Origin of the sequence: Flavobacterium limi (assembly GCF_010645075.1) — a bacterium.
GTDB lineage: Bacteria > Bacteroidota > Bacteroidia > Flavobacteriales > Flavobacteriaceae > Flavobacterium > Flavobacterium limi.
Genome location: NZ_JAADZV010000004.1, coordinates 1 through 57671, shown reverse-complemented (window position 1 = coordinate 57671; position 57671 = coordinate 1). Strand labels below are relative to the sequence as shown.

General features: G+C 33.8%; 45 protein-coding genes, 1 tRNA gene, 1 other RNA gene and 4 pseudogenes (1 of these 51 running past the window's edge). 21 read left to right on the top strand and 30 right to left on the bottom strand.

What is annotated here, in order from left to right; all coding sequences use genetic code 11:
* Together purL and GXM16_RS09705 are read right to left on the bottom strand one after the other, a co-directional pair.
* A pseudogene (gene purL / locus GXM16_RS09710) lies at positions 1 to 537 on the bottom strand (phosphoribosylformylglycinamidine synthase); its annotated part reaches 3120 nt to the left of the window's first position; the annotation flags it as partial.
* A gap of 198 nt (positions 538 to 735) precedes the next feature.
* Positions 736 to 2250, bottom strand: coding sequence for a hypothetical protein (locus GXM16_RS09705; RefSeq protein WP_163394180.1), 1515 nt, complete (start codon positions 2248 to 2250; stop codon positions 736 to 738).
* 126 nt (positions 2251 to 2376) lie between these two features.
* Here GXM16_RS09705 and GXM16_RS09700 point away from each other — a divergent pair, with 126 nt between their 5' ends.
* The 4 genes from GXM16_RS09700 (at position 2377) to GXM16_RS09685 (ending at position 4923) form a co-directional block, all read left to right on the top strand.
* A complete protein-coding gene (locus tag GXM16_RS09700; RefSeq protein WP_163394179.1) occupies positions 2377 to 2808 on the top strand; it encodes a PaaI family thioesterase in 432 nt (143 codons plus the stop codon).
* A gap of 5 nt (positions 2809 to 2813) precedes the next feature.
* Positions 2814 to 3887, top strand: a complete 1074-nt coding sequence (locus GXM16_RS09695; protein ID WP_163394178.1) for a chorismate-binding protein — start codon at positions 2814 to 2816, stop codon at positions 3885 to 3887.
* A 168-nt stretch (positions 3888 to 4055) separates the two neighbouring features.
* Complete coding sequence (gene bshB1, locus GXM16_RS09690) at positions 4056 to 4772, top strand: bacillithiol biosynthesis deacetylase BshB1 (RefSeq protein ID WP_163394177.1); 717 nt, start codon at positions 4056 to 4058, stop codon at positions 4770 to 4772.
* 77 nt (positions 4773 to 4849) lie between these two features.
* Positions 4850 to 4923: transfer RNA gene (locus GXM16_RS09685), tRNA-His, on the top strand.
* Positions 4924 to 5102: 179 nt separating this feature from the next.
* Here GXM16_RS09685 and GXM16_RS09680 read toward each other — a convergent pair.
* Entirely contained in the window at positions 5103 to 5300 is a 198-nt protein-coding gene (locus tag GXM16_RS09680) for a hypothetical protein (protein ID WP_031457182.1), read from the bottom strand.
* A 172-nt stretch (positions 5301 to 5472) separates the two neighbouring features.
* Entirely contained in the window at positions 5473 to 6132 is a 660-nt protein-coding gene (mnmC2, locus tag GXM16_RS09675) for a tRNA (5-methylaminomethyl-2-thiouridine)(34)-methyltransferase MnmC2 (protein WP_163394176.1), read from the bottom strand.
* A 296-nt stretch (positions 6133 to 6428) separates the two neighbouring features.
* Between mnmC2 and GXM16_RS09670 the strand changes: the two genes are divergently transcribed.
* On the top strand, positions 6429 to 7499 hold the full coding sequence (locus tag GXM16_RS09670; RefSeq protein ID WP_163394175.1) for a branched-chain amino acid aminotransferase: 1071 nt from the start codon (positions 6429 to 6431) through the stop codon (positions 7497 to 7499).
* A 55-nt stretch (positions 7500 to 7554) separates the two neighbouring features.
* Here the strand turns inward: GXM16_RS09670 and GXM16_RS09665 are convergent, their stop codons facing one another.
* Positions 7555 to 7935 carry a pyrophosphohydrolase domain-containing protein gene (locus GXM16_RS09665; RefSeq protein WP_163394174.1) on the bottom strand — a complete coding sequence of 127 codons (381 nt, stop codon included), beginning with the start codon at positions 7933 to 7935 and terminating at the stop codon, positions 7555 to 7557.
* Positions 7936 to 8015: 80 nt separating this feature from the next.
* Here GXM16_RS09665 and GXM16_RS22825 point away from each other — a divergent pair, with 80 nt between their 5' ends.
* The 5 genes from GXM16_RS22825 to GXM16_RS09640 all read left to right on the top strand — a co-directional run bounded on the left by GXM16_RS22825 (position 8016) and on the right by GXM16_RS09640 (position 11045).
* Entirely contained in the window at positions 8016 to 8204 is a 189-nt protein-coding gene (locus tag GXM16_RS22825; protein ID WP_163394173.1) for a hypothetical protein, read from the top strand.
* 136 nt (positions 8205 to 8340) lie between these two features.
* Entirely contained in the window at positions 8341 to 9519 is a 1179-nt protein-coding gene (locus GXM16_RS09655) for an SRPBCC family protein (RefSeq protein ID WP_163394172.1), read from the top strand.
* A 66-nt stretch (positions 9520 to 9585) separates the two neighbouring features.
* Positions 9586 to 10128 carry an RNA polymerase sigma factor gene (locus GXM16_RS09650; RefSeq protein WP_163394171.1) on the top strand — a complete coding sequence of 181 codons (543 nt, stop codon included), beginning with the start codon at positions 9586 to 9588 and terminating at the stop codon, positions 10126 to 10128.
* Between the two features lie 33 nt (positions 10129 to 10161).
* Complete coding sequence (locus GXM16_RS09645) at positions 10162 to 10569, top strand: hypothetical protein (RefSeq protein ID WP_163394170.1); 408 nt, start codon at positions 10162 to 10164, stop codon at positions 10567 to 10569.
* Positions 10570 to 10586: 17 nt separating this feature from the next.
* Positions 10587 to 11045: a sensor of ECF-type sigma factor gene (locus GXM16_RS09640; protein ID WP_163394169.1), complete on the top strand. Its 459-nt coding sequence runs from the start codon at positions 10587 to 10589 to the stop codon at positions 11043 to 11045.
* 124 nt (positions 11046 to 11169) lie between these two features.
* Here GXM16_RS09640 and GXM16_RS09635 read toward each other — a convergent pair whose 3' ends face one another.
* On the bottom strand, positions 11170 to 12231 hold the full coding sequence (locus tag GXM16_RS09635) for a beta propeller repeat protein (RefSeq protein ID WP_163394168.1): 1062 nt from the start codon (positions 12229 to 12231) through the stop codon (positions 11170 to 11172).
* A gap of 119 nt (positions 12232 to 12350) precedes the next feature.
* Here GXM16_RS09635 and GXM16_RS09630 point away from each other — a divergent pair, with 119 nt between their 5' ends.
* The 3 genes from GXM16_RS09630 (at position 12351) to GXM16_RS09620 (ending at position 17149) form a co-directional block, all read left to right on the top strand.
* A complete protein-coding gene (locus GXM16_RS09630; RefSeq protein WP_163394167.1) occupies positions 12351 to 13697 on the top strand; it encodes a hypothetical protein in 1347 nt (448 codons plus the stop codon).
* Between the two features lie 126 nt (positions 13698 to 13823).
* Positions 13824 to 15788, top strand: coding sequence for a KUP/HAK/KT family potassium transporter (locus tag GXM16_RS09625; RefSeq protein WP_163394166.1), 1965 nt, complete (start codon positions 13824 to 13826; stop codon positions 15786 to 15788).
* A 146-nt stretch (positions 15789 to 15934) separates the two neighbouring features.
* Positions 15935 to 17149 (top strand): RsmB/NOP family class I SAM-dependent RNA methyltransferase, encoded by a 1215-nt coding sequence (locus GXM16_RS09620; protein WP_163394165.1) that lies wholly within the window; start codon positions 15935 to 15937, stop codon positions 17147 to 17149.
* 72 nt (positions 17150 to 17221) lie between these two features.
* On the opposite strand, the gene GXM16_RS09615 is transcribed toward GXM16_RS09620, so the two are convergent.
* Together GXM16_RS09615 and GXM16_RS09610 are read right to left on the bottom strand one after the other, a co-directional pair.
* On the bottom strand, positions 17222 to 18265 hold the full coding sequence (locus GXM16_RS09615; RefSeq protein ID WP_163394164.1) for an AMP-binding protein: 1044 nt from the start codon (positions 18263 to 18265) through the stop codon (positions 17222 to 17224).
* A 3-nt stretch (positions 18266 to 18268) separates the two neighbouring features.
* A complete protein-coding gene (locus GXM16_RS09610) occupies positions 18269 to 19204 on the bottom strand; it encodes a CPBP family intramembrane glutamic endopeptidase (protein WP_163394163.1) in 936 nt (311 codons plus the stop codon).
* Positions 19205 to 19320: 116 nt separating this feature from the next.
* Here GXM16_RS09610 and arsC point away from each other — a divergent pair, with 116 nt between their 5' ends.
* Together arsC and GXM16_RS09600 are read left to right on the top strand one after the other, a co-directional pair.
* Positions 19321 to 19665 carry an arsenate reductase (glutaredoxin) gene (arsC, locus tag GXM16_RS09605; protein WP_163394162.1) on the top strand — a complete coding sequence of 115 codons (345 nt, stop codon included), beginning with the start codon at positions 19321 to 19323 and terminating at the stop codon, positions 19663 to 19665.
* 95 nt (positions 19666 to 19760) lie between these two features.
* Complete coding sequence (locus GXM16_RS09600) at positions 19761 to 22238, top strand: TonB-dependent receptor (protein WP_163394161.1); 2478 nt, start codon at positions 19761 to 19763, stop codon at positions 22236 to 22238.
* A 138-nt stretch (positions 22239 to 22376) separates the two neighbouring features.
* Here GXM16_RS09600 and GXM16_RS09595 read toward each other — a convergent pair whose 3' ends face one another.
* Positions 22377 to 22556, bottom strand: coding sequence for a hypothetical protein (locus GXM16_RS09595; RefSeq protein ID WP_163394160.1), 180 nt, complete (start codon positions 22554 to 22556; stop codon positions 22377 to 22379).
* Positions 22557 to 22882: 326 nt separating this feature from the next.
* On the opposite strand from GXM16_RS09595, the gene fumC reads away from it, so the two are divergent.
* Positions 22883 to 24268, top strand: coding sequence for a class II fumarate hydratase (fumC, locus tag GXM16_RS09590; RefSeq protein ID WP_163394159.1), 1386 nt, complete (start codon positions 22883 to 22885; stop codon positions 24266 to 24268).
* Positions 24269 to 24383: 115 nt separating this feature from the next.
* Here the strand turns inward: fumC and GXM16_RS09585 are convergent, their stop codons facing one another.
* Both GXM16_RS09585 and GXM16_RS09580 read right to left on the bottom strand, forming a co-directional pair.
* The gene (locus tag GXM16_RS09585; protein WP_163394158.1) at positions 24384 to 25274 is read right to left on the bottom strand and encodes an alpha/beta hydrolase; all 891 of its coding nucleotides are present in this window, start codon (positions 25272 to 25274) and stop codon (positions 24384 to 24386) included.
* A gap of 69 nt (positions 25275 to 25343) precedes the next feature.
* On the bottom strand, positions 25344 to 26546 hold the full coding sequence (locus tag GXM16_RS09580; RefSeq protein ID WP_163394157.1) for an NAD(P)-dependent oxidoreductase: 1203 nt from the start codon (positions 26544 to 26546) through the stop codon (positions 25344 to 25346).
* Positions 26547 to 26786: 240 nt separating this feature from the next.
* Here GXM16_RS09580 and GXM16_RS09575 point away from each other — a divergent pair, with 240 nt between their 5' ends.
* Complete coding sequence (locus tag GXM16_RS09575; protein WP_163394156.1) at positions 26787 to 27989, top strand: serine hydrolase domain-containing protein; 1203 nt, start codon at positions 26787 to 26789, stop codon at positions 27987 to 27989.
* 65 nt (positions 27990 to 28054) lie between these two features.
* Positions 28055 to 28451: a transfer-messenger RNA gene (gene ssrA, locus GXM16_RS09570) on the top strand.
* 622 nt (positions 28452 to 29073) lie between these two features.
* Here ssrA and GXM16_RS23085 read toward each other — a convergent pair.
* The 19 genes and pseudogenes from GXM16_RS23085 to GXM16_RS09480 all read right to left on the bottom strand — a co-directional run bounded on the left by GXM16_RS23085 (position 29074) and on the right by GXM16_RS09480 (position 54336).
* A pseudogene (locus GXM16_RS23085) lies at positions 29074 to 29732 on the bottom strand (IS1 family transposase).
* Between the two features lie 259 nt (positions 29733 to 29991).
* Positions 29992 to 30423, bottom strand: a complete 432-nt coding sequence (locus tag GXM16_RS09560; RefSeq protein ID WP_163394155.1) for a DUF4265 domain-containing protein — start codon at positions 30421 to 30423, stop codon at positions 29992 to 29994.
* Entirely contained in the window at positions 30423 to 30842 is a 420-nt protein-coding gene (locus GXM16_RS22810; RefSeq protein WP_229684331.1) for an HNH endonuclease, read from the bottom strand. The genes GXM16_RS09560 and GXM16_RS22810 overlap by 1 nt, the downstream gene beginning before the upstream one ends.
* 183 nt (positions 30843 to 31025) lie before the next feature.
* Positions 31026 to 31220: pseudogene (locus GXM16_RS09555) on the bottom strand (RHS repeat domain-containing protein); the annotation flags it as partial.
* Positions 31221 to 31311: 91 nt separating this feature from the next.
* Positions 31312 to 31989 carry an IS1 family transposase gene (locus GXM16_RS09550; RefSeq protein ID WP_163394154.1) on the bottom strand — a complete coding sequence of 226 codons (678 nt, stop codon included), beginning with the start codon at positions 31987 to 31989 and terminating at the stop codon, positions 31312 to 31314.
* A 165-nt stretch (positions 31990 to 32154) separates the two neighbouring features.
* Positions 32155 to 33291, bottom strand: coding sequence for a type II secretion system F family protein (locus GXM16_RS09545; RefSeq protein WP_163394153.1), 1137 nt, complete (start codon positions 33289 to 33291; stop codon positions 32155 to 32157).
* The gene (locus tag GXM16_RS09540; RefSeq protein ID WP_163394152.1) at positions 33281 to 33757 is read right to left on the bottom strand and encodes a PulJ/GspJ family protein; all 477 of its coding nucleotides are present in this window, start codon (positions 33755 to 33757) and stop codon (positions 33281 to 33283) included. Before GXM16_RS09540 ends, GXM16_RS09545 begins: the two co-directional genes overlap by 11 nt.
* Positions 33739 to 34080, bottom strand: a complete 342-nt coding sequence (locus GXM16_RS09535) for a hypothetical protein (protein ID WP_163394151.1) — start codon at positions 34078 to 34080, stop codon at positions 33739 to 33741. Before GXM16_RS09535 ends, GXM16_RS09540 begins: the two co-directional genes overlap by 19 nt.
* On the bottom strand, positions 34068 to 35351 hold the full coding sequence (locus GXM16_RS09530; protein WP_163394150.1) for a hypothetical protein: 1284 nt from the start codon (positions 35349 to 35351) through the stop codon (positions 34068 to 34070). Before GXM16_RS09530 ends, GXM16_RS09535 begins: the two co-directional genes overlap by 13 nt.
* Positions 35348 to 35830, bottom strand: coding sequence for a hypothetical protein (locus tag GXM16_RS09525; protein WP_163394149.1), 483 nt, complete (start codon positions 35828 to 35830; stop codon positions 35348 to 35350). The genes GXM16_RS09530 and GXM16_RS09525 overlap by 4 nt, the downstream gene beginning before the upstream one ends.
* A gap of 57 nt (positions 35831 to 35887) precedes the next feature.
* Positions 35888 to 36823: a phage tail protein gene (locus GXM16_RS09520; RefSeq protein ID WP_163394148.1), complete on the bottom strand. Its 936-nt coding sequence runs from the start codon at positions 36821 to 36823 to the stop codon at positions 35888 to 35890.
* 70 nt (positions 36824 to 36893) lie between these two features.
* Positions 36894 to 37622, bottom strand: a complete 729-nt coding sequence (locus tag GXM16_RS09515; RefSeq protein ID WP_229684299.1) for a hypothetical protein — start codon at positions 37620 to 37622, stop codon at positions 36894 to 36896.
* 45 nt (positions 37623 to 37667) lie between these two features.
* A complete protein-coding gene (locus GXM16_RS09510) occupies positions 37668 to 41474 on the bottom strand; it encodes a T9SS type B sorting domain-containing protein (RefSeq protein ID WP_163394147.1) in 3807 nt (1268 codons plus the stop codon).
* Between the two features lie 629 nt (positions 41475 to 42103).
* Positions 42104 to 42451 carry a hypothetical protein gene (locus GXM16_RS09505; RefSeq protein WP_163394146.1) on the bottom strand — a complete coding sequence of 116 codons (348 nt, stop codon included), beginning with the start codon at positions 42449 to 42451 and terminating at the stop codon, positions 42104 to 42106.
* A 10-nt stretch (positions 42452 to 42461) separates the two neighbouring features.
* Complete coding sequence (locus GXM16_RS09500; protein ID WP_163394145.1) at positions 42462 to 47219, bottom strand: RHS repeat domain-containing protein; 4758 nt, start codon at positions 47217 to 47219, stop codon at positions 42462 to 42464.
* Positions 47220 to 47257: 38 nt separating this feature from the next.
* A complete protein-coding gene (locus GXM16_RS09495; RefSeq protein WP_163394144.1) occupies positions 47258 to 51997 on the bottom strand; it encodes an RHS repeat domain-containing protein in 4740 nt (1579 codons plus the stop codon).
* A 10-nt stretch (positions 51998 to 52007) separates the two neighbouring features.
* The gene (locus GXM16_RS09490) at positions 52008 to 52529 is read right to left on the bottom strand and encodes a hypothetical protein (RefSeq protein ID WP_229684297.1); all 522 of its coding nucleotides are present in this window, start codon (positions 52527 to 52529) and stop codon (positions 52008 to 52010) included.
* Positions 52530 to 52596: 67 nt separating this feature from the next.
* Positions 52597 to 53130, bottom strand: coding sequence for an OmpH/Skp family outer membrane protein (locus GXM16_RS09485; protein WP_163394143.1), 534 nt, complete (start codon positions 53128 to 53130; stop codon positions 52597 to 52599).
* A 96-nt stretch (positions 53131 to 53226) separates the two neighbouring features.
* Positions 53227 to 54336, bottom strand: a complete 1110-nt coding sequence (locus GXM16_RS09480; protein WP_163394142.1) for an autotransporter outer membrane beta-barrel domain-containing protein — start codon at positions 54334 to 54336, stop codon at positions 53227 to 53229.
* Between the two features lie 386 nt (positions 54337 to 54722).
* On the opposite strand from GXM16_RS09480, the gene GXM16_RS09475 reads away from it, so the two are divergent.
* From GXM16_RS09475 to GXM16_RS09465, 3 genes and pseudogenes are all read left to right on the top strand, one after another.
* Positions 54723 to 55121, top strand: coding sequence for a type IV pilin protein (locus GXM16_RS09475; protein ID WP_163394141.1), 399 nt, complete (start codon positions 54723 to 54725; stop codon positions 55119 to 55121).
* Between the two features lie 478 nt (positions 55122 to 55599).
* Complete coding sequence (locus GXM16_RS09470) at positions 55600 to 57003, top strand: GspE/PulE family protein (protein WP_163394140.1); 1404 nt, start codon at positions 55600 to 55602, stop codon at positions 57001 to 57003.
* Between the two features lie 36 nt (positions 57004 to 57039).
* A pseudogene (locus tag GXM16_RS09465) lies at positions 57040 to 57671 on the top strand (type II secretion system protein GspD); the annotation flags it as partial.

Sequence of the window (57671 nt, the reverse complement as noted above, 5' to 3'; positions counted from 1 at the left end):
AACAAAAGTTCCGTTGAAAATTTTGTGACGGCAGTGCTCTGAATTCGCTTGAGAGAAAGCAAAAATCTCAGAGTCAGTTAATTTTCTTCCAAGTTTTGTCGAAAGATTATTTAAATAATCTACTTCTTCTTCGCTCAAGGCTAAACCTTCAACTTTGTTGTAAGTTGCAATATCTTCAATTTCCAGAATGGGTTCCGGCTGAATATTAATCGTGAAAATTTCCTGATCTAATTCGTTGAATTTTTGAGAAAGCATCGGATCAAAATCGGTGAAGTTTTCCGTTGCAGGATGAAATTCTTCAATTCTGATAATGCCGGGAATTCCCATGTTTTGGGTGATTTCTACCGCATTAGTACTCCAGGGTGTGATCATAGTGGCGCGCGGACCAACAAAAAAACCCGTCAGTGCGGATTTATCAATCTTGTTTGCGTCGGCAAAAAGCCAGTTTAATTTTGAAATGTCTTGAGCTGAAATTTCGTTTTGCGTTTGTACGGCAAAAACAGTTTTGCTTTGGTTTTCAAAGAAATGGATCATTTTTTTGTGTAGTTTGTTGTATTGAGGTGCAAATTTAGTTTAAATAAATAGCAAGCGCAAATTTGATAACAAAGTCTTTCGGGAAATATAAAGTGATTTTTGTGATTTTTGAACCATATAAGTGATAGAAGTTCATTTAAAGCTTGCTTTGGAAAAAAAACTTAAATTTTCTTATATAACTTATATGGTTAAACTCTATAATTATTTCTTCGGAAAATCTTTATTCTGATAAGCACCCAAATCTGGTGGTGAAGTTCTCGTATTTCCAATAATATCCAACGGAATTATAAAAGTCTGATTTCCTTTCGCGAAAGCGGCAGAAGTATTATCAATGTTAAGTTTATTCAGGTTGAGATTAAAAAACTTCGGATTTTCGTTTAAAATAATAGCATTGTAATGTGCTGTATCTGTGCCGAATTGATAGTCAGGATTTGATGTACTGCCGAATTTCAGCAGACAATTATTTAACTGGTAAACAAAAGCAGTATTAGCGTTTTTGTCTAAGTTGAATTCATTAGTATTAGAACCATAAATGATACAATTGTTAAAAGTAGCCTGAATAAGCGGATTCGTTTCCGGTGTTGCGCCCGTAAGTTTGTTACTTAAATTAACTGCAAATTGCTGTCCGCCAGACCAGGTGTTATTAAATGTGCAATGCGTAAATTTATAATCACCTCCGTAAACGCACGATAAAGCTGCTAAACCGGCATAATTGATAACGATGTTCTCTCCGTTAATTTTAGCATTTTGAGCCAGGATTCCGTAATTAGAACAATCGTAAATCTGCGTATTTTTAATCTGAAAGGTGGTAGCATCCTGGTTTCTAATATCCAGACCAATTTTAGCATTCTTTAAAGTTAAATGATTGATAGAGTGATTGGTGCTTCCGTCAGCGAATATAACCGAATTCCATTGTCCGGGAACATCAGAATATTCAGGTTCTAAACGATCACCTTCAAAAATAACTTCGTTTTCTAATTTTTTTGTTGTGGAGACATTTCCATTAATCTGGAGCGAAGCTTTGTTGCTTACATAAAATCCTGATTGCTCATGAAAATGTACTCTTGATCCGGCTTCAAAAGTTACCGTTTTATTTTCGGGAACTCCTGCGTATCCGTAAATTACGTAAGGTTTGTCATTTGTAAAAAGTAACTCATTTCCGTTTGTTTCGTCATTTTCATCAAGATAAAATCCGTCAACCTCTTTACCGTCAATTTCAATTTTTTCTTTAGTTCCGTCAGCATTTTGTTTTGGATATAAAAAAACAGCATCCTGAATCAGGGTCACTAAAGCTACTTTTTGAAGATTGGAGCCGCTGTCGAACTGAATTTCATCCGTATATAAAAAATCAGTCGGATTAGCATCTGTAATATCTGCTGTAGTTTCAATAAAAATGTACAAACTGTCTTTGGCTAAAAGCGTAACATTATTGAAAATTTTGCCATTATTACCGTTCATTCCGTCAACGGTCATTCTGTATTTTGAGTTTAAACCGTTTTTTAGCTGAATAACCGGAATGTTAATATCGTCTTTACCTCGGTTGTAAACCTTTAAGTTATATGTACTCGTTCCGATATTTTTAAAAACGGTATCTAAATAAACAGTGTCTTTTGAAAATTTTAAATCCCCTGAACTGGCAACGGTGTCAAAATCAGTCCGGCATGAACTGGCAGCTAAAAGAATTCCGAAAATAAAGAGCACAAAATAATGACGCATTTGAATTGTTTTTCTGTAAAAATAGCAAAAATCTTATATGCAAAAAGGGATTTTTAATTTTAGAATAGCATTTTCTAAATAGTGTCTCATCTTTTATTTAATTTTACGATTTTAAAGCTGATTTAAATGAATTATACAAAAGAGCAGATTTTAGCATACTGCAATGAGTTTTCTAAAAGCACCTTGATGGAAACGCTAAAAATAGAATATATCGATGCCGGAGAGGATTTTTTAACAGCCAAAATGCCTGTAAACTCAAGTGTTCATCAGCCAATGGGATTGTTACACGGAGGAGCTTCGGTTGCTTTGGCAGAAAGCGTCGGCAGCGCAGCATCGCATTTTTTTATCAATGCAAAAGAGCAGGAAGTACGCGGAATAGAAATTTCGGCCAACCATTTAAAAAGCATTCGGGAAGGAGTTGTTTTTGGAACTGCCCGCATAATCCACAAAGGCAGGAGCCTTCATCTTTGGGAAATTAAAATTACTGACGAAGCAGGAAATCTGATTTCGCTTTGTAAACTGACAAATATTGTTTTGGAGAAAAAGAAAGCAGAATAATGAGCATGAATAATTTTTTTTCTAAAATAAAATTACACAAAGACCAAAAATTACCTTTTGTAATTTACTCAAAACCAAATTCCTTAAATCTTATTGGGGTTTTACAGAAAAATGATGCTTTATATCAAGTTTCGGATTACAGCGAAAAAGGATTTGTTTTTGCTTCTTTTGATGAAAAACAACTGATCTTAATTCCGGAAAACGAATCGGAGATTATTATTACTGATAAAGAAGTAACAACAATTGAATCAATTGAAGCTGATGAGATGGATTTTAATTCTGAAGCAAAAAAACAATATGAAGAATTAGTTTTGAAAGGAATTGAAGCAATCAAAAAAGACGAATTTAAAAAGGTAGTTCTGTCCCGAAGCGAAATTGTAAATTTAACGGAGTTTGATTTTGGTTATGCATTTCAGCATTTGGTTCAATTATATCCGACAACTTTTTGTTATTGTTTTTACCACCCAAAAATTGGACTTTGGTTGGGTGCAACACCTGAACAGTTACTGAAGGCTAAAGGAAAAGTTTTTGAAACAACTGCTTTGGCCGGAACCCAAAAAGCCAATTCTGAAGCTGAAATTACCTGGCAGCAAAAAGAAAAAGACGAGCAGCAGTATGTAACCGATTTTATAGTGAAAAGACTTAAGGAATTTGCAGCTTCGGTTGTAGTTTCAGAACCTTATAATCTTAAAGCCGGATCGATCTGGCATATTAAGACCGATATTTCGGGAGTTTTAAAAAATAATTCGACTTTAAAAGAAGTAATAGACACGCTCCATCCAACACCTGCAGTTTGTGGCCTGCCAAAGAAAAAAGCAAAAGCGTTTATTTTAGAAAATGAAAATTACGACAGAACTTTTTATACAGGTTTCCTGGGAGAATTAAACAGCAGTTTTGCAGACAATAATATAAGCTCTGATTTATTTGTAAATTTACGAAGCATGCAGATTCAGGAGAACAAAGCTATTTTGTACATGGGCTGCGGTATTACCAGAGAAAGTATTCCTGAAAAAGAGTGGGAAGAAAGTGTCAATAAATCGATGACAATGAAAAGAGTTTTAAAAAGAATTAAGAATTAAGAATTAAGAATTAAGAATTAAGAATTAAGAATTAAGAATTAAGAATTAAGAATTAAGAATTAAGAATTAAGAATATTGTTAAAATCAATTTAGTTTTCAAAATTGAGTTTGAAATTGAATTTTGAAATTGCCATTGAAATTGATTTTTGCCATTGAATTTGATAAATTATGAAATTAGATATACTAGCCTTTGGTGCACATCCTGACGATGTGGAATTAGGTTGTGCGGGAACCATTTTAAAAGAAGTATCACTTGGAAAAAAAGTAGGTATCGTTGATTTGACCCGTGGTGAATTAGGTACTCGCGGAACAGCAGAAACAAGAGATGAAGAAGCAAAAGCCGCAGCTAAAATATTAGGTGTAGAAGTTCGTGAAAATTTAGCAATGCGAGATGGCTTTTTTGTAAATGACGAAAGGCATCAACTGGAGGTCATTAAAATGATTCGGAAATACAAACCCGAAATCGTTTTGTGTAATGCAATTGATGATCGTCATATTGATCATGGAAAAGGAAGTAAATTAGTTTCCGACTCTTGTTTTTTATCCGGATTAATGAAAATTGAAACTTTAATCGACGGAGAAAAACAAGAAGCCTGGAGACCAAAAGTCGTATATCATTATATTCAGTGGAAAAATATCGAACCCGATTTTGTTGTAGATATTACGGGTTTCGAAGAAAAGAAAATTGAAGCAATTCTTGCTTATAAAACGCAATTTTATGATCCAAATTCTAAAGAGCCCGCAACACCAATTACAAGTAAAAATTTTCTGGAAAGTTTAAATTACAGAGCCCAGGACTTAGGAAGGCTTGTTAATAAAGATTTTGCAGAAGGTTTTACTGTTGAAAGATGTTTGGCTGTCAATAGCTTAGAAGATTTGATGTAAAAAAGATCGATTTTTTTTAGTTTTTTCTTTGTAAAAGTAAACCTTTGTTATATATTTGCACTCGCTAAGCAAAAATGGTGGTTGTAGCTCAGCTGGTTAGAGTAGCGGTTTGTGGTGCCGCGGGTCGCCGGTTCGAACCCGGTCAGCCACCCAGAAATCTAAAGCCCTGAAGAAATTCAGGGCTTTTTTTGTGGATTGAATTTAAAGATTGTGGATTGGCAATTTTAAGAAAATAATCCCTCTCCCAAATATATTGAGATTAGTTTTAAAGGTAAAACCGAAACATTGTTACAAAAAAAAAGACTGCCATTTTAGACAGTCTTTCGTTTTTTATACTTTAACTAATAGTAAACATTCTTTTAGTTCTGGTTTTTCGACTATAAAGTTTAATAACCATTCTTGTAGTTGTTCCATTTCGTAAGGTAACAGTGTTTTGATAGCTTTTTCTAATTCTTTACAAAAAAGCACCGGATCGAAACTTACTCTTTCGAGTATTGATTTCGTGTAATCAAACATCATTTTTGACATAATAAAATAAGATTTTGGGGGGTTATCTCTATTTTTAAACTTGAGCCAAATTTAAACAAATATGGCATATAAAATATATTTTTAACTTATTTTTTTTAAAATATTAAGAGCGAATACGTTTTCTTACTGAATATAAATCAATATAGATTCATTATAAATAATATTGTGTGAATTATTTTACAGCCCTGAACATTTCTCTTTTTCCGGGTGGTCCTGCTAATTTTTCAACGGTAAATCCAACTTCCATCATACTCCTTTTGACAACTCCGCGGGCAGCATAAGTAACCAAAACACCATTTGGTTTTAGGCTATTATACATTTTTTGAAAAATTTCGGTACTCCATAACTCGGGCTGTACTCTATATCCAAAGGCGTCAAAGTAAATCAAATCAAAAGTTTCAAAATCGTCTATTTCGTCAAAAAATTGTTTTCTTTTGGTTAATGAAAAATTTGGTGTTATTTGGCTTTCCTGATTCCATTCGCATTCATGCATTTTTTTAAAGATATTTTCAAATATATCGGCTTCTAACTCTCGTACATAATTCATTGCCAAAACTTCTTCGGAATTAACAGGATAGGCCTCTACGCCTGTATAATTAATGTTTTGTTGCTTCTGATTTGCTTCAAGAAAAGTTATGAAAGCATTTAGACCAGTACCAAAACCAATTTCGAGAATGCTTATCGGTTTGCTGTCAAATAAATGAAGACCATTTTTGATGAAAACGTGTTTCGCTTCCTGAATCGCGCCATGTTTTGAATGATAGCATTCATTCCATTCCTTTAAATGAATTGTGGTTGAGCCATCTAGTGTTTTAATAATTTCTCTTTGCATTAAATCCTATTCGATTTTTAAACTGAAATAATATGTTTATGCCAAATTTACTCAAAACAAATGCGTAAAGCCTTAAAAAATTAAGCTTTTTTCATAAATTCTTTATAAAAACCAGTTAAAATTTTATGTTTATTACAGGATAAATAAATCGCAGTTAAATGAGGTAATTAATGGTTTTTTGGCAAGGAATTTATATATTTTTCCTTAATTTTGCATTCAATAAATTCTATTTTATATCATATCATCACTTTGAGAATTCTTCTTTGATGATGAAAATACGTAAAACTTACATTATTATGAGTACAACTCAAGCAAGCAAAATTGAAATCAGAAAAGCCACTTCTTCTAAAATTAGTAGTGTAGACTTTGAAAACTTAAGCTTTGGTGCTGTATTTACAGACCATTTATTTGAATGTGATTTTAAAAATGGGGAATGGCAAACACCGGTCATTAAGCCTTATGCACCTATTTTGATGGATCCGTCTTCTAAAGTCTTTCATTACGGTCAGGCAATTTTTGAAGGAATGAAAGCTTACAAAGATGACAATAATGATGTTTGGTTGTTCAGACCTGATGAAAACTACAAGCGTTTTAATAATTCAGCAGTTCGTATGGCAATGCCTGAGGTGCCGGAAGCTGTTTTTATGGATGGTTTGAATGAATTATTGAAAATTGACAAAGACTGGATTCAAAGAGGAAACGGAAGCAGTATGTACATCCGTCCTTTTATGATTGCGACAGGTCCGGGAGTTGTGGCTAATCCTTCTGACGAGTATAAATTTATGATTTTGCTTTCTCCAGCAAAATCTTACTATGCCGGTGAAGTAAAGGTAATTATTGCAGAGCATTACAGTAGAGCTGCTAATGGCGGGATTGGTGCTGCAAAAGCTGCTGGAAATTATGCGGCTCAGTTTTATCCAACCAACCTTGCTAACAAAGATGGTTTTCAACAGGTAATCTGGACTGATGACGCAACGCATACTAAACTGGAAGAAGCCGGTACAATGAACGTATTCTTTAGAATTAACGATACATTATTGACTGCACCAACAAGCGAAAGAATTTTGGACGGTATTACCAGAAAAAGTTTGATTGCTATGGCTGAAAAAGAAGGTTTAAATGTTGAAGTTCGTCCTGTTATTGTTTCAGAATTGGTTGAAGCGGCAAAAAATGGATCTTTAAAAGAGATTTTTGGCGCAGGAACGGCTGCCGTTGTAAGTGTTATTAAAGGTTTCTCTTATCAGGATGTTTATTATGAAATGGCTCCAATTGAGAATTCATATGCTTCATTTTTAAAAGAAAAATTAACTAATCTTCAAAATAAACTTGCTGAGGATACTTTTGGCTGGACTGTAAAAGTTCAATAATTAAGAAGATGTAGATAAAAATAAACCCGACAGTTAATTTGTCGGGTTTTGTTTTTTATAAAAGTTTTGAAAAATCCGGTTTGAAATAATTTGGCCCTTTCATCACTTTTCCGTCTTCACGATAAATAGGCTGTCCGTCTTCGCCTAATTTACTCATATTGCTGCGCTGGATCTCATCAAAAACAGCTTCGATTTTATCCTGCAGGCCATGTTCAATTATGGTTCCGCACAATATGTACATCATATCTCCAAGAGCATCAGCAATTTCAACTAAATCATTATTCTGTACAGCTTCAAGATATTCTTCATTTTCTTCTTTCATTAAATTATAACGAAGTAGTTTTTTAGTTTCTCCAACATCAGCAATTGGATTCTTACTATGGCCTATTTTAAAAGCAGTATGGAATTCAGTTACTGCATCAAGCTGTTTTCTCATGTTTTATTTATTAAATGGACTGCCAAATTAGCAACTATTCGTGTACAATTCTCTAAATTTGTCAAAAATAATTTTTAACTATGTTTAGTCAGGGACAATTAATATTCGCAGTTTGTTTTTTTATTGCATTTGTAATCATAATGATTTTTGCTTATCGTAAAGATCTTGCCTTACATAAAATTTTCTACAAAGGGAATTATAAAGTTTTGATTGGTTTTCTGCTTTTTATTGTTATTTTGTTTTTAATCAAATTCTTTTTTAAAAGATAATTATACTTTAAACTTTTAAAAATCGTTTTGTTATATGCTTTTGGATTTATAATATAAAAAGAAGCGTTTTTATTTTTTTGTTATTCGTAACACACTAATAAATTTATAACTTTACGAAACCAAAATAACCTACACAATGAAAATCCTAAAATATCTTTTTCTTTTACTGTTATTAAGTTTTATTGCTTTAAGTGTTTTTGTATCTACTCAGAAAGGCCTTTTTGCTGTTGAGAGAAGCAAGGTAATCAACTCACCTAAAGCAACCGTATATCATTATATAAATGATTTTAGGAATTTTGAAGATTTTGAATCCTGGGCAGTTGAAGATTCAACGTTAAAAATGTCATTTCCGGAAAAAACTATTGGAAACGGAGCTTCGTTCTCATGGGAAAACAGTGAAGGAAAAGGAAGCGGAATAACATTGCAGTCAAAAGAAGGAGAAAGCATTCATCAGAAAATCAGTTTTGATGGGACGGATGCAGATGTGCATTGGATTTTTAAGGATACGCTTAACGGAAAAACGAAGGTTACCTGGAGAGCCAAAGGGGAAATGAGTTTTTTATTTAAAATTTACACGGTTTTAAATGGTGGTTCTGATAAAATAATAGGAACTATGTATGAAAAAACGCTTGTGAACATTGATAAGAATCTCGATTACGAAACCAAAACCTATGCTGTAAAAGTAAATGGCGTTGTAAAAAAAACCGAGAGTTTTTATATTAAACAGACTTTTACAAGTGAAATTCAGAAAGTAAATAAAAATGCGAGGATTGTTATTCCAAAGTTGATTGAATTTAGCAAAACAAACAATTTGTATACGAACGGAAAGCCATTTATTATATATCATACTTATGATACAAAAAACAATTTGGCTAAAATTTCAATCTGTTTGCCAATCAATAAAGAAATTTCGACAAGTGCCGGAAGCGATATTTTGACCGGAAAATTAAACAGTTTTGATGCTGTAAAAACTACTTTGAAAGGAGATTATTCACATACCAATGAAGCTATTTCAAAAACGACAGCTTTTATTAATAAAGAAAAACTTGTTCAGGATTTAAGCTGGTCGCATCTTGAAATTTTAACAGCCGGTAAATTAGATGTTAAAAGTTCTTCTAAATTAATAACAGAAATTTATTATCCTATCATTCCGAAGGTAAAACCTGTTATTGTAGAAACTCCGGTACAGGGTAGTGCTGAAGCTGAGGCTGATCCCGTGGTTAAAAAAACTACAGTTCCTCCAGTAGCTAAAAAACCTGCAGCGACACCTCCTGCTAAAACAACTACTGCAGAAGAGGAAGATTCAGAGTTTTAAAAAAAAGAAAGGCTGATTAAACCTTTTGTGATAAATTCATTCAAATAAACAAGATAACTAAAAAACTTGGCAGACGAGAAGGAATTTATAGTGCAGTTATTAAATCCTAAAACGCAAAATGCTGCGTTTCAGATACTCTTGTCACAATATCAAAAGCCATTGTATTCTCATATTCGGAATATTGTTTTGAATCATGATGATGCTGATGATGTTTTGCAGAATACTTTTGTAAAAGTGTTTCAGTATTTAAAAAATTTTAAAGGTGAAAGCAAGCTTTTTTCATGGATGTACCGAATTGCAACCAATGAAGCACTGACTTTTTTGAGTCAGAAAGCAAAATTAAACGGTTTAACATCAGAAGCTTTACAAAATAAAACCATTGATAATTTAAAAGCAGACACTTATTTTGATGGTGATGAAATTCAGATTAAGCTTCAAAAAGCTCTGGTAACTTTGCCAGAAAAACAGCAGTTGGTTTTTAAAATGAAGTATTTTGAAGATTTGAAATATGAGGAGATTTCAGAAATTCTGGGAACTTCAGTTGGGGCATTGAAAGCTTCTTATCATCACGCTGTTAAAAAAATTGAATTATATGTTACATCAAATTAAACCTTTTGTTATAAAATATATCTTATAGACATTATGAAAGCATTTAAATTAGAAAACGAACCGAGAATAAAAAACGGGTTTAAAACTCCGGATCATTTTTTTGATGATTTTTCGGCAAAAGTTTTACAGCAAATTAATGAAAGAGAAGTGAAAGTAATACCCATTTACAAACGTAAACAGGTTATTGCAATGATTGCTGCTGTCCTTGTCATTGCGCTAATGATTCCGATAGTAAATAATTATAATAAATCAAAAGAACTTGATGAGGCTACATTAGAAACGTATTTGTCGTATCAGTCTAATTTAAATCAGTATGATTTGATTCGCGAATTAGATACTAAAGATATTGAATCAATAAATAAGAATATTGTACTCGAGCAGGAAACACTCGAAGATGTTTTGTCTTCAAATCCGAATATTGAAAATTTACTTTCTGAATAAAAATAAAAACTATAAAGATGAAAATTAAAAATATACTACCCATATTATTGTTTTTAGTTAGTTTTTCATTTTATGCGCAAAATGATAAAGATGACGAAAAACGTGAAAAAATTAAGGCTTACAAAGTTTCTTTTTTGACCACAGAGTTAGAACTTACTTCTACTGAAGCTGAGAAATTCTGGCCAATTTATAATGCTTACGATGATAAACAGTTTGAATTACGCCATGAGAAAATGAAAACTTACCTGCGTAAACTGAAAGACGATAATGTTAATTCACTATCAGAGAAAGAAGCTTCTGCCTTACTGTCTCAAATAGAAAGCACAGACAAAGAACTGTATTTTTTAAGAGAAAAGTATATGAGTAATCTTCGAAAAGTACTTTCAGCAAAAAAAATATTAAAGCTAAAAAAATCAGAAGATGATTTTAATAGAAAATTGTTGAAGCAATATAAAGAAAAAGCAGCTAAGAACTAGTAATTAGTAATTACGAAGTTTAATCTGTCGCCTAAAATACCACGAAGAAGCAAAATACCACAAAGAACAACAGCGATAAAACCCCTATATAATATACTTGCTTTATTATTTAGGGGTTTTATTATTATTTAAAACGAAGTCTGATAACTTTATTAAATCCTGCAGCAATAGCGGTATTTCTGTTAACAAAACGAATCGTAAAAAGTTTAGTATCAGTAGATAATTGTGTCCAGTTAGCGCCGCCGTTTTGAGAATACAAAATTCCTTCAGAACCAACGCAAATAATTTCTTTTCCATTTCCTCCAGGTACATACTGCACACATGATGCGTATCCAAAACCCATACCCTGACCGATTAATTCCCAGGTTTTTCCTCCATCAGTTGTGAAAGCTTTATTGTCGTTTTTTTGATTTGGAAGCTCATAATCGCCACCAGCAATAAAACCGTGTTTAGAATCGTAAAAATCAGCTGTAAAAATACCTGTCATAGTTTTTCCCTGAACAATAGGAGTTTCAATTACTTTCCAGCTTTTGGCTTTATCAGGAGAATAGAAAACACGCGATTTTTTCCCTCCCGAAACCAGCCAGGTGTCATCACCTTTAATGACAATATTTGAATTGCTGGCTGCAAAAGCTGTTTCACCTTTGGCATTTGTCGGTAATTTATCTGATAATAGTTTTGTCCAGGTTTCTCCTCCGTCACGGGTTATAATAATTGAAAAGGTATCTTCTGTAGGGTCGCCAATCGCAATTCCTTCCTTATCATTCCAGAACTGCATACTGTCGTAAAAAACTCTCTCATGAACTTCTTTATAGACTAATTTTACTTTTTGTGTTTTCTTAGATACTGAATAAAGTAATGCGGGATTTCCAACACTTAGCAAAAAAACATCTTTTGAAGTCTGAGCGATACTTCTGAATTCTAATTTTAAGGTATCACGATAAATATGCTCCTCAAATTTCTCTTTTTTGTCTAAATCATAATATCCAAACCGAGAATTATCAGCTCCGTACCAGACTTTGTTTTTATCAATAGAAATTGCCCTGATACTAATTTTGTCCTGAAATAAAGTATCTATTTGCATTGATGTAAAACCTCCATAAAAACCGGTTTTGTTGCTTTCAGTTAATGGCTTAAAAGATAGTAGTAAAATAAAAGCCCAACAAAAGAATATTACTTTTTTCATATAGGTTAAGATTTAGTAATTGCTAAAATACAATTATTTATAACATGTAAAATATATTTTGTTTTTTTTCTGGCACAGTAATTGGATACTCCACAATATTAATCTTAATATGATTTGCCATGAAAGCCAGACTACTTTTTTTAACGCTATTAACTATAGGTTTAAGCTCTTGTTCTGCACAAAGCCAAACTACTGTTTATGCAAAAAACTCAGATATCAGTGATAATTTAGATTTAAGGGCTGTAGCTTCTATTTTTGGAGAGTCGGCCAATCTTCAGGATTTTGAAAGAAGATTAAATGATCCAAAATATCAAATCTCAAATCTTGACTTAAATAATGATGATCAGGTTGATTATTTACGTGTTATTGAAACTGTAGAGAACAGAACTCACGTTATTGTTATCCAGTCGGTTCTTGATCGCGATGTTTATCAGGATATTGCGACTATAGATGTTGAAAGGGATAATTATAATAAAGTAAGTGTTCAGGTTGTAGGGAACAGTTATTTTTACGGCGCTAATTATATTTATGAGCCGGTTTATAACGTAACACCTGTTATTTATTCATCATTTTGGGTGACGAACTACAGACCATATTACTCTACGTGGACCTGGGGTTTTTTTCCAACTTATTATGTAGCCTGGAGACCTTATCCAGTTTACAGATACAGAAGCAATATTAATGTTTGCATCAATGTAAATAATCATTACAATTATGTAAGTCACAGAAGAAGTTACAGAGCACCTGTTTTATATGAGTCAAGACGTACTTACGGCTATGAAAGACAATATCCTAACCGTAGTTTCTCTCACAGACATGCAAATGTTAGTAACAGATATGATTTGGATCAAAGACGTGTAGCAAGCAGAGACTATAACAGAAATCAAAATGTTTATAGTAATAACAGATCAAATTCTGGAAGATTTTCTACTGAAAATAGAAATTCAGGCAGAGGTTATAATGAAACCAGGAATATATCTGATGGAAGCTATAACTCAAGCAGAGGTGTTTCAGGAAAAAACAATAACCCTGTAAGAACTGATAATACGCCAAGATATGAATCCAGAGGAAATTCTAATGAAAATAGAAACAGATCTGATCGAAGCTTCAATTCAAACAGAGTTGCTTCCGGAAGAGACAATTCAGCAACAGTAACTAATCCGGTGAGAGTTGAAAATAACTCAAGAAATGAATCAAGAAGGAATTCAAATGAATACAAGATGAATTCTTCAAGAGGAAACTCTGAAAACAGAATGAATGAAAACAGAGCGACTGCAGGTCAAAGAGCAGAATCATCAAGAAATTATACTCAAAACAGATCAGCTTCAGAAAGCAGATCAAATTCAGCGAGAACACAAAATACACAACGTTCTGAGTCTCCAAGAATGAGTCAGGAATCCAGAGGAGGCGGCCAGTCACAAAGGCAAAACAGTTCAGAATCCAGAGGTGGTGGAAGAAGAGGTTAGTTTCTGAAAGAAGGTTTTTAAATCAAAATGAACACAATCTAACGATTGTGTTTTTTTTGTTGTTTATAATTGACGCTAATTTGTTTTAAAACAGTAAATTTGCAACCGTCTTTTATAAAAATATACATGAGCGCAGCGCATAAAAACTTACATAGTAAGTTATCTATAGGTGGGTTATTGATTACATTAGGAATTATTTATGGCGATATTGGAACTTCACCATTATATGTAATGAAGGCCATACTGGGCGGGCACAGTATTAATGCCGATATTGTTTTAGGAGGTATTTCCTGTGTTTTCTGGACATTAACACTACAAACGACCATTAAGTATGTGCTTATTACCTTAAGTGCGGATAATCATGGTGAAGGAGGGATTTTTGCTTTGTATGCTTTAGTCAAGAAAACAAAAATATCATGGCTTATCGTACCAGCCATTATTGGTGGTAGTGCCTTGTTAGCTGACGGAATTATAACACCTCCTATTTCTGTTTCCTCTGCAGTAGAAGGGATAAAAACCTACTACCCTGAAATAAATACAATACCAATTGTTATTGGTATTCTCTTTATTTTATTCACTATTCAACAATTTGGGACTAAGCTCGTTGGTAAGTTTTTTGCGCCAATGATGCTTATTTGGTTTGCTATGCTGGGGACTTTGGGTGTGATTCAGATTATGCAGCATCCTGAAGTTATCAAAGCGATAAATCCATATTATGCCTACCATTTATTGCAGATACATCCTGAAGGATTTTTTGTTCTTGGATTTGTGTTTTTATGTACAACAGGAGCTGAAGCATTGTACTCTGATATGGGACACTGTGGCAGAAAAAATATTAGAATTAGCTGGGTTTTTGTAAAATTGACTTTAGTGCTCAATTATTTTGGTCAGGCTGCTTATTTAATTCATCATGAAGGCTCTACATTACAGGAGTTAGGTGGAGAAAATGGTAATCCTTTCTATTTAATTATGCCGGACTGGTTTCAGCCGGCAGGAATTGTAATTGCGACTTTAGCGGCTGTAATCGCTTCTCAGGCATTAATTAGTGGTTCCTTTACTTTGATAAATGAAGCGATGCGATTGAATTTCTGGCCAAAGGTAAGAATCAAATATCCTACCGAAGTAAAAGGTCAATTATATATTCCGTCGATCAACTGGTTATTGTTTTTTGGTTGTGTAGGAATCGTTTTGCACTTTGAAAAATCAAGTAATATGGAACATGCTTATGGTTTGGCAATTGTACTTTGTATGATTATGACCACCATTTTATTGAATTATTACTTAATCATGAAAAGGGTAAAACTATATTTTATGGTTCCCCTGATCACAATTTATTTAGTAATTGAAGGCTGTTTTTTAATTGCTAATATTACCAAATTTGCAGATGGAGGTTACGTAACTTTAATCATAGCAATTATGTTAATTTCAGTAATGACGGTATGGTATGTAGCTAAGAAAATTAATAAAAGCTACACTAAAATTGTCAAAATTGACGACTACAAGAAAGTTCTGATGGAATTGAGTGAAGATTTATCGATTCCAAAATATGCCACTCACTTAGTTTACATGACAAATGCAAATCGTGTTGATGAATTAGAGCAAAAAGTAATGTATTCTATTTTACAAAAGCGTCCAAAAAGAGCTGATATCTATTGGTTTGTGCACGTTAATATTTTAACGGAACCATACAAAACTCAATATAAAGTAACAGAAATTGCCAAAGATGACATTTACAGGATTGATTTTAATTTGGGATTTAGAGAACCAACCAAAATCAATTTAATGTTTAGGGAAGTAATTCGTGATATGGTGAAAAATGGAGAAGTTGATATTACCAGCCGTTACGAATCATTAAACAAAAACAATATTGTTGGAGACTTCAAATTTGTATTGTCTGAAAAATTCCTGTCTAATGACTCCGATTTATTATGGCATGAGAAAATCATCATGAACTCTTACTTCTTAATTAAAAAATTAAGTTTATCTGAAGAAAGTGCTTTTGGCTTAGACAGCAGTTCAGTTAAAATAGAGAAATTCCCAATGGTGCTTCATGCTCCTGAAAATATTGGATTAACAAGGATTATAAAGTAAATCATTTCTCAAAATAAATTCAAAAACACTCTTTTATGCTTTATTAGAGTGTTTTTTTCTTTTTTAATGAAAGTCAAAATAACAATCAAAATTAAAAATTTAACTTTCAATCAATTAATAGTACCTTTGCAACTCAAATAATTAAAATGAGATTACACAGAAATTTAGTTTATACTACCATCGATTCATTGAATGCAATTTTCAATGAAGGAGAATATGCAGATAAAGTGGTAGCAAGAGCATTAAAAAAAGACAAACGCTGGGGGAGTTCTGACAGGAAGTTTGTTGCTGAAACGATATACGAAATTGTTCGCTGGAAAAGATTATATGCTGAAATTGCCGAAGTAAAAGAACCTTACGACAGAGATAACTTGTGGAGGATGTTTGCAGTTTGGGCAGTTTTAAGAGGGTACCCAATTCCGGATTGGAGACAATTGGAAGGCACTCCCGAAAGAAAAATAAAAGGCCGTTTTGATGAACTTTCAAAAGTTAGAGCTTTAAAAGAATCTATCCCGGACTGGATGGATGAATTGGGAGTAAAAGAATTAGGAGAAAAGGTTTGGGCAAAAGAGATTGCAGCTCAAAACCAGCCTGCAAAAGTTATTCTTAGAACGAACACCTTAAAAGGTACCAAAGAAAATCTTCGAAATACTTTGATGGATTTAAATATTGAAACAGAATATTTAAAAGATCAGCCTGAGGCTTTGGTCTTAAAAGAAAGAGCCAATGTATTTTTGACAGACGCTTTTAAACAAGGATTATTTGAAGTTCAGGACGCGAACTCACAATTAGTTGCCGGTTTTCTGGATGTAAAACCAGGAATGCGTGTTGTCGACACTTGTGCAGGAGCTGGAGGAAAGACTTTGCATATTGCTTCTTTAATGGAAAATAAAGGGCAATTGATTGCAATGGATTTATACGAAAGCAAGCTGAAACAATTAAAATTAAGAGCCAAAAGAAATGGTGCTTTTAATATTGAATATCGCATTATTGACACAACAAAAGTGATAAAAAAACTGCATGAAAAAGCAGATCGTGTTTTGATTGACGCACCTTGCAGCGGATTGGGAGTTTTAAAAAGAAATCCGGATTCGAAATGGAAATTACAACCTGAATTTATTGATAACATTCGTAAAGTTCAGTCGGAAGTTTTAGAAAGTTATTCTAAGATTGTAAAACCAGGCGGGAAATTAGTATATGCAACATGTTCTGTTTTACCTTCTGAAAATCAGGAGCAGGTGGAGAAATTCCTTAAAACTGAAATTGGTAAACAATTTACATTCATACAGGATCGAAAAATATTGGCTTCAGAATCTGGTTTTGACGGTTTTTATATGGCACTCTTAGAACGTAAAATATAATAAGAAATTCCAATATTTAAAATTCCAAATTCCAATCGCTACTATTGGAATTTGGAATTTTTTTATTGGATTTTAAGGCTGTAAGCTTGGCTTACGGAGCAGTTTTCCGTTTTCATTTTCTTTAAATTTAGGAATAAAAACGATTTCTTTCGGTTTTTCATATTTATCTAGGCCGTCAAAAAAATCAACTTGAAAATCTTGTTTTTCTCCCTCAATAACCAAAATTAATTTTTCGCCTAAAATAGAATCCGGAATTCCGGTTACAAAAAATCTGGAATTGATTTTACCAATCAGTTTTGCTTCAATTTGTTCCGGAATTAATTTTACTCCACCACTATTGATTACATTATCGATTCTGCCTAAAAAAGTAAATTGGTTTTCTTTTATTAGTTCTATTAAATCATTTGTAATAATAGGTTCTTCAGAAATGGATGGTATGCTAATCATTAAACATCCTTTATTGTCTTTGCTGATTTTTATATTTGGCAGGACTGTGAAAACTTTTTCACCGACTTTTCTGGCAGCAATATGAGTAATTGTTTCGGTCATGCCATAAGTTTCATAAACTACTGTTTTTAATGGCAAAAGTTTTTCTTCTAATCCTGCATCCATTTTTGCACCGCCAACTATAAGTTTTTTAACTTTATTTAAAGCTCTAATCGAATTTTGGACTTGTAATGGTACCATTGCCACAAAATCATAGATGACTTTATTTAGTGCTAAAGGTTCTGTGCTAGGTTCTGTAATATGTAAATCCAGACCTAAGATTAAGCTTCTGACCAGCATCATTTTTCCTGCAATAAATTTTACGGGTAAACAAAGCAAGGCTTTATCTCCGGGTTTTAAATCGAAAAAATCCCCGGTTGCTAATGCCGATTGTATCATGGCCTGTTTCTGCAGTCGGACTAATTTAGGAAGACCTGTGGTTCCGGATGTCTTCATCTCAATATACTGTTTTTCATCAAACCAGTCTAATAGAAATTCCCCAATTGCCTGTTCGTTAGGATCACCTTCTTTGATAAAACTATAAGCAACACTACGGAGTTCATCTCCATTAAGGTGATCGCCATTTATTTTAAAATAATTGTGAACGTTTTTATGAGTTAATTGAATCATGACTTAATAGTTTATTATTTCTGTAACAGTTATATCACCGGTTAATTTTTCTTTCCAGTTTTTCCAATTGTATTTTTTGCTAAAAATAAAAAGCAAAATGGGGTAGACAATCACTACCGGCAAAATAACATCAAAACCAGCAGAAGGTTCAGATAAATCTATAAAGACAGAATGGGTTTGAAAAACCGACCAGTCTGAGGTTACCAGTAAAGCACCGATCAGATTATTTGCAGCGTGAAAACCAAGTGCCAGTTCCATTCCTTCATCCATTAATGTAATGATTCCTAAAAATAAACCTGTACCTATATAATAAACCATAATAATAGGCCCCATTTTAGTTACTTCAGGATTAAACCAGTGCATAGAACCAAATATAAGGGAGGTCATTAACAAAGGAAACCATCTGTTCCGTGCTAAACCGGCAAATCCCTGCATAAGGTATCCCCTGAAAACATACTCTTCAGTACTGGTTTGTATCGGTATTAATAGGGTTCCGATCACTAAAAGAATAAGGAAGGGAATGGGTTTGAAATTCAAAATAAATTGTTCAGGAGATTCGAAATAAACAAACAAAAAGCTGACTATTGAAAATCCCGCCCATAATAAAAATGAAAATAGAATACGTTTGATATCTACTGCTCTTCGGGAGGTCGTAATGGATAAGAAGCTTTGGTTATGAAGATGTCTGACAACATAATAAACACCAGCTAAAGCGAAAGCAAATGAAATCATAACCAAAAATAAAGTAAGATTGGGTTCAAATATTTTCATTGCCGAATCATTGTCCGATGGAATCGCAGTTTTATCTGTAAAACTTTTGTAAACCAATGCCAGAGTAAAAGGAATCTGACCAACAAATGAACATATGATTATAATTACAGAGCCTAAAATATACTTCCCAAAATTATTTTCAGGCTTAATAGCTTGTTCTAAAAACATGTTATTTAAAATTTAAAATGAAGTTATAATTAATAAGTAAATCTTATTTTTGGGGATTGCTAAAATACCTTTTTTTAAAGCAATTATTTTACAACATCTTAAAAAAATAAAATAAAATGATACAAATTTATCATAATCCCAGATGTGGAAAATCAAGAACTTGTCTGGCTTTTGCTGAAGAAGCAAAATTAGAATATGAAATTATCCCTTATCTTACAGATACACCTTCTTTTGAAGAACTGAAAACTTTAATCGGAAAATTAAATCTGCAGCCAATAGAATTAGTGAGAACCAAAGAGAAAATCTGGACCGAAAATTACAAAGATAAAACACTCACTGATTCAGAAGTCATTCAGGCAATGATTGATAATCCAATTTTAATTGAAAGACCAATCGTAATTAAAGACGGAAAAGCGATTATTGGACGTGATCCGGATAAGCTTGCTGCTTTTTTGAAATGATTATAAAATAGGTTGTTAACATTTTTTTGTGATTTCTGCTTTTAAACCAAAAGTTATATTTGCGGTCTAAAAGAAAAAGAAATACCAGAAAACTAATGAAAAAAATCAAATTTGCAATAGTAATCTTATTCCTGTTTTCAGGATTATGGAATTATGCACAACAACCGCCTTCGGGTCAAAACAAAGTAAAAGTTACAGGGAAAGTTCTAGAAAAAGTAACCAAGCAACCGCTGGAATATGCTACTGTTTCTATTACAAAAACTAATGAAAATAAAGTAATTGCCGGAGGGATCACAAATCCAAAAGGAGAATTTGAAGTAGCTGTTGCCCCAGGAACTTACGATATAAAAATTGAATTTATTTCATTCAAATCAACTGAAATCAAAGGGAAAAATATTTCTGGCGATACGAACTTAGGAGTTGTAAATCTGTCTGAAGATGCTGCACAATTAAATGAAGTTGTGGTTCGTGCTGAAAAGTCTACAGTTGAAATTAAACTGGACAAAAAGGTTTACAATGTAGGTCAGGATATGATTGTAAAAGGAGGGACTGTAAGCGATGTACTTGAAAATGTCCCGTCAGTTTCTGTAGACGTTGAAGGAAATGTAAGTTTACGCGGAAATGAAAATGTCCGGATTTTTATTGATGGGCGTCCTTCAAATGCATTAAATATGGCTGAGGCCTTACGCCAAATTCCGGCTGACGCTATTGATAAAGTTGAAGTAATCACAAATCCATCAGCGCGTTACGATGCTGAAGGGGGAGCCGGAATTCTAAATATTGTTTTGAAAAAAGGTAAAAATCTGGGTTTCAACGGAAGTTTTATCGTTTCTGGAGGAATTCCTGAAACTTACGGAGCAAGTGCAAATTTAAACTTCAAAACAGAGAAAGTAAACTTTTTTACTTCTACCGGATATGATTACAGAACCAGTGAAGGTGCCGGGATTACTAATTCGGTTAATCTAAATAAAGATACTAAACAAATTATCGGATATACTGATGAAGACAAAAAAACTGAACGTCTCAGAAAAGGAATATCTACTAAGACAGGTCTTGAATGGACAATCGCACCAAATACTTTCTGGACAAATGCAATTAGCTACAGAGACAATAGCGGTTCTAATAATGATTTGGTAAATTATAATTCTTTTGATCCTAATCGTGTTTTTACTTCAACCCGATATAGATTAAGTGAAGGAGACGATACAGGAAGAGATTTCGAATATTCATCTAATTTCCTTAAAAACTTCGACGATAAAGGTCATAAATTAACGTTAGATTTTTCATACTCTACAGATAAGGATTCAGATAATGCTTATATTACTGATGAAACAATCGCAAGCGGTGAACCTGCAACTATTGATGAAACTTTTAACAGCCAAAAGCAGGAGCAGTTACAGCTTCAGGCCGATTATGTGTTGCCGTTAAAAAACGGAGGTCAGTTCGAAGCAGGTTATAAAGGAAACTTTAACTATATGGATAATATGTATAGCGTCAACACAGATGATCAGGGTAATCCTATCGATGGCTACCTTTCTAATACTCTGGAGTATAATGAACGTATCAATTCTTTCTATACGCAATATGGTTTCAAGGTTAATAAATTTTCTTATCTGTTTGGTTTACGTTGGGAAGATACTGTGATTGATGTAAATCTTTTAGATACGCAAAATTATAATACAAAAAAATACAATAATTTTTTCCCAAGTGCATTCGTAAATTATGAATTATCAGATGAGAGTAGTGTGTCGTTAAGTTACAGCAAGCGTTTGTCAAGACCAAGAGGGCGTTTCTTGAATCCGGCAACCAATTATTCCAGCAATATCAACTTGTTTAGAGGTAATCCTGACTTAGATCCTTCTTTCACAGATAAATTTGATTTAGGCTATTTAAAACGCTGGGAAAAAGTAACTTTTAGTACTTCTATGTTTTATGAATACACTACAGACGTATTCTCATTTGTCCGAAGCGAAACAGGACAATTTGTAGGTAATAATCCGGTTGTTTTGAGCAGTCCGATTAATTTAGCAAAAGAACAACAGTTTGGTTTTGAATTTACATTGAATTATACACCGTTTAAAATCTGGAAAATAAACAGTAGTTTTAATCTTTCAGATGTCAAAACTACTGGGAATTATGTATATGAGAATACTCAGGGTGAAGAGATTATTACCAATTTAAATAATGAAACTTTCTCATGGTTTGGAAGAGTAAACTCCCGTTTGTCATTGCCATATAAAATAGACTGGCAATTATCCGGAATGTATTTCGGCCCACGAAATACAGCTCAGGGAAAAAGTTTGGGTAATTACGTAGTAAATACTGCTTTCAGTAAAGATGTTTTAAAAGACAAGGCTACCATTGCTTTAAACGTAAGTGATCTTTTCAATTCCAGAAAAATGAAGAATGAAACAAATCTGTCAAGTGTGAATTCTTACAGTGAATTTCAATGGAGAAAAAGACAAATCAATCTGTCATTCACCTACAGGTTAAACATGAAGAAAACAGACAGGGATAAAAATGCGCCAAAAAATAATGGTGGTGGAGAAGAAGGGGGAGAATTCCAGGGATAATTTAGTATAATCTCAAAATTTTAAATTCCAAATTCCAATTTCAAAGTTGGAATTTGGAATTTCTTTTTTATTGGAATTTATATTCGTTTTTAGCATAAAAAAAGGACTCGTATTCACGGGTCCTTTTTATGAAATCAATTAAATTTTAATTGATTGTTCTTCTTGTCTTTTTTTGGCTCTCTTTTCTTTAAACATTTCCCAGCTAGCTCCTGTTACCCAGTAAAATATAAAGCTAACCAAGAAAAACATCAACCAAAACCCTATAGTTAGTATGGTCAAGAAAAGTAAAAAACCTAAGTACTGTGAAAATTCAAACATGTTTTCCGGAATTTTTGAATGTTACGACAAATGTAGGTTATATATCTTTCGTTAGCAATAAAAACCAAATCAATTTTTATAAAAGAGTAATTATCTCTATATTTATACTGATTTTAAATAAGGTTTTTTTTAAGTGTCTAAAATAGAACAACATAAGTTTTCAGGAGCTGTTTCCTGCTGTCCGCTATATCTTTACTGCCGAACCCCGGCAGCAAAGGATACCGCTTTCATCAGGGCTAAGACATTTATTTTCAAAAGAAACTTCAGTTTTCAAATCTTATAAATAACATTTTACATTTTTCAAACAACATATTACAAAATAACAAATGAAATACAGAATAGAAAAAGACACCATGGGCGAAGTTCAGGTTCCGGCTGATAAATATTGGGGAGCACAAACAGAACGTTCCCGAAATAATTTTAAAATCGGACCATCGGCAACCATGCCAAAAGAAATTATTGAAGGTTTTGCCTATCTTAAAAAAGCCGCCGCTTATGCCAATTACGATTTAGGTGTTTTACCAATCGAAAAAAGAGATGCCATTGGGGCTGTCTGCGACGAAATTTTAGAAGGAAAACTAGACGATCAGTTTCCGCTGGTAATCTGGCAGACTGGTTCAGGTACACAAAGTAACATGAACATAAACGAAGTTATCGCCAATCGTGCGCAGGTTCTCAAAGGATTTGAAATTGGCGAAGGCGAACAATTTATCAAAGCCAATGATGATGTCAATAAATCACAATCGTCAAACGATACCTTCCCAACCGGAATGCACATTGCGGCTTACAAAATGGTTGTCGAAACAACAATTCCAGGAGTCGAAAAACTACATGCAACATTAGTCAAAAAAGCAGCCGAATTTAAGGACGTTGTAAAAATTGGCCGTACACACCTAATGGATGCAACGCCATTGACCCTTGGTCAGGAAATTTCAGGATATGCGGCTCAATTGGCATACGGTTTAAAAGCACTTAAAAATACACTTTCACATTTATCAGAAATCGCTCTGGGAGGAACAGCAGTTGGAACCGGGCTAAATACGCCAAAAGGCTATGACGTAAAAGTTGCCGAATATATTACAAAATTTACCAGTCATCCTTTCATAACAGCTGAGAATAAATTTGAAGCACTTGCGGCACATGATGCGATTGTTGAAACCCACGGAGCCTTAAAACAATTAGCCGTTTCTTTAAATAAAATAGCCAATGATGTTAGAATGCTGGCTTCAGGACCGCGTTCGGGAATTGGTGAAATTCATATTCCGGAAAATGAACCTGGGTCTTCTATCATGCCCGGAAAAGTAAATCCAACACAATGCGAAGCCTTAACCATGGTTTGTGCTCAGGTAATCGGAAACGATGTAGCAATTGCTGTAGGAGGAATGCAGGGGCATTATGAACTGAATGTTTTCAAGCCTGTTATGGCAGCAAACTTTTTACAATCAGCAAGATTATTGGGCGATGCATGTGTTTCGTTCGATGAACATTGTGCTCAGGGAATTGAACCTAATTACAAACGTATCAAAGAATTAGTGGATAACTCACTGATGCTGGTAACAGCTTTGAATACAAAAATAGGGTATTACAAAGCTGCCGAAATCGCTCAAACGGCTCATAAAAATGGAACAACGCTAAAAGACGAAGCCGTTCGTTTAGGTTATGTAACTTCTGAAGATTTTGATGCCTGGGTCAAACCTGAGGAAATGGTGTAGTTTTTCACTGACGCAGTTCGACTTAGTTCAGGATTAAATTGGTAAAAAAAGGAGAAAATTTTAAAATTTTCTCCTTTTTTATTTTGATACTATTTTCAAATGATTCAATATGTTTTTATTTATTGTAAATATCCAGTAACCAGTCATAGAAACTGTCTTTCCATTTTGAAACCGAATGGCCTTTATCATAAGCCAGCCCAAAACCGTGATCGCCTTTAGAATAAATATGCAGTTCTGATTTTTTTACTTCTGCAGCAATTGCAGCCAGACCCAGAATAATTTCTTTTACAGGCATTTTTTTATCGTCTCGGGCAATCGCCATGAAAATAGGAGGTAAGGACTGAATGTTGTCTATTCGCTTAAAATTGCTTAACGTATTGCCATGGTAAATTAAAGCGGCAAAAGAAGGTTTCCAGTCTACGGTTTCTTTTGTTTCGGTAGACTTGATGACAATACGTTCGCTTAGCCAGCCGCCCGCCGAAAATCCCAAAATCCCAATTTTGTCTTTGTCTATTTTTAGGCTTTCTGCCAGTTCTTTCATTTTCAAAATACCCGTTCTCGCATCCTGATAAACGGCTCCTTTATAATCATCCATCGGAATAATCATTTCTCCTTTTTCATCTTTTCTGTTGGTTCTGTATTTCACTACCATACAGTTTATTCCTTGTCCTGAAAGCCAGATTGCAAGATCACTTCCTTCTTTATCGACCCAATTAGCAGTTAAACCTCCACCGGGAAATATAACGACTCCTATATTTTTGTTGTTCTGTTCTGAAGCTGGAAATAATTGATAGGTAGGAACCGAAATATTACTGATAACCCTGTTTTTATGAGACAACGACAGCGGATTAATAACAGAATCTACTACTTTTTCAGGGTTGGGATGTGTTACCGGATTTTTTTCAATACCATTTGGATACAAAGGAGTCTCCGTATTGGCTTGAGCAAATAAATGAGCACAGTTTAATACTAATGAAATCGAAAATGTGATTACGAGTTTTTTCATGTTGGTTGATTAATAGTAAGTGTTTTTTTAACGGATTAAAAATAGTTACAAATTAATAAACAACACAAATTAATTCCCATCAGCATAATCCTGTAAATAACTAAACCGTTCTGTCAGTTTGCCATTTTCGGTAATTTTAGCTCTTTGCAGGATTCCGTCTTTATCTTTGTTGAAAAAAGCCGGAATAACATGTTCTATAAATTGTTCTCCAAAACCTTCGCTGGCATCTTTGGGAATTTCGCAAGGCAAATTATCGACAGCCATAACTACAATTGCTGCGGGATGAAAAATATCAACTTCTTTATTTTCTGATGGGAGATAACCATACAAAGGTTCTGCAATTGTAGAAGAGCGAAGTGTACTGGCAATTGGTCCATTAACATCACAAGAAACATCGGCAACAACTCTTATTTTGCAGTCTTTCGCATTCAGCATTTCCTGGGTCAGGATTATGGGAGCACCGTTGGCATAAAAATGTCCTGCAATATAGATGTCACTTACTTTCGTGAATTTTTCAAAATCAGAGGTATAAGCTTCAGGATGTTTTGTGAAATCTACAAAATCAAGAATCTGACCATCAATTCTTTTATTGTATTCTAAAGCATCCAAATGCACATAAACAGACTGCGTGTAATTTTTCGTAAGATAATTTTCTACAGTGATTTCTTTTACTTTTATTGCCTTTAAAATTTCCAGGGCACCGTTCCCTACTTTTCCGGTTCCTGTAATCACAAATTTCAAAGGTGGTAATGTAATTCTTTTCAAATGCATAATCAGGGCGTCTTTTCCTGAAAGGGTTTCTGCCTTTGGAAGTTTGAATAACTCGAATTTTATTCCGAAAGCACGAATTCCGTTATAAACACCAACCATTCCGGCATACTTTCCAAAACCAATCAATCTTCGGTTATGTTCATCAACAATGGTTTCATGATCGTACAATGTGATGTTTTTTTCTAATACTGCCTGTAAAAGTTTTCTGTTATAAGGTTGTTTTTTTATGGTATGCGAAAAAAAGAAATAAGCCTTATTCGGAATTAAATTCTCAACCGGAACTTCTTTTACTCCAAATAAAACATCACAATCCGAAACATCATCAGCTACTGTAATTCCCATACTTTTATATTGTAAGTCTGAAAAAATTCTAATTTCAGAACTTTCTACAACTACAGCTACTTGTGGATACTGCTGTTTTAGTTTTGCTAATGCATCAGGTGAAAATACAACACGTCTGTCAGGTGGATTTTTTCTTTCTTTGATAATTCCGAATTTCATTTACAGGATTTTTGGTATTTAATAATATAACTTTTTTTGTTTATTTTGTTTTAAATGTAACAAAAATAGTTAAATTTTTGTTGCTGTTTTCTTATTTTTAATGATTATGAATCCTTAAGGTCTGATGTACAATAAGCTAACGAAAAAAAATGTTAACCAGATGTTAATCTTAAGAATTTTCTTAGGCTAAAATCTTTAATCATCAATATTGAATTCTATATATTTGTTTTTAAAGAATAAATGCAAATGATTTTCCTTAAAAGAACAAATATACCACAAATACTTTTCTCAATTTTAGTTTTAAGTTCCTGTGGAAAAGATAAAAATAACAATCAGAACGAAGCTGTAAAAGAAAAAGATACGTTAGGTAAAATGGTTCCAATGGAACCTGAAAAAAAAATAACTGTAGCCTATGTTAATTCTGTAAAAGGCAGAATAAATCATTTTTACAATAAAAACTGGCCAAACAACAGTATGAACGGAAGTTTTTTGGTAGCAAAAAATGGTCAGATTATTTTTGAAAGATATAATGGTTTTGCCAATAAAAATAAAGACACCAAAATTACGGCCGATACTCCTGTGCAAATTGCCTCTGTAAGCAAGGTGCTCACTGCAACCGCTGTTTTAAAATTAATAAATTTAGGCAAGATTGGCCTGGACCAAAAAGTAAATACCATTTTAAAAACCTTTCCGTACGAAGAATGTACCGTTCGAATGCTCTTGTGTCATCGCAGCGGAATGCGAAATTATGCTTATTTCACAGACAGGGATAAATCGGTTTGGGACAGACATAATCAGCTTACAAACAAAGATATTCTTGATATTTTGGCGACTAAAAATGTAGGGTTAGAGTCAAGGGTAGGTACCCGTTTTGCCTATTGCAATACCAATTACGCAATGCTGGCACTTATTATTGAAAAGATAACAGGCTTATCATATAAAGAAGCAATGTCCCAAATGATTTTCAAACCTCTCGGAATGACCCACAGTTATGTTTTTGATGATGATAAGGAAAGAAAAAATATTGTTCCTTCTTATAAAGGTAATGGTGTCGAAATTGGTTTTGATTATCTGGATAATGTTTATGGTGATAAAAATATCTTTTCAACAGTCCGTGATCTTTTAAAGTTCGACAGAGCAAGAAATGCACCTGACTTTTTAAAACCGGCTTTATTAAAAGAGGTCTACACCGGACAGAGTAATGAACGTAAAGGAACCAAAAATTATGGTCTCGGAATTAGAATGATCAATTGGGAAACCGGACAGAATTTTTACTTTCATAACGGCTGGTGGCACGGAAATACTTCTTCTTATATCACTCTTATGAAAGAAGGTGTAACGATAATTGCTCTGTCTAATAAAATGACAAGAAACACGTATGCAGTTCGTAAACTGGCTCCGGTTTTTGGAGATTACCCTTTTCAGTTTAAGGATGAAGAATAATACAATTTTCTGAAAATTTTAATAAAAAGTTACTGCAAATAGTCTAAATTTGCAAACTCATTTTTGGGGTCGACTGGTTTTGACAGCAAGTCGAATTGAAAAGTAAGCACGTCGAGCATTGAGACCTTGCTCGTAAATATAAGATCTCACACTTTTACACGGCGAAAATAACTACGCTTTAGCTGCATAATCTGAATTATAGTACGATTAGCCACGTCCCTACAAGGTAGGGAAGCTGGATTCTCCTTGAAAGCCTTGGTTTGTGGCGTTCTGTTTAGGGGAACCGTAAAAATAAACCTAGATTTCCATGAGCTTCGGGTGGATTTTGAAAATTAAGAAGATAAGTGTTGAGTGGCTGTTTCTGGCCTTGCTTAACATCGAAAATCTAATCAGGAAATAAGCGTGTAGAAAGCTCTTTAGTTGCTTGTTTGGACCCGGGTTCGATTCCCGGCGACTCCACTGAAAAGTCCCGTAAGTACATAATTTACGGGACTTTTATTTTTTAGTTGACAATCTAGTTGACAATAATACTATCTAGAATCTTTAATCTTAACTTATGATTTGTTCAGTATTATCCTATAAACATTAAGATGCTAAAAATAGGGTTCAGACTATTCCGTGCAAGTACAGGTTTACAATTTTTCGACTTTTATGATCCGCCGTAGCCGTGGTTAGATAATCGTTGTATTTGCTCCGCCATTCGAACCTAAACTTTTCATGGTCTTGCTTTTACTAAGTTTTTGGTTCACTAAATCGTATTGTGCCACGATTCTGCCATAAACTTGAAATGCTATTTTTTCTTTATTTAGAGAATAATAGAAATTTATGCATGCTATAATTTTCTCAAAAGAACACGATGATATAGAGACTAAACAATAAAGATGTCTAAATTTAATGTAGTATGTAAACATGAAATGGAATCCACTGTCTTTCATTGGCGTTATTTGTCTTCTAGCCATGCCCGAACAAATGTCGAACTTTTTTGTAGAAGATTTGCAGAAATTGAAAGTGTTCTAAATTGTTAAAACTATTGTTTTGTTGTTTTTTATGCAGATAATATAGTGTTGTATAATCATGGAACAATTTAAATCCAAAAATAAATCTTTAAAACAGCAGTAAAAATAACTAAACTTTTGCTGAAACAGATTTTACGTCTGTTTAATCTTTTTAAATGAGTTCTAAGTGTCAGATTCTTTCTTTCAATATGGTTTGTTCCAAAAGGCTTTACCGAATGCATTTTCTCATCAATCAGATACTTGTAGTTTTTAAGTCTGTCCGTAAATATCTTTTTTGCTTCTGATAATTTCAGTGTTTCCAGAACAAGGTTAAGCGTTTTATTGGTTCGTTTGTCAACATTGAAACTCACAACTATTTTAGATTTCTTTTCCAATGCATAAACCAGCCAGATATAATTTTTCTTGTGCCTGATATAAGTACACAGTCATCTACTTCATAAATTTTACCTCTGCTGATAATTGGTTTACTAATACTTCTTGCAATTGAAACAATTCTTTTCAATAATGTTGTAGCTGAAATTTTTAATATTCTTGCAGTGCTTCTTATTCCTAATCCTTCTTTTGTGAACAAAACAATCTCTTGATTGATATCTCTTCTGTATGCGTTGTAGCTATAGTCAATCTACTGTCGTTTTTGACAAACACAACATTTATAACGCTGATTACCGTTAGATTGAAATCCATTTTTGATGCATTTACCATTGCAAAAATTACATTTTATTTTCATGACCTAATTTGAAACACTAAGGTAAAGCAAAAGCATTTTAAGGCTTATTAAAAAGACAAAAAAGAAAGAGACGACCATCAGACTGTCTCTTTTTTATTGAAATATAAAACCAACCAACACATCTGATACATTACCGAACGAAAGAGACAACCAGCTGGTCGTCTCATTTCTATTCAATAATTAAAATTTAACCTTCTTTTTCAGTTAGTTAAGTGGTTAAATTATGAAAACACCTAATCTGTAGCACTACCCTTACCCGTTATATTTTGTGAGCTAAACACGACTCTTTATAATCCAACTTTTTATTTTCAACTTGACTATCTAAAAAAGTCTTAAATGGTGCATAACTAATTTTCATAGGTACATTCACGGAAATATATCCTTTTAAATGACTTCCTTCCCAGCCGCACCCAAAACTTTCAATTTTTTTTGTGACTTCTTCAAAATTAATTTCATCATAGATTATTACTTGTATTGTACTATTTCCTGATTCTTTTATAATATCATCGAAAAACAATTCCCCATTATCATCTTCAACGCTTATTACATCATCATAAGCGATATTTGGAACAAAAAAGGGGATGTTTTTAATTTTGTATCCATTTTTTTCTTTTATTGCCCAAACACTCTCAACAGCTAAATTTCCTTCTAAATCATAGTAATCAAACAGTATCTTTCTTTCTTCTTTCATTATCCTTTTTTTAAATTACAGCCTCTACACAAAACTTGTCCATTATCTGGTGTTCCACTTCCTCCGTGTCTTTTTCTTATGACGTGGTCAACATTAGTATCTGTGCTAGCTGGAGTGACTCCTTTTTTATTTTGTTTCGCTTCCGTTGTTGGTGTTTTACAACCTTCACATGTTACTGTTCCATTATGCTTTTCCTTATTAACATCTATAACTGCCTGTTTTCCTGCTCTCGTAAAATTCTGTCCTTCTCTTTTTTTCCTACTTAATTTTTCCGCTCTAGCTTCTGCCTTTGTCGGTTCCGAAGTAGTTGATTTTTCTTTTTCTTTAGCTTTATTTTCAGTAGATTTACTACCACCTGGTGCTGTACCAGCAGTTGCATTATATGTCGATAAACTTGGAGAATCATCACTTCCTGTCATAGCATCCCAAATCATCACTCCACCACCAATTATAAGAGAACCAACAGCAACTATGCCAGCAGCTGGTTCTAAAACAATTCCTTGAGGACCTGCACCCGCTACAGATATCATTGCAGCACCTCCTAAACCTGCTGCAACAATTGCAGCACCACGACTTTTTGGTACTGGACCTCCAGTTGGGCTCATTCCATCGGGGTCAATGAAATATACAGGATTATCAAATGCATAATTATATGGTGACCATTCAGGCATTTCTTCTGCCAAAGGGTCAATATTCATCCAACGCCCAAGAGCGGGGTCGTAATTACGTGCTCCATAGTCGTACAACCCAAGCCCCAGCTCGTCCTGCAATTCTTTTCCGTTGTACTTATACTTATAAGGGTTTGCAACTATTTTTACAAGTTTTTACCTATTAAATACAATAATTTTTAAGAACGTGATTTGCAGGATAAACTTACTGTTTTATCATTCAAATCCAAAAGTAAATCTTTAAAACTGCTGTAAAAATTACTAAACTTTTACTGAAGCAAATTGTCCGTCGATTTAATCTTTTCAGATGGGTTCTGAGCGTCAAATTCTTTCTTTCAATATGGTTTGTTCCAAAACGCTTTACAGAATGCGTCTCCTCATCAAGCAGATATCGATAATTTTTCAATTTGTCTGTAAATATCTTTTTTGCTTCCGATAATTTCAGAGTTTCCAAAACACGGTTCAGAGTTTTATTTGTTCGTTTTCCAACGTTAAAACTTACAACAGTTTTAGAATTCTTTTCCAATGCATAAACCAGCCAGATATAATTTTTCTTGTGTCTGATATAAGTGCACAGCTCATCAACTTCATACGTTTTGCCTCTACTGATAATCGGCTTAACGATGTTTCTGGCAATTAAGATGATTCTTTTCAATAGTGTTGTCGTTGATATTTTTAATATTCTTGCCGTGCTTCTTATCCCTAAACCTTCTTTGGTTAATTGGATAATATTCTGGTTTATCTCTGCCTTATAAGCCAGATATGTATAATTTTCAACTCTAGTTTTCCCGCATGCTCTGCAAATATATCTTTGATTACCAGACTTGGTTTTTCCATATTTTATCATCTTTCGAATATCACCAACACATCTGCAACACCTAGTCTGGTTTGACTCCATTTTTTTTGATTTAAGGCATTATAAAATAAAAAACAGCCCGAGGGCTGTCTTAATTTTTATGCGATATTACTATAAATATCTGATTTTCTGTAAATGTTAGATGCAATAATTAACCACCAACACATCTGATACATTACCTTAAAAAAATGATTAATAAATTTTATTTCAACTAATCGCACTACTCAGTTGAAACATAGGTAAATACATAGCAACCAATAAAACAGCAACCAAAACCCCAACAAAAAGAATAATGAACGGTTCTAAAACCGTAGTCATTACTTTTGATTGTTGCACGACTTCCTGATTGTATTGTTCGCTGAGCTGTTTAAAGACATATTCAGTCTGATTGGTTTCTTCTGCTACTTTTACGAGGGATATAATTCGATTATCAAAAAGAGGAGTGTTTTTTAAACTCGTGCTTAAACTGTTTCCTTTTAAGATGCTTTCTTCTACTTTTACCAAAGCATCCTGGAGAGGCACAAACTGAATCATTTTTTTTACCATTTGGATACTGTTAAGCAAAGGAACTTTTGCAGTAGTCAGGAGTGTTACGGCTTGTGTAAATTGCGCCAGATACACCTTATTCATAAAAGCCCCAAGAACAGGTATTTTGATTAAAAAGTAATGTGTTGCCCTTTTAAATTTGTGATTGTCTTTGAAGAATTGGGTTGAAAATATAAAACTAATCAGGATTAGTAAAAAGTAAATCCCATAGGTTTTAGTTATGCCAGATAACTTAACAATTACCTGTGTCAGAAATGGTAATTCCATATTGTTTTGTTTGAAGATATCCTGAAACATAGGGACTACATAACTCAACATAAAAATGACCACCAAAACCGCGGTACTCAGTACAATAGAAGGGTAGGTTAGGGCTGCTATAATAATTCGTTTCTGCTCGTTTTTGCGTTCAAAAAAATGACCTAATTCAGCACATACCTGAGCTGTAGTTCCTGTTTCTTCCCCAATTTTAATGGAATAATATTCATATTCGGTAAACGATTTTGAGCTTTGCAGCGCTTCTGAAAAGGGTTTTCCGTTCACCACATCATTTAGAATCGTCTGCATCAGTTCCTTATCATTCGTTTTCTTCAACGATTCGATTATTAAAGAAAGTCCTTCTTTAAAACTCACTCCTGCTTTCAGTAAAACGGCTAGTTCCTGATAAAAGGTCTGTTTCTTTTTATTATTGAAAGAATCTCCAAAAAGAGTTATTTCTTTTTTTAGCAGCTCTTCAATACTGCTGGTTTTATTAGACTGAGCCGTTTTTTTATTTGGGGTATTTTCTATTTTAAAAGCCATTGTCCTGATTCATAAATAAGGTTATATCATTTTTTTTAGAGACAAAGATCTCATAATCGGGAATTTCAGTTTTGGCATCCAGACTAATAGCGTCAACTATACCGGTACTGACTTCTTTTCCTTTAAAAAAAACTTTATTTGGGTTTATTACTAAGTGAATAGTGTCCAGATTTCGCATCGTATATTTTTCCTGAAAAGAATATGCAATGGTATCCAGTTCAGAAATTAAAACGAGCGATTGAGTATCATTATAGTAAACGGCATCATGGGTTTCATTAAAATCCTGCCAAAGCTTTTGCTCAAATAAGGTCAAAGTGCTTGTTCTTTCAAAATTAGACTGGATTTTATGAATTTGTTTTTGAACGATACGCAGCACACTAAATGCCATACCGACAACAATAGCAGTAATTATCATTACCACTATCAATTCTGAAAGTGTAAACGATTTTAATTTTCCTGCGGCCATATTTGTTGTTTTGAAATTGCTTTTTTTGTTATACTGTTAACAGCCGAAATAGTTATTATCTGATTAGAAGAAACAGTTTCAGATTCAATATTAATTTCCCAGCCTTTAAAACTTTCCTGATACGGAATTTTGATTAATTGGTTTTGGATTTCGTATTGCAGTTCGTTAATTCTGTTTTCAACAGAATGCGTATTTTTCGAAAAAGTATTTAAAACCAGATTATTCAAAACCAGGCTAGCAACGATAAATATGATTACAATCAATACTGTTGCAATCAGGGCTTCGATGAGGGTAGCCGATTTTATTTTTTTTAATACAGCCATTTCAAAACAGTTTTTGGATTTTGTTCTAAAAGTATTCCGCCGTACACAGTTGGAACATTTTCATTTTCAATGGTTGCGTTATAGATATGATTTACAAAAATAGACCCCGCCTGATTAGCCAAAAATTGTTTTGTCATAACACTGCCCGAAACGGTACCTTTAATTTCGAAGTTTCCATTGCAATATACCTGACCTTTTATTTTGGAATCTTTTTCTAAAATGACCTGCGTTTTAAAATCCGAGGTTTCTTTTGTCTGAATATAAGAGACAGTTCCCTTTATTACACTTTGGGAGTCTATAAAAATCTGATTGTCAAATGGAATAATCGAAGTTTCATCCGGATTATTTTGATTATCCTGAAAAAGCACCAGGGCAGAAGGATAGCTTAAGATACATTTTTTGCCCATAGTAATTTTTTTTGAAGCTATGGCTTGAAAATTACCGGTAGTTTCATCTTCAATTTCTATCGTTGGCGCAATGAGAATAATATCTTTTAACAAGGAAGATTTTTTGATTTTAATGGATATCTCAGATTTGATAATGATGTTTCCGGAAATACTTTTATTTTCCAGAACAATTGGATTTAAAGAATAATATCCTTTGGTTTTATCCTTGAATGAATTAGTGATTTTTGAACCGGAGTCTAAATTTATATATTCCTGATGATTTAAAAGTTTGTATTCTTTTAAATAATATTGTACAATATCCAAAACTGTTTTTTCAGGTTTTGGCAATTCTGCTGTACTTTTTTTGATAGTGCCATAAATCAATTGAGAGCCGTAATAACTGTTTCCGGCAATGTAACCTGAATTGACACCCTGTTTTGGCAAGTAAGCGTTTCCCCGAATGGCAGTATTTCCAACAACGGTTAAGCCATTATGAGTTTCCTGTAAAAATAGGGTAGGGGATTCCTCTGTATTTAGGAGTGATCCTATGAGAGCGGTTTTAATAAATTTCTTTTTTCGGAATTGGGTAACAGTGATTCCTTTTTGAAAAATTCCCCATTGTGACAAGTTGGTTTGTATAGTTTGATTTTCTTTTTTGATGAAGTCAATTTGTGCAGTATCAGTACTGATTTCTTTTTGTTGCAGTAAATAATGCATTCCGATATCGGCCAGCTGAATATTTTCGACAGCGCCTTTTGACTGCTCTTTCATATAAATAAAAGTGTAGGCAAACAAAATAAGCCCTGCCAGAAGCAAAGCTATCAAAACAGCTATAAACACTGTAAACTGTAAGGCGCCGGATTTAATTTTAAAGATCAGCTTCAATCTCCGAGCATTATAAGGTTGAGGTTTCCTTTGTATTTGACATACACAGATTCCTTATTCCCATCTTTTAGGAAAACTTCATTTTGGGTATCTCCGGTTTTCATATAATAATTCTTTCCATCAATGATAAGAATGAAAACTTTCTTTTTATCTTTTGAATCAGAAATCATTCCTTTATACAAAATTGTTGGCCATACTATTGTTTCCTCAGGTTTCGGCTTTTTGTTTGCTTTTGAAGACTGCGTTTTTTTTACCGCCTTTTCAGGAGCATACATTTTACCTAAAAAAGGATCTCTGTAGTTTACATTAATAGCAAAAGTTTGTCTTTCTTTTATTTTTAATGGTTTAATGGCAAATTCACGATTCTCTACGACATTAACTTCATCTTCAGAAGTAAAAGAAAAAAGCTGATACAAAACACCACCCCATACCAATAATACGATGGGGAGTAAAATGTATATGTTTTTTTTATTTTTCATTAATAGTACTTAAGGATTACTTTGATTTCTTCATTTTTGAATTAGAAGTTGGTATCGTCAATTAATAGTAAAACTAAATACAGAACTTTTTGCACTTGTATTCCCAGCCTGATCAAAAGTTTGTACGTACCAATAATAAGAACCGGCTGTTAAGGTTTTAGAATAAGGGCTGGTAACTTGATCCTTAAATTTAAGATTGGTTAGGGCACTTTCACTATAGACATAAATACTGTCCTTTTCTGTACTTCCCGCTATAGCTGTTCTGCTAAATTGAAAATTGATATTCGTAGCAGTTGTAGTGCTTTTGTCAACAGGATTTGACAATGTGGGAGTATTAGGAACTTTTGTATCTACCAGAATTATTCTGGTGGCATACAATGTTTGTTTGCTTCCGTTGCTGGCCCTTACTTTCCATGTAAAATTTCCATCGGGAAACGTATAATCAAAATTTGTTGTAGCAGCGCTGTTTTCTTTAACAATTTCGTTATTGCTGTCATATATTTGCAGCTGGTATTCGCTTGCACCAATGATACTTTGCCAGGATAACTTTTGAGCTGTGTTTTTTGTAATGAGATTGTTATTAGGTGTTAAAAGTACAACGGTGTTGTTTTGAAAATCATCATTGTTTAAAATTTCAAAAGCCCACGTTTTATAAGCTGTTTCATAACCACTATTTACAGCTTTAATTCTCCATTCATATTTGCCAATGTTGAGTTGTTGATTGTATAAATTTTTAGAGACCAAAGTATCCAGAACGATTTCGATTGGATTGGTAAAATTGGGTTTGGCAATCTGCAGGTGGTATTTATCTGCGTTTTCAACTTTATCCCACGAAAATGAAACACCTGTCGAAAATAAAACACTGTTGTTTGCAGGAGTAATCAAAGTAATTTCCTCGTCTGAAATATCCTCTACAAATAATACTTCTTCACATGAAATAAAGGATAAAAACAAAGCGAAATACAAAAACGGATATAAGTGATATTTATTCATTTAGATTTAGATATAAGATGAAGCAGTAGCTCATCATTAGAATTTATTAGAGACAAAATTGTAGACAGGATTACATATCAAAAAGGCTTTTGCTTTTTTTATCCTCCAGACTTGATTGGGTATTTCCATTACAACTGGTGCTTCCTTCAACAATATCAGCGATGTACCATTGTCTTTTTTGATTCGTTGCCCAGCAAAATCTACTGGTTTGATATCCTACGATACTTTCGGTATTAATATCAATAACGTCAGTTTTCTTGCCGGATTTATAAAGGGCAATCGTATATTTTTTTTCCTGAGAATTAATCAGGTAATAAGCATCAGACTGTCTTATTTTGGTAATTTCATCAACTGAAAGACTAACTGCAATGCTAGTTATAATTTTAGAGTTTTCAGTATCCCTTAACAAACGGAAGACATCTTCGTTATGTGCTGCATTCAGTTCGCTTACCAGCCCGTTTATGTCTAGTATTTTGATAGTGACCAATTCCGGTTTTTTAGGAAGACTGTCTATATACGCCACTTTTGTCTGGTTCTGATTGTATCTGGCTTTAGATTTATAAACCTTATTTAATTTTCGATTAAAAGGTACAATGCCAATCGTAATCCTGATTTTGTTTTCGAGTTTTGGAAGCGTTCGTACAGCAAAACTATTTTCCTGTTTGGTGTTTTTTCGAGATTGCCCGATAGAGCCTAATTCCGGTGAAGAAGTAGCAATTTTATAAGTGTCATTTTTTATTTTGGTGGTCTGGCAAGATAAAAATATAAGTAGAACTAGAGATGTAAATATGTTTTTCATTGTAGGTAAATAAATAAGATGTAAATGTAATAAAAGTAATTGTGTTTATCGTTTTAAAGAAAAATGCCCTTTAAAACTTCTGCCGTCTTCAAGTTGGATGTTATACCAATAATCTGAAGCAGGCAATTGATGGCCTGCGTAAGTACCATCCCAGCCATTTCCAGCGGCATTCATTTCTTTTAATAATTTCCCATAGCGATCGAAAATTTGTATTATTGTTTTCGAATTGGAAATGGAATTTATACCCTTAATATTCCAGGTATCATTGAATCCATCCTGATTAGGTGTAAAATAATTTGGAATTCCTAACACAGCAGCTTCATTTGCAACAATACCACAGCCATTTAAATCTTTTACATAAACAGTATGAATTCCCGAAGGGACATTATTAAAAACATTTCCAGTTTGGTATTGTCCAAATTCATCATCTAAAGAAAATACATAATCTCCAGTGCCAGTTGTCAAAACAGTAATCCTGTTTTCAGATGATAAATCAATAATGTCAACTGTTACTTTTGCTTTATCGGATGCATTTACCGTTATTACCCTTATCCTCGAACATCCCTGATCATTTGTAGCTGTTACTTTGTAAATGCCTTCTTTATTAATGGTTAAATAATATTGGTTTTCATCGGTAATAAGGGCATCGTTAAGTGCCCAGCTATATTTAAAATTAGCCTTTTGGGATTCATCTGTTAACCCGGCATTGATTGTTTTGGTAAAAGTAGGCAAGTCACTGCATACTAGTTCCGTACCCGTTAGTAATATATCTGGAACAGGATTAACTGTAAACGGAATTAAAATGCTTGCAGAACAACTTGGGTTTATAGTATTTATTACTTCTGCTTTTATTTGCTGAGTAACGGTTAAAAAAGGATTGGGAAGCGGACTGGGCAAAGGATTACTGTTGGCATCATAATATCTTACCATCATCCCTGTTTGGCTACCTAAAATAATGTTTTGAAAACTAGTCGTATCAAAAGGATATTTTCCATCTTGTAGCAAAGGATCACTTTCGTTATCACAGGCTGTTGTCATAGTTTTAGAAATAGGAAAGGCTTCAGGAAGATCATCAACAATAAATTCAATTACTGTATCATATGAGCATGATGTTGACGAATTGTTTTTTACGTTTACTCTTATTGTTTGGGAATTAGTAACAAATGGATTAGGTAGTGGACTGGCCAAAGGATTATTATTTTGATCGATATAAGTGACTTGGACATTCGTTAATCCGTTTAACATACGGGATTCAATAGTTGAAGTATCAAAGGCAAAGAACCCGTCATGATTGTCATCACAGTGATTTTTTCTTACTGATTTTACAATAGGTATTGATTCGACATTCAAAGTAATATATCCACCCAGGCCTAAACAGTCATTGTTTATTCGGCTGTCAACACGAATATATATTTTTTGAGAATTTGGATAACCAAAATTGCTGTAATTTGATATATTGGTAATATTGTTTTTTTCGGTTAATGCATCCTCAAGGTTTTTATAATAGGTAATATCTAAGAGTTGTCCCGAAGGAAAAAGAGACAGAACCTCATTGGTAACGTTACTGAAATTGAAGATCGCAATACCATCGGTATTGCTCCCGGAAATCTCATCATCACACTGAGTAAAGAGCTTGGAAAAACTATGAGGGATTTGTGTTGTAGAAACAAGCAGGTTTAATTTTGTTATTTTAAAACAATTATTGATATTACTCACTCTGACATATAGCATATCATTACTTACTGTTGTATTGATATAGTTACTTGTATTCAGGATTGGATTGGTATTGTTCTGTGCATCTATTATCGTTTTAAAAAAAGCAATCTTTTCGTTTATCGCATTTGTAGTAATCTTACTAATAGCTTCATCCAGATTGAAAACACTAAATCCGTCACTATTATCATCACATTGTTTTAGATCCACAGTAACAGGAATTACAGGCATGTCTAAAACTTTAATTCTGAAAGATGTATTTGCGGTACAGTTTGGGTTATCTTTATTAGTAATTTTAACAAAAATAGTTTCTGTAGGTATGGTATTTTCATACAATGCAGGAGTAGGGATTAGCTGCGTAAAACCTCCATCTTTATAATAAGAAATTAAAAATTGAGAGGATAGTTGTCCATTTAGTATCGCAGTTGCTCTTTGGGTTAAATCAAAAGTAATACGGCCATCATTATCTGTTCCGACACTTCTGTTATCGCATAAAGCTAAATCTGGAATCTGGGTTGACAGGCTTGGTGATGGACTATCATTTACATCTATTATAAAACTTGTATAGACATTACAGCTTACATTGGATATGTTAAAGACTTCAGCTTTAATATTTTCTTCCTGATAAGGTATTTTATTTTGGTAAGAAGTAGGTGATGCAATAAGTGTATTGTTAGCAAAATATTTTACTTTATACAAATTAGGATCCTGGCCATTTAAAATGGATAGATCTTGAGTAGTTAAATCAAAAGTATATAAACCATCATTATCACTGTCACAAACAGACATATTGTTAGGTTGTGTTGCTAGGGGTACTTTTGATATAACAATCTCTTTTGTTTTTGTGCTTGTTCCATTTGTACCAGTTGCAGTAACTGATACGGTAAAATTTCCTTCAGTCAGGTAAGTATGCGTAGGATTAATATCTATTGAAGTGGTTCCGTCTCCGAAATCCCAGTCCGCGGACGTAATATTTTGATTTCCGCTTAATGAAAATGTTGTCGCTTCACCAAGGCAGTTGTTTTCAATATCTATCCCAACAACAAAATAAGATTGAATGAATTGTGGAAGGCCGGCCTGTCCCAATCCGGTTCCGAGAGGAATAGCATCTAACTGAAAATCGCATGCTGTACCCAATAATTCAGGTTTGTTAATGACACTAATGTAGTGTGAGTCGAATATTGGGGTATATATTTTCCTGTCAACGGCTAATTGAAGGGCTCCTACCTGATGATCGATGTTATTTGCTAAATAGAGTTGGGTAGCAGTGGCTTGAATATTGGCAGCGGTCAAATCAAATTGAAGCAATTCAAATATATCACGGTCGCCGGTTGTAATGTATGCGATATTGCCAGAAGGTGAAAACTCTGCGCCATAGTTAGCAACTTTATTAGAAACCAATCTAGGATTTGTTATTTTTCCGGTGGCAGAATCAAAATCGAAAAGTTCAATAATGGATTGATAATTACAGCTGATTAATTTCGTACCATCAGGCGAAAATTTTAAATAACCGACAGTCTGATTGATGTTGTTTGAAATAGTAGCACCAATACTGCTTATTACTGGAGTCAGATTTAATCCTGAGGAACTTATTTCGTAGGCCAAGAAGTTATTATTTCCATATTCGTGAATAACCAGCCAATAATTATTGGTTCCATTTTTTTTAACAACAGTTATTTTTTCACACGCAGGGGTTAGTAATGGAATATTTTTTTTCGCCGTAATATTACCTAAACCTCCGTCCAGATTTAAATCTACTTCAGAATATTGGATACCATCGGGATCCGCCAGAGCTGTGGCAGTAAAAATATAATAAATGTTGGTGGATTCAGGTTTCGGAACAATTAAAGCAGCTTGCGAACCTGAACTGCTTCCTTTGAGGCCCTTGCCATTAGGCATGATTTGATGATTTTTGTTCCAGACTCGAATTCCGTCGGTATAAAATAACAACTGTCCTGCAGCATTAGAAATCGTACCACATCCTTCTGCCGTATTCATTTGTCCGTCAGTTATTGCAACAGGACTCCCACTGTTAAAATCTAATCCGGCTTTATTTCCAAAAATCCAGATATTGGCTTCGCCTTGTGCAAAAGAACTAAAAGTGATGAACAACAAAATCAGAAATATGTTTTTCTTCATGTTTAAAAATAAAATATAATAGTCTTAGAGCAGATATAAGGGCGAAATATGATTCTGATTTCACTATTAAATTATAGGGTTAAATTTTATAGTTTTTTTAAACAAATCTATAAAAATAGAATCTAGCTTTGTCAGATTTTATCTGGATTTTTTTATGATTTAGTTGTGATTATTGTGATTTTTTTAATATGATTTGAGTGATAGTTTACTTAATTATTTAGATATGCTTGAGAGCTAATATGTAATATAAAAACAAAAGCAACCCGGTTATGAGTTGCTTTCTTGTTTAATAATGCTTGTGTATTATAGTTGTGGGCACAGAAAAAATTTCTGCACTATCGTTGCGTTGATATATCCAAGCCATCTGGATCTAGCTTTCTCAGATTTTATCTAATTTTTTTGATGATTTAGTTGTGATTATTGTGATTTTTTAATATGATTAGAGTGATAGTTTACACGATTATTTTAGATAGGCGTAGGAGCGACTAAATATAAAACAAAAGCAACTCCATTATGAGTTGCTTTGTTGTTTGATAATGCTTGTGTTTTATTGTTGCGGGTGGAGAAAGAAATTCTGCACTATCGTTGCGTATATTTAAGCCACCAGACATATACCCTAATAATCTTGTTTATAAAACGCCCCAACCCGAACCTCCACAGACTAGGCATTCATCATCATTACCAAAACAACCCTGACATTGAAAAAGAAATGATTTCAGTAACCATTTTTGATCAAAAATTAATTCAATTTTATACGGACTACCATCACTAGCTTCTACATAATATTCAATCAAATCTTTATTCTTTGAAATCGTTTTTACCAATTCAAAATCGAAATCGACATTGTTTAGCACATATTTTTTTTCGAAAGAAAAATTAATAATTTCTCTATTTAAAAGCTCTTTAATAATTTCACTATTATTTCTATGGCTCTTAAATAATTTTAATATAATGTTAAGTAATTCCTTAGATTTCATTGTTCATTTATTAATATGGAAAAAAAATATTTGTGCCCTTAATAGCTTTATTGATTTCCTTTCTACCTCCAGGTATTTGGTCAATATATCGCCAACGTGGGTTGTACAATTGATTAATGATGGCACTATTTGTATTTGCATTTGGAATGGTCTTAGTTAAAGTTTGCTTTAGATTTTCGCTCAAAGCTTTTACTTGATCAGAAGTTAGTACATGAGATTTAAGTAATTTAGTTCCTCCATTTTTATATCCAGCTTCAAGCTCGCGAATAAAGATACTCATTTGTTTTGGGTCCATATATGTTTTTGTGACATCAAATCTCACTCTAGGGCGAAAAGACGCTACTCTAAATGCCGCAGCTTCTAATAATGTTCCTAAAACTAATCCTACCTGTCTCTCAGCACTATTATATGCAGCATATCTGAATGCACCATTATCCGCGTGACACGATAAGCATCCTACCCAATATAAACCATCCGAACCAGTTTCGTTCCAGTTACCGAAATTTTGCGGTAAGATTAAGCCAAAGGTTTTAACATTTGGATTATTCCTTTTACCAATGAGCATTGTGTTAACACTAACTTGTTCATAAAAATAAGTAGAGTCATAAAATGATCCTACAAACTGTGTGGGTGCATCCTGAACGGAGGAAGAATAATAAGAATTATAAGGACGTGAATTACCTTCAGTAATATTTGTGTACATCTCGGAATTCTTTACCCAGCCATTTCCTGAAAAGAAATTGCCCAATTCTTCCCAAAATCCTCCATTTGGATCTAGCCCGTTTACAGGATTATTCCCCATTCCAAGATAAGGAGAACTATATTGTCCCATAGGATCCGGTGATAACCATCTGCCAATCCTACCATCCCAAAGTCTCAATTGAAACGCCTCCATATTGGTTTCAGTATCGAGTTCCTGCCCCTGGAAAGCGTAACGGTAATTCAAAGAGTTACGGTCAGGCAATCTCTCTCCAAAAGGATAATAATCTGCAAACGATTTTACGTCAGGATTTCCGTTTAATTTCTGGATTACCGACCTTACATTACCTAAATGATCGGTAATTTCATAGCTACTTACAGCGTCAGTTCTGTTATAGACACCCAGCCTGCTAAGCCCAAAGATAGGCAAATCTTTTTGAGCTATGGCACTTCCGCTTGGCTGATTGTAGACAGCCATTGTATTTCCGGATAGATCCAGTATATAATATTCAGTATTGTCTAAAGTATAAGCAGAAGAAGTTTTAAACCTTTCTTTTTTGATACGCTGTCCTCTTTCATTGTAGGAGAATCTTACCAAAAGATGTCCATTTTGACTTACTTCTTTTATCAGTCCCTGAGTGTTATAGATGTAATCAATATTTTCTTGGTTGTTGCGGATCATTTGTCCAATGTCATCGTACTGATAATTTTCTGGGGTCGCTTGGTTTGCTAAGTCATCAGGACCTGTCGAATTGACAATCGCATCAGCTACCTTCTTTAGCTGGTTTTTGCCTGTATAGTAATTGTAGGTCAGGTCATCCTGTAAATTCCCCCCTGTATTGGTTCGCTGTAAGGCTTTAATATTTCCATTGGGGTCATAAGTGATTCCTTTCTCCGCCCACGCCGCTGTAGGTGCAATTTGAGTAGTATTTGGAACTGTGGTCCCATAGATAGCTTCAGTTAACCAATTGTTACGATTATAATTATACAAATAGGCTTTCGGATTTGCAGTACCGCCTGAATAATCATCAGGGATAGCTTTGTTGGTCCATCGTGCCGCTTTGATATTTCCGTTATAATCTGTTCCAATAGTAGGAGAGGAGGCGATATTTTTTCCGGTACGCAGATAATCACCATTGTAATAATCGAGTGTCAGTCCAAAGACATCATTAGAATCTCCGCCAGGATCTTTGGCTGCTTCCAGACTTGGATGGTTGATGCTTTTAAGTTGTCCTCCCAGAGTATAAACATAATCGATTCCCTGTGTCCCTTGGGCGATATCCACTCTTTTAAGTTCTCCGGTCTGATAGTAGGAATAATCGGCATGGGTAATAAACGATGCATTGTCTATGGAAGTTTCCACTTTGGTCAATACGTCATTTGCATCATAAGAGTACTGGTGCACGAACCTTTCTGTATCTTTGTCTTTTTGGAATAATACCTTTTTGATATTTCCTACAGCATCATATTGGTAATGAATAGTTTTAGCACCAATGCCTTGGTTGTATTGCACGATCCATTCTGCTCTTCCGTAGATATCATAACTGTACCAGGTGATAGCTGTAACTATTGAAGCCGGTTTTGAGTAGGTTATGGCAACATTACCTGATAGGTTGTTTTGTATATAATCTGTAGATAATATTCCGGCAGTGGATAAAACGCTTGACAAGGTTAAGTTAGAAGGTAATTCTTCTACAAACTGACTGTAGTTTACAGGATGATCATAAACAGTAAAAGTTTGTTCTGTATGGGCAACTGCGTCAAATTCCTCACTTCTTGAATTCCACGTTGTATGAACAACTCCAGATGTAACTGGTCTTGCAAAATCGTCATATTTGGTATATGAAACTTTTGTGTTTTGTGCCTGCAGGGCACTTTGCGAAAAACTGATCTGTCCATCATTACGATATTCAAACCTGCTGGTTCCTTCGTCAGGACTTGTTTTTTCAATTAATTGTCCCAGAGCATCATATTGGAATGTTGAAGCAAAATTATCCGAGCTCATATGGGCTGGTGTTCCTACAATAGTAGCATTGGCAACATACCCGTTAGGCTGTATCGATTTTGTGAGCTCTCCAGTCTCGTTATAAATATTTAAAGCATAATCGTAATAATTTACATTGTATGAAATTCCTAATACGTTGGCCTCATAAGTTGGTACCCCATTAGAAATATATACCTTTGGGTCTGCTGTTGGGGGGGATATAGCTTCTATTCTGTAGGCATGTCCTCCAGTAAGAGGCGTGGAGACTATTTCTCCAGTTTTTAAATCGTAGATTTTGTATTCATCAGATGCATTCTTATAAACGTATCTGCCAGTACTTGGATCCATATAAGATAATCCCAATAGGCTAGGTGAGGTAGTTCCAGCAGGAATATGAACATCAACAAAACCCTGGGTTCCTATAAGCGAAACAACAGGATACGAGACAGCGCCTCCCGATTGGGCAGTAGCTAAAATTTTTCCTTCACCATCAGTAAAGGCAACATTTTCCACCCCGTTAGCATCTACATTTACTGTTTTGTAGAATTTGGTAATTACTTCCTCTCCTTTTGCAGTTACAATCCCGTCATAATAATCTGATCCGTATATATAATACATTTCCTGTGCGGCAGGTACAGTATAGGAGTAGCCTGTCTTCCATTCATTATTAATCTTATTCCCTCCCACTACGTTGATGACATTCTCTGGATTAAGGGTGTCATAATTGGTTTGCGTGTAGGGCTGCGAAGCTGTAGCCTGATAGGGCTCCAGTGTATTGTTGTCGGAATAATAACTAAAAAACGGAGAACCGGAAAATGTTTCATTGCTGTTGGCTGATAAAATTTTAGCAGTAGCGGTAAAAACTCCCCCCGAAGCTCCATTTACACTGAACCCATCCTCCAAAACAATGTCATTCCCTATAAAAGTAATGTTCAATCCAGGGCTTATAACCCCCGAAGCTGTAATATTGTTAGTTACCTGAATAGTCTGGCTGGTTGTAATATTACCAACATTTTTGTTAGCAGGTATATTGGGAATCGTAGGAGCATGCGGAGCCTGAAAAGTCGAATTAAGAAAAGATACCTTGTTGAGGGTAAAAAGATTTGATGGCGCTATAAAAGAGGTTTTATCTGGCCTTCCAAACTTGTCATAACTGGTTTCAGTACCCCATACTCTTTTAGAGACCATATCTTTTGAAAGCGATACATCGGGTTTACCTAAATCGTCAAAATAAGTTCTGGAAACACCTGTTAACCTTCCTTCGACACTATAGGTAATCTCATGTGTCCAGTGATATTCCTTGTCTGAGTTTGGCAAATTAAAATCGTCACTGATAAAATTGGCATCACCATCACTGGTGTCGGTATTATTCAAAACATACTTAACATTATGGGTACTGGGATTTGTACATTGTTGTACATAATAATTAGGATTTCCCAGTCCGTCCTGATCTGCGTCAAGATACCATGTTAAATAGGCATTCGGATTGATTTGATATTGCACACTTGCGGAAGCTGCACTCCAGATATCATTAGAATCAATTTTAGCTCTTAGAAAATATTCTGTCCCGTTGTTTAGGGTTCTCGTTTTAACGGAATTATCTGTACTGGTTCCATTAGCTGTACTCTGCCAATAATAAGTTACTCCTGTTGGAGGATCTTTACGGTCCAGGACTACGCTCTTGCAGTTGCTCACTATTGTAATGGCATCAGTCATATCAGCGCTGGCAGAAACATATACATCATAGGAAAGATAAGTTTGGCCTCTGGTTCTGTCATAGTAGCTGACTTTAATCTGATGTGTTCCAGGTTTCTTCCAGAAAATCTGTGTCATTGTTGCTTTATTGTTTGGTGCGCCACCTACAAATTCGCTAACATCGTAGGGATATATTTCCCATCTAAAATCTGCAAAATCAGTAGGTGAGGACATATCCAGATAATATGTACCTGTACCTCCCAGAGATACAGCTCTGTCTTCTGTATCAATACCGATCGTTTGGGCATTAATTGGGGTAGTGGTTAAAAATAAAACCACAAACAGGAATAAGAAACGAAACAGGACTGGCATATTTTTAGTGTATATCATTTTTATCATTTTAAAAAATTATAAAAAACTGTATAAAGCTAGTTGGCTTGCTGCAGGTATTTATTATTTATCTTATTTTCTTTAATGAGTCTAAACCCTCCCGACAAACCATCTGGAGACGGTTTGCTAATCACCTCTTTGTAAGTTTTAGTAAGCCTTCCTGCTGCATCGTATTCAAATTTTGTACCCAGTCCATTGTTACCAATAACAGCTGTTAACTCATCCCATTCATTGTATACATACCCAGTTATAGAAGAGGATACCGGTCGGATCATCAGGTCATCATAATAGAGAGTAGCTCCACTTGAAGTGATATAAATAGAACAGTCTTCAGCAGGAACTTCTACATAAGCGATCTTTAAAACCCAGCTTCCCGCATCATAGCTTTCGGTAAATGGCAGAATACTGTCGTTGATTTTTAATCTTGCCATAGAACTATTCCATATTGAAAGCCAAACCGAGACTTTATATTTTCCTGCCCTGTGCTGGCCACTTTTCATCGAAACACCAAATTGACTACTAGAGTTAACAGCAATTGAGTTTTTACCAGTATGAGGATAATTTTCGCTTCGGTATGCAGTACTTGAATAGGATATTCCCGGTTCCAGCCATGAGGTTGAAGCATTTAAAACTGAGTATTCACCTCCTGTATAGAACATCTCATTGTAGCCAGCATTACCAGTAACGATTACTTTGGTGTTATTGTCCCCCATTTTGGTAGATGCAAAATTATTATTGATACCCTTCATCTCCAGCGGCATAGAATAATGATTGTAGCGGGTTACCTCTGACATTTGTTTCCACTGTGAAGGCTGGATAACATTCATACCTGCACTGGTTGGAAGGTCCCAGATAAAATTATCATCACCGCTACCATTAACAGCATCATAGCCGGTAAAAATTCCATGGGCATTTCTGGTACCGTTCCAGACAAAGGTTTTGTGTTTTCTCCAAATTTTTTCATTTGCAGCTGTTGCAGGGATATTAGTTCCTGCTATATCCTCATAGGCCCATACATTGCTCCAAGTGGTAATGCCTACACCAGTTTCTTTCCAGGGTTTAGCAGGATCATTTTTATCAAAAATATAAGAATAATTAGCAGCTGTTTGAGAGAGCATGTTTTTATTGTCAATGTTGTCAGTCTTTGAACCCATTTTTTGATACTTCAAGTAAGTGTAAGCAGGAACAATTTTTGTTTTGTAAGATTTCCCATCGCTTGTAGTAGTTGTGCTTTCTGTTACATTTCCAGTTAAGAAATCAAATTTATCATAAGTAGTACTATTGGTATATCCACCATGGGTGATAGTACTTTTTATTAATTTGCTGGGATACCAAATTTTACTGATAGAATTGACATTAGCATAATTTACTAAATAAGATCGATACGATACATATGCCACATTAGGATTATATATGGCAGTTGCAGGATCTGGCTCCTTTATATAAGATTTAGAAATAAATGATTCTTGTTTAGTGCCTAATTCGTCTTGTTTGTCTGCAGGTGTTGCATAATCATTTTTTAAACAATATTGTAATTGGTTTTTTGAATTATAATTTTTTATTGATAATAGTCGTCCAAGTTGGCTCAATCTGTTTTTTATATTATATTTTGTAAAATTCAGAGCCAAGGTCAAATTTAGAGTTTCATTTTGAATTTTTTCTACTACAAAATATTTCCCTAAATTATAAATTGAATTTGCTTCATTTGTATATTCTGGTAAAGTTTCAAAATTATATTCCGTTCTTGAAAATAATTCATTATTACCAGCTGTCTGTTCGACAGAAACATTACTATACATTACTATAGGTGGTGGCAATTCAGAAATATATGGAAGTTTTAAATTGTCAGACGGAACATAAGATATTACTCCTGATGATTTATAATTTACATTTGAGACATCTTTATCAGAACCAATTTTGTTATAATAATAGTTTGATCGTGAAACTAAATTTTCATTCTCAAAAGTATTTATCTGTTTTACCCTTATTCCTCCTCCTTTTCCATAATTTGAAGCACTAGTCGCAATTGTGCCATAATCATCTGATTCATAGTTAATGGTCATTTTAGACCCCATAGGAGTGATTATTTCGCTAAGACTCCATGAATAAGCAGCATTCTTATTGTATCCCCATGCATCCTGATCGTTTAAACTATATGGAGATGAACTATTATTATACTTAAATTGATATTTTGGAAGATAAGATACACCTTTATGCCCTAAGAATTGAACACTATTTAATGTTAATTTTCCTTTGTTAGATCTCTCTGAATGAAAAGAATTAGGAATTAAGGAATAATTATGTTGAAGGTTAATAATTTTTTCAGCTTTTGAATCGACATCTATTCCGTAAAGATCGCTTATATCCAGAATGTTTTTGCTCTGATGTATAGCAATTTCCTTTAATGATAAATCGGTATTAGTATAATAAACTCCTTTAAATTCATTTTTATCCTCATGATTTGAATAATCTAGTTTTTGATTTACTGCTTTGGTCACTTCAAAAGAACGGTTTCTATATAAATATCCATTTGCAGTTAATGTTTGGGACCCTTTATTTTTTTCAAGAATTAGGGAGTTATTTTTAACTAGCACTATTTTATCTAATTTAAGAGAATAATGCGTAGGGAAATGCAAATAAGTGTGTATTCTTTGGTATCCGTTCATATAAAATTTCCAATTACTATTATTAACAGGAAATGGGGGAATGTTTTTATATTTTAAGTTATTATTAAGATCAAAACTGATATAAGCAGAAGAAACTGTCTTAGGATTAGTTGTACTATTAAAAGTAGATGTACCATTAGTAGAGTAGGTATTGAATTTTGTTAAATAGTCTGCGGTAGCATCCTGTCTTATACTTTTTATAAAGTATGCAGTGTGAGTTCGTGTTCTGACTGCATCCAAGTAATAAATTTGTTTTCTTCCTTTATAGTATTCGTAATTGTCAGCTTCAGTTCCGCTTCCTTTAACAATGTTGTTTTTACCGGAGCTACTGTTCCATATGTAGCCGTCAGACCATTTACCATAATCAAATTCTACCCAATAACCATAATCTTCCTTATCAACTTTACCGTTATCATTCTTATCTACATAATCTGGACCCGTTACGGCTGTTAATAGCCAATCTGTAGCATACGGTGTGTTAAGCTGTCTTTCTAAGAATTTAGAATCTTCATTATCCTTATTGCTGAAATTTTTATACCAAATTTCATAATTAATCACTGGTAATGAATAGTGATATGTTTTTCCGTCAACGTCGGTAATCTGATACCCGCCAATGGATTCAGGTTTATAGACGTCCAATTGATTTCTACTCAAATTTAGGGCTTCAATAAAACCATTCATTAATTTAGCATTGCCTGATCGAATTTGTTCATTGGTAAATGCTTCAATATGTTTTCCCGCTCTTTTTCTATGATTATTTTTTAACGGAATATTATCATTTGAAGTTATTTCGTTAAAATTATTACTTTTATTTGTTTTGGCAGCAAGAACTGTTTGAAGCCAATCGCTTTGTTGGACAGTAGAAATATTTGTTCTGTCGATCCTTAGAAAAGAGGAGTTAGTATCTTCAAAATCAAAAAATATTTTGTTATTTAATTTAAGGTCTGTGTCAAGAATATTGTACGGTGATCCATAACTAATGTTATAGTCATAATATCCACTTTCAACACCATTATCCGTTCTGTAAACATTGAATAGATCAGATATTATATCTTCATGGCGTAATTGCGCTTCATCTGTAAAAGTTGGACTAATATTTCCGGAAAGACCTTGTGCCTGTACTTTATAATTATCGTAATTAGGTAGTAATACATTATCACAAAGGTAATTTTTGGCCGAATTTAATACGTTTTCGATATTTGTGACTCCTTCATCATACATAACAAGTTTATTAGTGTCGTAATTTATAGGATTTTTCCAGTCTGGATTTACATTAGAATATAATACACCATTATAACTGGATAGTTTTTCCTTAAAAAGACTGTACTTTATTTTTGTATGGCCATAACTTGCATAAAACCCAAAATAGCCAATTGAATAATTTTTATTGGAGAATTGTATATCATATCCATGTTCCCCAAAACTTGTTGATGCACTGGACAATCCCGTTCCATTATTTCTTGAAGTTGGATTTGGCATAATCGATTCTAAAGCTGCTCCCGTTGAACTATTACTCATTGAATAACTTTGACTTCCGGATGAATATCCTGCCATTATACCAATATTTGTACCTAAGCTTCCATTTTCTGCTGTAATAGAAGCAGGACCATATCCAAGAGTAACACTGCCACCAAAAGTTTTGTTAGAGCCCCAATACGCGCCTACACCAACTTTAATTCCATTCATATCTGCACCAATTCCAACATTATAATAATTTAGTTCTCCTCCTTGATCATACATTATTGAATAATCATCTCCCTGGTCAATATCGTCAGCATAACCGTTTATATTTCTATTGATAGCCCCAGGATTGAGACTCCATCCAAGCCCTACCCATGAAGCTTCCTGATCCATTGCTATACCAGCATGATAGGATAATGCTAGCGGGTATCCGCCTTCTGGGCTGGGTATATTGAGCAAGGGCAAAACATAAGACATGTCCCCTGTAACTAAATTAACCATGTCAGCTGCATCAACAGGTTCAAATGAAGCTGCTTCAAATGAATTTGGTCCGTTATTATAGGCAAACAAATTATTAGGTAATAAGGTTGGAAAAAAGATCAATAAGAAAAAAGTAGCAATAATACGATGGAGTTTTTGGTATTTGGTCATGGTTGTTATTTTAAAAACGTAATTGGGGTTCGTTTGTCAAGGCTTTGGAATCTAGTTTAAATTTAATGTCCCCGGTGTCAAGTCCTAAGTCTTGAACAACAAAATTGAGGTATTCCTGGTTCATGTATTTATCTTCACGGGGGTACACAATCATGATGGAGGTAGAATTGCTCATGCCGTACATTCTGGGATAAATAAAATCAGCAAGGGCAAGGGTGTCTTCGGCAGGAGTGTAAACATGTAGCTTCTCTTCCATACCAAAAGCCAGTTCATTGACCATTTGCCCGAATTTGACTTTGTCCTGAGAAACACCGCTTAATAATTCCTGATCATTTTTAGACATGGACAGATTGAAATAGAGGTATTGGCCATACTGTTTTCTAAGTTTATCTACCTGTGCAGGATTAATTTTGTCAGCTAATTCCTGATTAACTAATAAATCGGTTGGTCTGTATTGTAATACATAGTCGACTCCTGACACTGTTTTTTTGTAGTAGTAGCCGTTGTCTTCATCTTTTAGATACTCATTCATTTCCTCAGCCGTCTCAAAAGTTTGAGTGCAGGAAGAAATAAGCAACAATAAAAAAAAGGGTAAGAGTTTATTTTTTATCATATTCAGCATTCAATCCTTTTAATACTTCTTCTGTAAGGTCGGTTGATTCGACAGCATACATGATGTTTCCGCCACCGCTTGCCCCAAATATGATTTTGTAATTGTGGTCTTTTCCGTATTCTTTGATGTAATCGTTAATATCGTTAATTACGGTTTGGGTTACTTTTTTGTCTTCCTCCTGTATTTTTTTCTGGATAGCTTCCTGATAACCGTTAATTTGCTGCTGTTTGTTGCCCAGTAATTCCTGTTTTAGTTTTAATTCTTTCGGAGACAAAGAAGCTCTTTCCTTTTCGTAATTTTTTAATTCATTTTGCCAGTTTGCCACTAATGAATCTACATTTGCTTTCATTAAAGCGGCTTTTTTGTCAAAATCTGCCTTAGCGATTTTTGTTTTACTGTAACCTGTAATTAATTTGTTTACATCTACATACACTAATTCTGAACTGGATTTTGCAAAATAAATGGCGACAATACTAATAATGATTGCTGAAATGGATGCGTAGAAAGGAATTTGTTTCATTTTGTATTAAGTGAATTTTGTATGATTTTATGCTGTATAATAATTTTGTCAAAAGATTTCATTAAGAGAATATCTTTACTTGTATTAAATATTAGATTATTTTGAAGATACAGCAGCTTCAAGTTTTTCTATACGTGCTTCTTGTTTAATGATATATAGTGTAAGTTCTTCAATTTTTTGAAGAAGTTTGGCATTCATTTCTCCCAATAGAATTCCATTTTCTTCTACTTCGCAGGCTGAAGGAATATTTTGTAAATGCCCGTTTGTATTGATATAATTTTCTACCTCTGTTAAAGTAGGAAGTTTATAATTTTTGGCAAAGACGAAATCTGGCCATCCAGAAGATCCATATTCTTTAACTTTAATCTCTTCCGTAATAAATCTTCCTTTAACTGCCATTGTATAACCGGCTGGTATTACATTGGTATTAATCCCTAACTGATCAGTGTCAAATTTTCCATAAATGAGAGGGGTCGCAGTTTGACTATTATCAATATATAAGCGATTGCTTCCAGTCTCGTTTTCACCTGCAGTATTTCCTATAAAAACATTATTTGAGCCCGTCATGTTATTGAAACCAGCTTTGTATCCTAGAAAAACGTTCAAACTTCCATATGTGTTTCCGTATCCTGTTTGAGTACCGATAAATGTATTTCCATTTCCGTTAATGTTAGCGGATCCTGATTCCTTACCAGAAAAAACATTATTATTGCCGTTTATATTTTTATACCCTGCTTCATGACCCGAAAAAACATTATTGCTTCCTCCAACATTACTTCTGCCTGACTCGTTGCCTAAAAAAAGATTTAAAGATCCAGAGTAATTTGCCGTTCCAGAGACATATCCAATAAAAACATTATTTGATGCATTATTTGATTTTCCTGCTTGTGTCCCTACAAATACATTTTGGCTTCCTGATTGATTCGCATTTCCTGTATCTTGTCCTAAAAATACATTATAATGTCCAAGTGTGTTTTGCAATCCAGATCGATAGCCCATGAAAACATTGTAATTTCCAATATTGACGGCTCCTGCTTGTTTTCCAATAGCAACATTATGTGTTCCGGAATAACCACTCTTAGCTCCCAAAGATGTATTATTAGTTCCTCCACCAAGATTGGCATTATCTCCCAAGGCTGTATTCTGTGCGTTTACATTTGAATTAAAAAAAATCATACTTATAAGTAATAGTAATTTTGATTTCATTTTCAGGTTTTTTATTTATTATTAATTGAGATCTATCGAAAAGGTATTCTATTATTGTTAATAAGTGTTAAAACAACGCTAATTAATAAAAAAAAACTTATATCTTTTAAAAAAATAATAAAGAAAATGTGTGAAATTTTAGAATTTAAACTTAAGTACCTGTAAGATAATGCTTTGTAATTTGGTGTGAAGGGAAAAAATTGAAAGAAAAATAGGGATTGATATCGTTACAATATAAGTGTTCAATAAATTGAAAATAATTTTAACATTTTTTGATATGTTAAAAAAAAACAATCTTTTTTTAACAAGTTATGTAATACTATTTCATATTATAAATTATTAATTACATTTGCGAGCAATGTTTTCGAATATCAAGAAAAGTAAAAATGAATAAAAAACTCCCTTCGTTCAATCTACAGGAAATGTTGATAGTATTAGCTATTATAGGAATTCTGTTATTAATAGCATTGCCTAACCTGATGCCGCTTATAACAAAAGCCAAAAGTGTAGAGGCACAGGTACAGCTAAAGGCGATTTATAACGCAGAGAAGCAGTACTATTTTATGTACTCAAAATACAGCAGCGATTTTACAGAAATAGATTTTGAAGCACCGAAAACAACAAAGGACAATGGCAGTGCAAATTATACTTACGAAATTGTACAATCGAGCAATAACGAATTTAAAGTAAAAGCGACTGCAATTACCGATTTTAATGGGAACGGGGTTTTTAATGTTTGGGAAATTGACCAGAATGGTGTTCCAAAACAAATTGTTGCCGACTAATGTGGGTTCTGAAACTGATACTTATCTTTTTGCTTTTTACTATTTTATATCAGGATTGTAAAGACAGGCTGGTCTATTGGTTTCTATATCCCATGGTAGGCATTCTGTCTTTGGCAATACAATATTTTATACTGCCTGTTAATTCAATATTGTTGAATATTGCTACGAACCTTACGTTGGTTTTGTTTTTATTATTGGTTTGTTATTTATATACTAAACTAAGAAAAATAGAGTTTAACAACTCATTCGGATTAGGTGATGTGTTGTTTTTTGTTTTCATTTCATTCACTTTTTCAACAATTTCCTTCTTTGTACTTTTTATATTTTCATTGTTTTTTTCACTTTTGCTGCATATAGTTTTGTCGCAAAAAGACAGGGAAAAAACAGTTCCATTAGCCGGCTATATGTCGTTATTTTTCGGAGTCGTTTATGGGATGACTTTTTTCTGTGAAAGTAACTTTTTATACGCTTGTTAAAAATGACAAATTTTGATATTCCAATAGAGTTTCAGCAGCTGGTTAGATCGGAGCAGGCATACCATTACAGAATAATCCCTGCAGGTAAATCAGACGGTTTTGTGATGTTAAAAACAGATACTGAAAATATTGAAAGCCTTCAGAATGAGCTGGCAGTTTTATTGAATTTTCAAATCAGACTGGAGAAAGAAAGCACTGAAAATATCAATCGCTATTTAAGTACCAATTATCGTAAAACAAATTCAAACAGTGTTTCAGACATTCATTATACGAATGATTTTCTGGAAAAAATTGTGGTAAATGCAAAGGAAATCGGGAGCAGTGATATACACTTCGAACCTTATGAAAAAAATGCCCGTGTGCGATTCAGGCTCGATGGAAAACTAAAAGAGCAATTCCATATCTCAACAGAAGAATATCCCATTATAGTCAATAAAATAAAAATCAGGTCCCAGCTTGATATTTCTGAAAAACGACTGCCTCAGGATGGCCGTATTACCATAGTAACAGACATTGAAGATTTTGATATAAGGGTATCTATTTTGCCTACACTTCATGGGGAAAAAGTAGTTTTGCGTATTTTGAGTAAAGACACAAGCCACATTGATATAAACGCTTTAGGTTTTACCGATAAAGAATTAACAGCCTATTTAGAGAATATAAAACGGCCAAATGGAATTGTACTTATCTCGGGCCCAACAGGATCCGGAAAAACAACGACTTTATATGCCACTTTAAAAAAATTAAACCTTCCCAATACCAATATTCTGACGGTTGAAGACCCGATTGAATATACATTGGAAGGAATTAATCAGGTACAGTTAAAAGAAAATATCGGGCTTGATTTTGCTACTACCTTAAGAACATTTTTAAGGCAGGATCCGGATATTATTATGGTGGGTGAAATCCGTGATGTGAATACGGCCAATATGGCTATCCGTGCTGCATTGACAGGACATTTAGTTTTGTCTACCATACATACTAATTCGGCCTGGGCAACAGTTTCCAGATTAATAGATATGGGTATTCCGTCTTTTTTGATTGCCAGTACCTTAAACATTAGTGTTGCACAGCGTTTGGTCCGAAAATTATGTAATTCGTGTAAACAACAGGAAGATATAGGTTCTGCGATATTTCCGAGTGGTTTCGAAATACCAGATAGTCTCACTAAACATCATGTTGCCGTTGGCTGTGAACAATGTTATCATACAGGTTATTCGGGAAGAAAAGCAATTTATGAAATTATCCCTATAGATAACGAACTTTCCTCTTTGATTAAAAACAATCAGTTGATGATTGATCAATACATTGAAGAAAAAGAAATTTTCACCCTGAAAAAAAACGCCTTATCCTTAATAAGGGAAGGAACAACATCCATTGAAGAAGTTTTTTCCTTACTCTTATAAATTTTAATATTACCAAGTTACAATTTAGCCTTATTCATGAAAAAAATATCCATCATACTTTTACTTTTTATTTTTCAATTTTCTTTTTCGCAGGAAAACAGGATACAACAGCTTAAGAACAATATTGAAGCGATCAGTGCTGACGTACCTGGGCTAACAGAAAAAGTAAACATCAATATCAGGGAAGCTTCCCTTTCCAGTTTTTTATTGGCTGTTTCCCAAGTGCATAAATTAAACATAAGTGTTGCTCCTAATTTGGAGCAAATAAATGTTGTGAATAATTTTAGCAATGTAAATGTGGGAGACCTGCTATTGTTTTTATGTAAAGAACATAACCTTACGATTGACTTTTCTGGGAGTATAATTGCGATCAAATCATACGAAAAACCAGTTGAGAAAAAGGTTGAAAAAATATTTGAAGTTGAATACCAGTCTTCTGAGAATTTGCTTTCGCTTAATTTAAAAGAAGATGCGCTATATGATGTTTTTAAAAGAATTACCGATAAAAGCGGTAAAAATTTGGTATTTGCCCCTGGACTCGAGAAGCAATTATTGACTGTATACATAAAAAATATGCCTTTTGATGCTGCTTTAGATAAATTAGCTTTTTCTAATAATCTGAGTGTAACAAAATCAAGGGATAATTTTTATATTTTCGATCAGCTCGA

Bases quoted from the DNA above. Each gene is read 5' to 3' on its own strand.
- GXM16_RS09705 (WP_163394180.1), bottom strand. From the start codon at position 2,250: ATGCGTCATTATTTTGTGCTCTTTATTTTCGGAATTCTTTTAGCTGCC.
- GXM16_RS09700 (WP_163394179.1), top strand. From the start codon at position 2,377: ATGAATTATACAAAAGAGCAGATTTTAGCATACTGCAATGAGTTTTCT.
- GXM16_RS09695 (WP_163394178.1), top strand. From the start codon at position 2,814: ATGAATAATTTTTTTTCTAAAATAAAATTACACAAAGACCAAAAATTA.
- bshB1 (WP_163394177.1), top strand. From the start codon at position 4,056: ATGAAATTAGATATACTAGCCTTTGGTGCACATCCTGACGATGTGGAA.
- GXM16_RS09680 (WP_031457182.1), bottom strand. From the start codon at position 5,300: ATGTCAAAAATGATGTTTGATTACACGAAATCAATACTCGAAAGAGTA.
- mnmC2 (WP_163394176.1), bottom strand. From the start codon at position 6,132: ATGCAAAGAGAAATTATTAAAACACTAGATGGCTCAACCACAATTCAT.
- GXM16_RS09670 (WP_163394175.1), top strand. From the start codon at position 6,429: ATGAGTACAACTCAAGCAAGCAAAATTGAAATCAGAAAAGCCACTTCT.
- GXM16_RS09665 (WP_163394174.1), bottom strand. From the start codon at position 7,935: ATGAGAAAACAGCTTGATGCAGTAACTGAATTCCATACTGCTTTTAAA.
- GXM16_RS22825 (WP_163394173.1), top strand. From the start codon at position 8,016: ATGTTTAGTCAGGGACAATTAATATTCGCAGTTTGTTTTTTTATTGCA.
- GXM16_RS09655 (WP_163394172.1), top strand. From the start codon at position 8,341: ATGAAAATCCTAAAATATCTTTTTCTTTTACTGTTATTAAGTTTTATT.
- GXM16_RS09645 (WP_163394170.1), top strand. From the start codon at position 10,162: ATGAAAGCATTTAAATTAGAAAACGAACCGAGAATAAAAAACGGGTTT.
- GXM16_RS09640 (WP_163394169.1), top strand. From the start codon at position 10,587: ATGAAAATTAAAAATATACTACCCATATTATTGTTTTTAGTTAGTTTT.
- GXM16_RS09635 (WP_163394168.1), bottom strand. From the start codon at position 12,231: ATGAAAAAAGTAATATTCTTTTGTTGGGCTTTTATTTTACTACTATCT.
- GXM16_RS09630 (WP_163394167.1), top strand. From the start codon at position 12,351: ATGAAAGCCAGACTACTTTTTTTAACGCTATTAACTATAGGTTTAAGC.
- GXM16_RS09625 (WP_163394166.1), top strand. From the start codon at position 13,824: ATGAGCGCAGCGCATAAAAACTTACATAGTAAGTTATCTATAGGTGGG.
- GXM16_RS09620 (WP_163394165.1), top strand. From the start codon at position 15,935: ATGAGATTACACAGAAATTTAGTTTATACTACCATCGATTCATTGAAT.
- GXM16_RS09615 (WP_163394164.1), bottom strand. From the start codon at position 18,265: ATGATTCAATTAACTCATAAAAACGTTCACAATTATTTTAAAATAAAT.
- GXM16_RS09610 (WP_163394163.1), bottom strand. From the start codon at position 19,204: ATGTTTTTAGAACAAGCTATTAAGCCTGAAAATAATTTTGGGAAGTAT.
- arsC (WP_163394162.1), top strand. From the start codon at position 19,321: ATGATACAAATTTATCATAATCCCAGATGTGGAAAATCAAGAACTTGT.
- GXM16_RS09600 (WP_163394161.1), top strand. From the start codon at position 19,761: ATGAAAAAAATCAAATTTGCAATAGTAATCTTATTCCTGTTTTCAGGA.
- GXM16_RS09595 (WP_163394160.1), bottom strand. From the start codon at position 22,556: ATGTTTGAATTTTCACAGTACTTAGGTTTTTTACTTTTCTTGACCATA.
- fumC (WP_163394159.1), top strand. From the start codon at position 22,883: ATGAAATACAGAATAGAAAAAGACACCATGGGCGAAGTTCAGGTTCCG.
- GXM16_RS09585 (WP_163394158.1), bottom strand. From the start codon at position 25,274: ATGAAAAAACTCGTAATCACATTTTCGATTTCATTAGTATTAAACTGT.
- GXM16_RS09580 (WP_163394157.1), bottom strand. From the start codon at position 26,546: ATGAAATTCGGAATTATCAAAGAAAGAAAAAATCCACCTGACAGACGT.
- GXM16_RS09575 (WP_163394156.1), top strand. From the start codon at position 26,787: ATGCAAATGATTTTCCTTAAAAGAACAAATATACCACAAATACTTTTC.
- GXM16_RS09560 (WP_163394155.1), bottom strand. From the start codon at position 30,423: ATGAAAGAAGAAAGAAAGATACTGTTTGATTACTATGATTTAGAAGGA.
- GXM16_RS22810 (WP_229684331.1), bottom strand. From the start codon at position 30,842: ATGACAGGAAGTGATGATTCTCCAAGTTTATCGACATATAATGCAACT.
- GXM16_RS09550 (WP_163394154.1), bottom strand. From the start codon at position 31,989: ATGGAGTCAAACCAGACTAGGTGTTGCAGATGTGTTGGTGATATTCGA.
- GXM16_RS09545 (WP_163394153.1), bottom strand. From the start codon at position 33,291: ATGGCTTTTAAAATAGAAAATACCCCAAATAAAAAAACGGCTCAGTCT.
- GXM16_RS09540 (WP_163394152.1), bottom strand. From the start codon at position 33,757: ATGGCCGCAGGAAAATTAAAATCGTTTACACTTTCAGAATTGATAGTG.
- GXM16_RS09535 (WP_163394151.1), bottom strand. From the start codon at position 34,080: ATGGCTGTATTAAAAAAAATAAAATCGGCTACCCTCATCGAAGCCCTG.
- GXM16_RS09525 (WP_163394149.1), bottom strand. From the start codon at position 35,830: ATGAAAAATAAAAAAAACATATACATTTTACTCCCCATCGTATTATTG.
- GXM16_RS09520 (WP_163394148.1), bottom strand. From the start codon at position 36,823: ATGAATAAATATCACTTATATCCGTTTTTGTATTTCGCTTTGTTTTTA.
- GXM16_RS09515 (WP_229684299.1), bottom strand. From the start codon at position 37,622: ATGAAAAACATATTTACATCTCTAGTTCTACTTATATTTTTATCTTGC.
- GXM16_RS09510 (WP_163394147.1), bottom strand. From the start codon at position 41,474: ATGAAGAAAAACATATTTCTGATTTTGTTGTTCATCACTTTTAGTTCT.
- GXM16_RS09505 (WP_163394146.1), bottom strand. From the start codon at position 42,451: ATGAAATCTAAGGAATTACTTAACATTATATTAAAATTATTTAAGAGC.
- GXM16_RS09500 (WP_163394145.1), bottom strand. From the start codon at position 47,219: ATGATATACACTAAAAATATGCCAGTCCTGTTTCGTTTCTTATTCCTG.
- GXM16_RS09495 (WP_163394144.1), bottom strand. From the start codon at position 51,997: ATGACCAAATACCAAAAACTCCATCGTATTATTGCTACTTTTTTCTTA.
- GXM16_RS09490 (WP_229684297.1), bottom strand. From the start codon at position 52,529: ATGAATGAGTATCTAAAAGATGAAGACAACGGCTACTACTACAAAAAA.
- GXM16_RS09485 (WP_163394143.1), bottom strand. From the start codon at position 53,130: ATGAAACAAATTCCTTTCTACGCATCCATTTCAGCAATCATTATTAGT.
- GXM16_RS09480 (WP_163394142.1), bottom strand. From the start codon at position 54,336: ATGAAATCAAAATTACTATTACTTATAAGTATGATTTTTTTTAATTCA.
- GXM16_RS09475 (WP_163394141.1), top strand. From the start codon at position 54,723: ATGAATAAAAAACTCCCTTCGTTCAATCTACAGGAAATGTTGATAGTA.
- GXM16_RS09470 (WP_163394140.1), top strand. From the start codon at position 55,600: ATGACAAATTTTGATATTCCAATAGAGTTTCAGCAGCTGGTTAGATCG.